51 protein-coding genes and 1 pseudogene (1 of these 52 running past the window's edge) are annotated in these 55,928 nt (G+C 67.7%); 22 read left to right on the plus strand and 30 right to left on the minus strand.

Annotation, left to right across the window (positions count from 1 at the left end):
• Positions 1-166: 166 nt before the first annotated feature.
• Together MKP05_RS16980 and MKP05_RS16985 are read left to right on the plus strand one after the other, a co-directional pair.
• Positions 167-1,615 (plus strand): TrkH family potassium uptake protein, encoded by a 1,449-nt coding sequence (locus MKP05_RS16980; RefSeq protein ID WP_240569388.1) that lies wholly within the window; start codon positions 167-169, stop codon positions 1,613-1,615.
• A gap of 78 nt (positions 1,616-1,693) precedes the next feature.
• Complete coding sequence (locus MKP05_RS16985; protein ID WP_240569389.1) at positions 1,694-2,938, plus strand: TraB/GumN family protein; 1,245 nt, start codon at positions 1,694-1,696, stop codon at positions 2,936-2,938.
• Here MKP05_RS16985 and MKP05_RS16990 read toward each other — a convergent pair whose 3' ends face one another.
• A complete protein-coding gene (locus MKP05_RS16990; protein WP_240569390.1) occupies positions 2,939-3,733 on the minus strand; it encodes a tRNA-uridine aminocarboxypropyltransferase in 795 nt (264 codons plus the stop codon).
• Positions 3,734-3,908: 175 nt separating this feature from the next.
• Entirely contained in the window at positions 3,909-5,666 is a 1,758-nt protein-coding gene (gene aceK, locus MKP05_RS16995; protein ID WP_240569391.1) for a bifunctional isocitrate dehydrogenase kinase/phosphatase, read from the minus strand.
• A 238-nt stretch (positions 5,667-5,904) separates the two neighbouring features.
• Between aceK and MKP05_RS17000 the strand changes: the two genes are divergently transcribed.
• Both MKP05_RS17000 and MKP05_RS17005 read left to right on the plus strand, forming a co-directional pair.
• Entirely contained in the window at positions 5,905-7,065 is a 1,161-nt protein-coding gene (locus MKP05_RS17000) for a cation diffusion facilitator family transporter (RefSeq protein WP_240569392.1), read from the plus strand.
• Positions 7,066-7,150: 85 nt separating this feature from the next.
• A complete protein-coding gene (locus MKP05_RS17005; protein ID WP_240569393.1) occupies positions 7,151-7,957 on the plus strand; it encodes an inositol monophosphatase family protein in 807 nt (268 codons plus the stop codon).
• A 20-nt stretch (positions 7,958-7,977) separates the two neighbouring features.
• Here the strand turns inward: MKP05_RS17005 and MKP05_RS17010 are convergent, their stop codons facing one another.
• Genes MKP05_RS17010 through MKP05_RS17020 form a run of 3 tightly spaced genes read right to left on the minus strand, consistent with a single transcriptional unit; the run spans position 7,978 to position 9,477 of the window.
• Positions 7,978-8,751 carry an ADP-ribosylglycohydrolase family protein gene (locus tag MKP05_RS17010; protein ID WP_240569394.1) on the minus strand — a complete coding sequence of 258 codons (774 nt, stop codon included), beginning with the start codon at positions 8,749-8,751 and terminating at the stop codon, positions 7,978-7,980.
• Between the two features lie 21 nt (positions 8,752-8,772).
• A complete protein-coding gene (locus tag MKP05_RS17015) occupies positions 8,773-9,042 on the minus strand; it encodes a hypothetical protein (RefSeq protein WP_240569395.1) in 270 nt (89 codons plus the stop codon).
• Positions 9,043-9,057: 15 nt separating this feature from the next.
• Complete coding sequence (locus MKP05_RS17020; RefSeq protein ID WP_240569396.1) at positions 9,058-9,477, minus strand: SpoIIAA family protein; 420 nt, start codon at positions 9,475-9,477, stop codon at positions 9,058-9,060.
• 272 nt (positions 9,478-9,749) lie between these two features.
• Between MKP05_RS17020 and MKP05_RS17025 the strand changes: the two genes are divergently transcribed.
• From MKP05_RS17025 to MKP05_RS17040, 4 genes are all read left to right on the plus strand, one after another.
• Complete coding sequence (locus MKP05_RS17025) at positions 9,750-11,147, plus strand: CHAD domain-containing protein (RefSeq protein WP_240569397.1); 1,398 nt, start codon at positions 9,750-9,752, stop codon at positions 11,145-11,147.
• Between the two features lie 66 nt (positions 11,148-11,213).
• Positions 11,214-11,987 (plus strand): pseudouridine synthase, encoded by a 774-nt coding sequence (locus MKP05_RS17030; protein ID WP_240569398.1) that lies wholly within the window; start codon positions 11,214-11,216, stop codon positions 11,985-11,987.
• 33 nt (positions 11,988-12,020) lie between these two features.
• Positions 12,021-12,878 carry a tRNA cyclic N6-threonylcarbamoyladenosine(37) synthase TcdA gene (gene tcdA, locus MKP05_RS17035; RefSeq protein ID WP_240569399.1) on the plus strand — a complete coding sequence of 286 codons (858 nt, stop codon included), beginning with the start codon at positions 12,021-12,023 and terminating at the stop codon, positions 12,876-12,878.
• Between the two features lie 14 nt (positions 12,879-12,892).
• Positions 12,893-13,117: a DUF1653 domain-containing protein gene (locus MKP05_RS17040; protein WP_110282697.1), complete on the plus strand. Its 225-nt coding sequence runs from the start codon at positions 12,893-12,895 to the stop codon at positions 13,115-13,117.
• A gap of 253 nt (positions 13,118-13,370) precedes the next feature.
• Here the strand turns inward: MKP05_RS17040 and bfr are convergent, their stop codons facing one another.
• From bfr to lptF, 5 genes are all read right to left on the minus strand, one after another.
• The gene (gene bfr, locus MKP05_RS17045; protein ID WP_110282698.1) at positions 13,371-13,853 is read right to left on the minus strand and encodes a bacterioferritin; all 483 of its coding nucleotides are present in this window, start codon (positions 13,851-13,853) and stop codon (positions 13,371-13,373) included.
• Positions 13,854-14,072: 219 nt separating this feature from the next.
• Positions 14,073-14,279, minus strand: a complete 207-nt coding sequence (locus MKP05_RS17050; RefSeq protein WP_110282699.1) for a (2Fe-2S)-binding protein — start codon at positions 14,277-14,279, stop codon at positions 14,073-14,075.
• Positions 14,280-14,395: 116 nt separating this feature from the next.
• A complete protein-coding gene (locus tag MKP05_RS17055; protein ID WP_110282700.1) occupies positions 14,396-14,878 on the minus strand; it encodes an RDD family protein in 483 nt (160 codons plus the stop codon).
• A gap of 14 nt (positions 14,879-14,892) precedes the next feature.
• Positions 14,893-15,957: an LPS export ABC transporter permease LptG gene (gene lptG / locus MKP05_RS17060; protein ID WP_240569400.1), complete on the minus strand. Its 1,065-nt coding sequence runs from the start codon at positions 15,955-15,957 to the stop codon at positions 14,893-14,895.
• Positions 15,954-17,036 (minus strand): LPS export ABC transporter permease LptF, encoded by a 1,083-nt coding sequence (gene lptF, locus MKP05_RS17065; RefSeq protein ID WP_240569401.1) that lies wholly within the window; start codon positions 17,034-17,036, stop codon positions 15,954-15,956. The genes lptG and lptF overlap by 4 nt, the downstream gene beginning before the upstream one ends.
• 106 nt (positions 17,037-17,142) lie before the next feature.
• Here lptF and MKP05_RS17070 point away from each other — a divergent pair, with 106 nt between their 5' ends.
• From MKP05_RS17070 to MKP05_RS17080, 3 genes are all read left to right on the plus strand, one after another.
• Positions 17,143-18,669 carry a leucyl aminopeptidase gene (locus MKP05_RS17070; protein WP_240569402.1) on the plus strand — a complete coding sequence of 509 codons (1,527 nt, stop codon included), beginning with the start codon at positions 17,143-17,145 and terminating at the stop codon, positions 18,667-18,669.
• Positions 18,670-18,748: 79 nt separating this feature from the next.
• Entirely contained in the window at positions 18,749-19,201 is a 453-nt protein-coding gene (locus MKP05_RS17075; RefSeq protein ID WP_240569403.1) for a DNA polymerase III subunit chi, read from the plus strand.
• 395 nt (positions 19,202-19,596) lie between these two features.
• A complete protein-coding gene (locus MKP05_RS17080; RefSeq protein WP_240569404.1) occupies positions 19,597-22,446 on the plus strand; it encodes a valine--tRNA ligase in 2,850 nt (949 codons plus the stop codon).
• 63 nt (positions 22,447-22,509) lie between these two features.
• On the opposite strand, the gene MKP05_RS17085 is transcribed toward MKP05_RS17080, so the two are convergent.
• Positions 22,510-22,959: an META domain-containing protein gene (locus tag MKP05_RS17085; RefSeq protein WP_240569405.1), complete on the minus strand. Its 450-nt coding sequence runs from the start codon at positions 22,957-22,959 to the stop codon at positions 22,510-22,512.
• 113 nt (positions 22,960-23,072) lie between these two features.
• On the opposite strand from MKP05_RS17085, the gene MKP05_RS17090 reads away from it, so the two are divergent.
• A complete protein-coding gene (locus MKP05_RS17090; RefSeq protein WP_240569406.1) occupies positions 23,073-23,477 on the plus strand; it encodes a DoxX family protein in 405 nt (134 codons plus the stop codon).
• A gap of 346 nt (positions 23,478-23,823) precedes the next feature.
• Here MKP05_RS17090 and MKP05_RS17095 read toward each other — a convergent pair whose 3' ends face one another.
• Complete coding sequence (locus tag MKP05_RS17095; protein WP_240569407.1) at positions 23,824-24,264, minus strand: VOC family protein; 441 nt, start codon at positions 24,262-24,264, stop codon at positions 23,824-23,826.
• A gap of 173 nt (positions 24,265-24,437) precedes the next feature.
• Here MKP05_RS17095 and MKP05_RS17100 point away from each other — a divergent pair, with 173 nt between their 5' ends.
• Together MKP05_RS17100 and MKP05_RS17105 are read left to right on the plus strand one after the other, a co-directional pair.
• Positions 24,438-24,977, plus strand: a complete 540-nt coding sequence (locus MKP05_RS17100; RefSeq protein WP_240569408.1) for a DNA-3-methyladenine glycosylase I — start codon at positions 24,438-24,440, stop codon at positions 24,975-24,977.
• Positions 24,978-25,040: 63 nt separating this feature from the next.
• Complete coding sequence (locus tag MKP05_RS17105; RefSeq protein ID WP_240569409.1) at positions 25,041-26,108, plus strand: metal-dependent hydrolase; 1,068 nt, start codon at positions 25,041-25,043, stop codon at positions 26,106-26,108.
• Between the two features lie 90 nt (positions 26,109-26,198).
• On the opposite strand, the gene MKP05_RS17110 is transcribed toward MKP05_RS17105, so the two are convergent.
• The 3 genes from MKP05_RS17110 to metE form a co-directional block, all read right to left on the minus strand.
• A complete protein-coding gene (locus MKP05_RS17110) occupies positions 26,199-26,807 on the minus strand; it encodes an FMN-dependent NADH-azoreductase (protein WP_240569410.1) in 609 nt (202 codons plus the stop codon).
• A gap of 115 nt (positions 26,808-26,922) precedes the next feature.
• Positions 26,923-27,681, minus strand: a complete 759-nt coding sequence (locus MKP05_RS17115) for a COG3650 family protein (RefSeq protein WP_240569411.1) — start codon at positions 27,679-27,681, stop codon at positions 26,923-26,925.
• Between the two features lie 101 nt (positions 27,682-27,782).
• Positions 27,783-30,080: a 5-methyltetrahydropteroyltriglutamate--homocysteine S-methyltransferase gene (gene metE / locus MKP05_RS17120; protein WP_240569412.1), complete on the minus strand. Its 2,298-nt coding sequence runs from the start codon at positions 30,078-30,080 to the stop codon at positions 27,783-27,785.
• A gap of 103 nt (positions 30,081-30,183) precedes the next feature.
• Between metE and MKP05_RS17125 the strand changes: the two genes are divergently transcribed.
• A complete protein-coding gene (locus MKP05_RS17125; RefSeq protein ID WP_110282714.1) occupies positions 30,184-31,098 on the plus strand; it encodes a LysR family transcriptional regulator in 915 nt (304 codons plus the stop codon).
• On the opposite strand, the gene MKP05_RS17130 is transcribed toward MKP05_RS17125, so the two are convergent.
• Positions 31,085-32,701 carry an ATP-binding protein gene (locus MKP05_RS17130; protein ID WP_240569413.1) on the minus strand — a complete coding sequence of 539 codons (1,617 nt, stop codon included), beginning with the start codon at positions 32,699-32,701 and terminating at the stop codon, positions 31,085-31,087. The two genes, MKP05_RS17125 and MKP05_RS17130, sit on opposite strands and share 14 nt — an antisense overlap.
• 3 nt (positions 32,702-32,704) lie before the next feature.
• On the minus strand, positions 32,705-33,418 hold the full coding sequence (locus tag MKP05_RS17135; protein WP_240569414.1) for a winged helix-turn-helix domain-containing protein: 714 nt from the start codon (positions 33,416-33,418) through the stop codon (positions 32,705-32,707).
• Positions 33,419-33,773: 355 nt separating this feature from the next.
• Here MKP05_RS17135 and MKP05_RS17140 point away from each other — a divergent pair, with 355 nt between their 5' ends.
• From MKP05_RS17140 to MKP05_RS21820, 3 genes are all read left to right on the plus strand, one after another.
• Complete coding sequence (locus MKP05_RS17140) at positions 33,774-36,674, plus strand: ribonucleoside-diphosphate reductase subunit alpha (RefSeq protein WP_240569415.1); 2,901 nt, start codon at positions 33,774-33,776, stop codon at positions 36,672-36,674.
• A gap of 74 nt (positions 36,675-36,748) precedes the next feature.
• On the plus strand, positions 36,749-38,014 hold the full coding sequence (locus tag MKP05_RS17145; protein WP_276316659.1) for a ribonucleotide-diphosphate reductase subunit beta: 1,266 nt from the start codon (positions 36,749-36,751) through the stop codon (positions 38,012-38,014).
• Positions 38,015-38,265: 251 nt separating this feature from the next.
• The gene (locus MKP05_RS21820; RefSeq protein WP_276316660.1) at positions 38,266-38,754 is read left to right on the plus strand and encodes a hypothetical protein; all 489 of its coding nucleotides are present in this window, start codon (positions 38,266-38,268) and stop codon (positions 38,752-38,754) included.
• Here MKP05_RS21820 and MKP05_RS17155 read toward each other — a convergent pair.
• Complete coding sequence (locus tag MKP05_RS17155; RefSeq protein WP_240569416.1) at positions 38,733-39,227, minus strand: Lrp/AsnC family transcriptional regulator; 495 nt, start codon at positions 39,225-39,227, stop codon at positions 38,733-38,735. The two genes, MKP05_RS21820 and MKP05_RS17155, sit on opposite strands and share 22 nt — an antisense overlap.
• 351 nt (positions 39,228-39,578) lie before the next feature.
• On the opposite strand from MKP05_RS17155, the gene nhaC reads away from it, so the two are divergent.
• Positions 39,579-41,108, plus strand: a complete 1,530-nt coding sequence (nhaC, locus tag MKP05_RS17160; RefSeq protein WP_240569417.1) for a Na+/H+ antiporter NhaC — start codon at positions 39,579-39,581, stop codon at positions 41,106-41,108.
• Positions 41,109-41,638: 530 nt separating this feature from the next.
• Positions 41,639-41,845, plus strand: a complete 207-nt coding sequence (locus MKP05_RS17165; RefSeq protein ID WP_240569418.1) for a DUF3565 domain-containing protein — start codon at positions 41,639-41,641, stop codon at positions 41,843-41,845.
• Between the two features lie 67 nt (positions 41,846-41,912).
• Here MKP05_RS17165 and MKP05_RS17170 read toward each other — a convergent pair whose 3' ends face one another.
• The gene (locus MKP05_RS17170; protein ID WP_110282724.1) at positions 41,913-42,092 is read right to left on the minus strand and encodes a PLDc N-terminal domain-containing protein; all 180 of its coding nucleotides are present in this window, start codon (positions 42,090-42,092) and stop codon (positions 41,913-41,915) included.
• Positions 42,093-42,192: 100 nt separating this feature from the next.
• The gene (locus tag MKP05_RS17175) at positions 42,193-42,858 is read right to left on the minus strand and encodes a cupin domain-containing protein (protein ID WP_240569419.1); all 666 of its coding nucleotides are present in this window, start codon (positions 42,856-42,858) and stop codon (positions 42,193-42,195) included.
• 188 nt (positions 42,859-43,046) lie between these two features.
• Between MKP05_RS17175 and MKP05_RS17180 the strand changes: the two genes are divergently transcribed.
• Both MKP05_RS17180 and MKP05_RS17185 read left to right on the plus strand, forming a co-directional pair.
• Positions 43,047-44,879, plus strand: a complete 1,833-nt coding sequence (locus MKP05_RS17180; RefSeq protein ID WP_240569420.1) for a monovalent cation:proton antiporter-2 (CPA2) family protein — start codon at positions 43,047-43,049, stop codon at positions 44,877-44,879.
• 116 nt (positions 44,880-44,995) lie between these two features.
• A pseudogene (locus MKP05_RS17185) lies at positions 44,996-45,246 on the plus strand (glutamate synthase-related protein); the annotation flags it as partial.
• 58 nt (positions 45,247-45,304) lie between these two features.
• On the opposite strand, the gene MKP05_RS17190 reads toward MKP05_RS17185, so the two are convergent.
• From MKP05_RS17190 to MKP05_RS17235, 10 genes are all read right to left on the minus strand, one after another.
• Positions 45,305-46,378, minus strand: coding sequence for an NAD(P)H-dependent flavin oxidoreductase (locus MKP05_RS17190; protein ID WP_240569421.1), 1,074 nt, complete (start codon positions 46,376-46,378; stop codon positions 45,305-45,307).
• Positions 46,375-47,367, minus strand: a complete 993-nt coding sequence (locus MKP05_RS17195; RefSeq protein ID WP_240569422.1) for a YihY/virulence factor BrkB family protein — start codon at positions 47,365-47,367, stop codon at positions 46,375-46,377. The genes MKP05_RS17190 and MKP05_RS17195 overlap by 4 nt, the downstream gene beginning before the upstream one ends.
• A gap of 7 nt (positions 47,368-47,374) precedes the next feature.
• Positions 47,375-47,899 (minus strand): retropepsin-like aspartic protease family protein, encoded by a 525-nt coding sequence (locus tag MKP05_RS17200; RefSeq protein ID WP_240569423.1) that lies wholly within the window; start codon positions 47,897-47,899, stop codon positions 47,375-47,377.
• A gap of 185 nt (positions 47,900-48,084) precedes the next feature.
• Complete coding sequence (locus tag MKP05_RS17205) at positions 48,085-49,437, minus strand: phage exclusion protein Lit family protein (protein ID WP_240569424.1); 1,353 nt, start codon at positions 49,435-49,437, stop codon at positions 48,085-48,087.
• Positions 49,434-50,027, minus strand: a complete 594-nt coding sequence (locus MKP05_RS17210; RefSeq protein ID WP_240569425.1) for a hypothetical protein — start codon at positions 50,025-50,027, stop codon at positions 49,434-49,436. Before MKP05_RS17210 ends, MKP05_RS17205 begins: the two co-directional genes overlap by 4 nt.
• 80 nt (positions 50,028-50,107) lie before the next feature.
• A complete protein-coding gene (locus MKP05_RS17215; protein WP_240569426.1) occupies positions 50,108-50,839 on the minus strand; it encodes a sulfite exporter TauE/SafE family protein in 732 nt (243 codons plus the stop codon).
• Between the two features lie 21 nt (positions 50,840-50,860).
• Positions 50,861-52,240 carry an MFS transporter gene (locus MKP05_RS17220; protein WP_240569427.1) on the minus strand — a complete coding sequence of 460 codons (1,380 nt, stop codon included), beginning with the start codon at positions 52,238-52,240 and terminating at the stop codon, positions 50,861-50,863.
• 76 nt (positions 52,241-52,316) lie between these two features.
• Entirely contained in the window at positions 52,317-52,724 is a 408-nt protein-coding gene (locus MKP05_RS17225; RefSeq protein ID WP_240569428.1) for a VOC family protein, read from the minus strand.
• 36 nt (positions 52,725-52,760) lie between these two features.
• Complete coding sequence (locus MKP05_RS17230) at positions 52,761-54,788, minus strand: CocE/NonD family hydrolase (RefSeq protein ID WP_240569429.1); 2,028 nt, start codon at positions 54,786-54,788, stop codon at positions 52,761-52,763.
• Positions 54,789-54,836: 48 nt separating this feature from the next.
• A protein-coding gene (locus MKP05_RS17235) for an ATP-grasp domain-containing protein (protein WP_110282735.1) crosses the window boundary here: on the minus strand, positions 54,837-55,928 show its 3' portion. It continues 210 nt past the right edge of the window; 1,092 of the gene's 1,302 nt are visible here — the last part of the coding sequence; its start codon lies off the right edge, out of view — the gene reads right to left on this strand; the stop codon is at positions 54,837-54,839.

Raw genomic sequence — 55,928 nt, forward strand, 5'->3', positions numbered from 1 at the left:
GTGCTGATCGCCCACGACGACGTGGTGGTGGAGTCCGGCGACCACGTGATCCTGTTCGTGATCGACAAGCGCCGCCTGCGCGACGTGGAGCGGCTGTTCCAGGTCGGCCTGACCTTCTTCTGATGGCAACCCTGATCACTCCCTGCGACCCAAGGAGAGTCGCCCGATGAGCCTGCGCATGATCCTGCGCATCCTCGGCTTGCTGCTGATGCTGTTCAGCCTGACCATGATGCCGCCGGTCCTGATCTCGCTGCTGTTCCAGGACGGCCTCTGGGAAGCCTTCGCCGCCGCCATCGCCATCACGGTGCTCACCGGGGCGGTGATGTACCTGCCCAACCGCCGGGCCCGCAAGGAACTGCGCACCCGCGACGGCTTCCTGATCGCCGCGCTGTTCTGGAGCGTGCTGGGGCTGTTCGGCTCGCTGCCCCTGATGCTGGCCGACGCTTCGGCGCTGTCGGTCACCGACGCGGTGTTCGAGTCCTTCTCGGGGCTCACCACCACCGGCGCCACGGTCATCACCGGCATCGACTTCCTGCCGGAGTCGATACTCTACTATCGCCAGCAGCTGCAGTGGCTGGGCGGCATGGGGATCGTGGTACTGGCGGTGGCGATCCTGCCGACCCTCGGCGTCGGCGGCATGGCGCTCTACCGCACCGAGATCCCCGGTCCTCTGAAGGACTCCAAGCTCACCCCCCGCATCACCGAGACCGCCAAGGCACTGTGGTACATCTATGCTGCCCTGACCCTCACCTGCTTCCTCGCCTACCTGGCCGCCGGCATGGACTGGTTCGACGCCCTGGGGCACAGCTTCTCCACCGTCGCCATCGGCGGCTTCTCGACCTACGACGCCAGCATCGGCCACTTCGACAGCGCCACCGTCGAGCTGATCTGCGTGGGCTTCATGATCGTCTCGGCGATGAGTTTCAGCCTGCACTTCATGGCCTGGCGCGGACGACAGCTCAAGCACTACCTGCAGGACCCGGAGGCACGCTTCCTGCTGCTGTTCCTGGCCGGGTTGACCGTGATCACCGTGATCACGCTGTGGCTGACCGCCACCTACGACACACAGCGCGGCCTGCGCCATGGCCTGTTCCAGGTGGTCTCGGTGGCGACCACCGCCGGCTTCGGGGTCGCCGACTTCTCCGCCTGGCCCGGTGCCCTGCCCTTCCTGCTGTTCGTTGCCGCCTTCGTCGGTGGCTGCTCGGGTTCCACCGGCGGCGGCATGAAGGTGATCCGCATCATCCTGATCCTCAAGCAGGGCATGCGCGAGGTGATGCGGCTGATCCACCCCAGTGCGGTGATCGCGGTGAAGGTGGGTAGGGTGAGCGTCCCCGACGGCATCGCCCAGGCGGTGTGGGGCTTCTTCTCGGTCTACGTGATGCTGTTCTTCCTGATGCTGGTGGGGGTGATGGCCACCGGCGTCGACCAGGTCACCGCCTGGTCCACGGTGGCCTCGGCGCTGAATAACCTGGGCCCCGCCCTAGGCGAGGCCTCGAGCCACTACGGCGACCTGCCGGTGCTCGCCAAGTGGATCCTGGTCATGGCCATGCTGCTCGGCCGCCTGGAGATCTTCACCGTGCTGGTGCTGTTCACCCCGGCCTTCTGGAGAAAATGACCCCAGGTGTCCCGGGGGTTTGGCTTGGCAGGTTCCTTCATGGATAATCAGCTTCTCACTCCGTCACACCGAGCGTCCATGACCGACTCCCAGGACTCCTTGATCGCCCCCCGCCGGGATGACGCCATCAGCGGCCCGCGCCGGGTCGTCGAGGTGGGCGAGACCCGCTACACCTTGCTGGGCACCGCCCATGTCTCCGCCGAGAGCGCCGCGGACGTACGCGAACTGATCCGCTCCGGCGAATTCGACGTCGTGGCCATCGAGCTGTGCGGCTCGCGCCACCAGGGCCTCGACAACCCGGATGCCCTGGCCGGCCAGGACCTGTTCGAGATCTTCCGCCAGGGCAAGGCCGGCATGGTGGCCGCCAGCCTGGCGCTGGGCGCCTTCCAGCAGCGGGTCGCCGAGCAGTCGGGGATCGAACCGGGCGCCGAGATGCGCGCCGCCCTGGAGGAAACCCGTCGCGCGGGGCTGCCGCTGCTGCTGATCGACCGCGACGTCGGCGTCACCCTCAAGCGCATCTACCACAACGTCCCCTGGTGGCAGCGCTTCTCGCTGTTCTCGGGGTTGCTCGGCAGCGTGATGTCGCGCCAGGAGGTCTCGGCCGAGGAGATCGAGCGGCTCAAGGAGGGTGACGTCCTGGAGTCCACCTTCAGCGAGTTCGCCGCCGAGTCCGAGACCCTCTACCTCCCGCTGATCACCGAGCGCGACCGCTACATGGTGCTGCGCCTGGCGGAGGACGCCCCGCCGGGGCGCTACCGCAACGTGCTGGTGGTGATCGGGGCCGGCCACATGAAGGGCATGGCCGAGCAGCTGGAAGCCCCGCTGCCCGAGGCCCCTACCCCCGAGCGCGAGCGGCTGGAGGTCACGCCCCCGCCGACGAAGCTGTGGCGGGCCCTGCCCTGGCTGATCACCGCCCTGGTGTTGACCGGTTTCGCCATCGGGTTCTCGCGCAACACCGACCTGGGCTGGCAACTGGTCGGCGAGTGGTTCCTGATCAATGGTGTGCTCTCGGGCCTGGCGACCCTGGCGGCCCTGGCCCACCCGGTGACGGTGGCGGCCACCGTGGTCGCGGCTCCCCTCACCTCGCTCAACCCCACCATCGGCGCCGGCTTCGTCGCCGCCGGGGTGGAGCTCTGGATGCGCAAGCCCAAGGTGCGGGACTTCTCGACCCTGCGCCACGACGTCACCGAGCTGAAGGGCTGGTGGCGCAACCGGGTCTCGCGCACCCTGCTGGTCTTCCTGACCGCCACCATCGGCTCGGCCGCCGGCACCTGGATCGCCGGCTTCCGCATCGCCGGCGCCCTGTTCGGCAGCGGTGCCTGATCAGCGCTGGCGCTCCACTAACCGCTTCATCGCCGCCGTCGGCGCCTCGAGCTTCTCGAAGCGCCGGCTGGCGGCGTAGCTGTCGTTGAAGGCGTCGAAATAGTCGTCGAGGATATCGGCGGCGGTGACATCACCGCTCTGGCGCAGCAGCTCGGCGGCGACCTCGGCGGTACAGAGGTGCGATGTCGATGCCGGCTTGCGCAGCCGATAGCGGGTCAGGCGCTCGGTGGCCAGGGGCAGCACCGGCAGGCCATCGAGATAGGGGCTCTTGCGGAAGATCCGCCGGGCCTGGCGCCAGGTGCCATCGAGCAGGATAAAGACCGGGATCCGCCCCTCCCGCTTGGCACCGGCCACGGCGTCCACTCCCACCACCCGGTCCGCATAGTCCGGCTGATCGTCGGGAAAGATCACGAAGGGTGAATAGCGCGGGTCGTCGAGCAGCGCCAGCAGCCGCTCGTCCGGCACCGTCCGGTACCAGGTGAATACCTCGGTATCGGGCAGCACGTCACGGATCAGGCGCCCGGTATTGGTGGGCTTGTGGTGTTCCATGGCGTGGGTCAGCAGCCACACCCGGGCCACGCTCGCGGCGGTGACCCGGTAGGGGCAGAGACAGTTGAGCTCAGGCAGGTGGCAGCCCGGGCAACGCCGGACGAAGCTGCCCCGCGCCTTGAACTCGCGTCGTGGCGGGCGGGGATGACCGCTCGCGGGATCGATGGCGTGCCCGGCTCCGGGATCGGAGGCCGGCCCGACAGCGGGGTGCCGGTCGGTGTCAACGCGGAAAGAGTCGTCCTGCATGGCGCATCGTCATGGAGAGTGGACCGGCATTCTAGCATGCAGGCTCCGCTGCCGACGCCTCAGCCCAACAGCGTCTCCGGCATCCTCAGCCGTCCCTCCGGTGTCCAGTGACGCACCAGATGGGGCCGGTTCTGCTCGCCCATGGGCTTGCCCGTCATGCGGCTCGTGGTTGACGTCAGTAGACCAGGCCATTGCCATCATCGCGCACGAAGCGCTGCTTGTTGCGATAGGGGTAGACGTCGATCACCCGCCCGTCGAGGATGGCCCGCTGCAACCCCGTCCAGTAGTCGGCGTCGAACAGTTCCGGATGCAGCTCATAGAAGAGCTTGCGCAACCGGATATCGGCGAACAGGAAGGGGCCGAACTCCTCGGGGAAAATATCATTGGGTCCCACCGAGTACCAGGGCTCGCTGGAGAGCTCCTGCTCCGGATACATCGGCTCGGGGATGTGGCGAAAGTTGCACTCGGTGAGATAGCAGATCTCGTCGTAGTCGTAGAAGATCACCCGGCCATGGCGGGTGACCCCGAAGTTCTTAAGCAGCATGTCGCCGGGAAAGATATTGGCCGCCGCCATCTGCTTGATGGCGTTGCCGTAGTCCTTGAGCACCGCGAAGGTCTCGGCCTCGTCGCACTGCTCCAGATAGAGGTTGAGCGGCGTCATCATGCGCTCGGTATAGCAGTGCTTGATGATCACCTTGTCGTCCTTGAGATAGACGGTCGAGGGCGCGACGTCCAGCAGGTGTTCCAGGCACTCGGGAGCGAAATGGTCGGCCCGGACGATGAAGTTGGAGAACTCCTGGGTGTCGGCCATGCGCCCCACCCGGTCGTGGCGCTTGACCAGATGGTACTTGTCGCGCACGTTGTCGCGGCTCATATCCTTGGAGGGATCGAAGCGATCCTTGATGATCTTGAACACCGTGCGATAGGACGGCAGCACGAACACCGCCATGACCATGCCGCGCACCCCGGGGGCGATGATGAACCGGTCCTCGCGTTTGGCCACCTGGCGGTTCAGGCCACGGAAGAACTCGGTCTTGCCGTGCTTGTAGAAGCCGATGGCCGAGTAGAGTTCGCCCTCGGGCTTGTCAGGCATCAGCTCCTGCAGGAAGTCGACGAATTCGCAGGGTACCTGCACCTCGACCTGGAAGTAGGCGCGGGTAAAGGAGAAGATGATCGACACCTCCTCGGGCTCGATGATCACCGTATCCAGGTGCAGGCCCTCGCTGGCCGCCTGCCGCTCGCCGTGCAGGATGGGCAGTACCAGCGGCACCTGCTCTCCTCCGCCGCGGATGCGCCCCACCAGGTAGGCCCCCTTGTTGCGGTAGAAGACGCTCTTGAGCAGCTCGACCTCGGCGTCGACGGCGTCGAGGATCGCCGCCGGTAGGTGGCTGGAGAGGAAGTCCGCCCCCAAGCGGACATCGCGCTCGAGATTCTCGAAGGGGATCTCGAGCGGCGCCTCGGCCAGCGCCCAACGCAGCGCCCTGGCCCAGTCCCCCTCCACGCCGCGGCGGCGCGTCAGGGTGAGACCGGAGTGGTGGGCTGCGGCCTCGCGGGAGCGGTAGACGAACATCCAGTCGTTGCGGATGTGCCGGTGGTGAAAGATCGAGCAGAACAGCGAATTGAAGTAGGTCTCGGCCAGCTCGTAGTCGAGCCGCTGGCTGATCAGCCCGGCGTAGTGGCCACGCGCCTCGCGCCAGCAGTCAAAGTGGGTCAGCACCTCCTCCTCGAAGGTCCGTTGCAGGCGCACCAGCGTCTCCTCGACCTTCTCGTCATAGAGGTTGATGCGATCCGCCGAGGCCTGCTGGGCCTCGCGCCAGGCGGCATCGCGGAAGCGCCGGCTGGCATCCGCGGTGATCTCCTTGAAGCGCGAGCGGTACTCGTCGAAGCCGTACAGGATCGTGGCGGCGAGGCGATAGGCGGGCGAAAGCTTCATGGCGGACTCCGGGCAGCATCCAGCACCCAGCATCGCGGATTCCGGCGACTTTCGCGAGCCGACGATGGTGGAGCGGGCTGTAGTCCCGCAACACACCGGTCACGCGCTACCGCCATCTCGAGCGGGCCCATCGCCGCCACTCGTGTGCCGGCGACGCACCGCCCCCCCTGATGCCGAAGGCCTGATTGCGGTAGAATCCCGGCTTTGCCGAACCGAGGCCGATTCGACGGGGGTCGCCATGGCGACGTCACCTACCAACGACCACCGGGAAGCCAAAGGCGTTACCTATCTGGCCGCCTGGCTGGATGGCTTGCTGGGCCTGGCCAAGGTCATCGTCGGCGCCCTGGTGGGGTCGGCGGCCCTGGTCGCCGACGGCATTCACTCCTTCTCCGACCTGGTCACCGACGTCCTGGTGCTGGCCGCCACCCACTACGGCCGCCAGGGACCGGACGAGGACCACCACTACGGCCACGGCCGCATCGAGACCCTGGCCACGCTCTTCCTCGGCAGCGTGCTGATCTTCGTCGCCGGCGGCATCGCCTGGTCGAGCCTGGAGCGGCTGATCACCAGCGCAGAGAGCCCCCCGCCGGGCTACTGGGCCATGCTGCTGGCCCTGGTCGCCCTGCTCGCCAAGGAAGCGCTCTTTCATGTCACCATGCGGGTCGCCAAGCGGGTGAAGTCGCGCCTGCTGGAGGCCAACGCCTGGCACTCCCGCTCCGACGTGCTCTCCACCGCCGTGGTGCTGGTGGCGCTGGTCGCGGCCCAGCTCGGCGTCGGCTGGCTGGATGCGGTCGCCGCGGTGATCGTCGGCCTGCTGGTGGGCAAGGTCGGCTGGGACCTGCTCTGGGAGTCCGGCCGCGAACTGGTCGACACCGCCCTGCCCATGGAGGAACAGGCCAGGATGCACCAGGTGGCGCTGAACGTCCCGGGCGTGATGGGGGTCCACGACCTGCGCACCCGCCAGTCGGCGGGGCGCGCCATGCTCGACCTGCACGTGGTGGTGTCGCCGCGCATCAGCGTCTCGGAGGGCCACGAGATCGGCAATGAGGTGAGCCGCCGGCTGCGCCGCGCCTACCCCGCCCTCACCGACCTGACCTTCCACATCGATCCGGAGGACGATGCCGGGGAAGGGGATCCCAGTCGCTTCCCCGGCCTGCCGCTGCGCCCCGAGGTGGAAGCGGCCCTCACCGCGCGCTGGTCGTCCCTGGCCGCCTGGCCCTGGGTGCGTAACCTGGAACTGCACTACCTGGATGGCGCGGTGACGGTGGTGGCCTGCCTGGACGAGCAGGCGCCCCTGGAGAGCCAGGCCGTGGTGACCGAGCTGGAGGCCAGCGCCCGCGATCTCACCTGGCTCTCCCATGTGGAGGTGTGTCGCCTGGCCGAGCAGCCCGCGTCCTGACAGCCGACCCGATCCGGGCGTCAACTCCCTGCAATGGTCCGCCATCAAGATGGTACTCATCGTGAACCCCATCAGGAGACCCGGCATGACCGACCCGACATCCCCGACCCTGATCACTACCCTGCAGCGTGCCGCCCGGGCGGCCGGCGAGATCCTGTGCGAGGGTTACGGCACGACCGACGCCATCGACTTCGAGTGCAAGGGCGCCTCGGACTTCGTGACCCACTACGACCAGGCGGCCGAGCGCACCATCATCGACATCGTGCACCGGGCCCACCCCGAGGTGGGCTTCCTTGGTGAGGAGACCGGCACCACGCCGGCGCAGGCCGGCAACGTCACGGTGATCATCGACCCGCTCGACGGCACCAACAACTTCCTGCACCGGGTGCCCCACTTCTCGGTCTCCATCGCCGTGCGCGAGGGCACGACCCTGACCCACGGGGTGGTCTACCAGCCGCTGCTCGACGAGATGCTCTGGGCCATCCGCGGCCAGGGCGCCTTCCTCGACGAGCGCCGCCTTCCGACACCGCCGGCGAAGCCGCTGACCGAGATGCTGGTGAGCACTTCCCTGCCCTACCACGAGAAGGGCGACTGCGCGACCAGCCTGCGCCAGCTCACCGCCCTGATGCCGGAGGTGGCCGGTATCCGCACCCCCGGCTCGGCGGCTCTCGAAATCGCCTATGCCGGTCTCGGCCGCTTCGACGCCTTCTGGTCCCAGGGCGCCCGACTCGAGCTGTGGGACATCGCCGCCGGCATCGTCATCGCCCGGGAGGCGGGCTGCACGGTCACCGATCTCGCCGGCGACCCCGAGCCCGCCAATTGGGAGAGCCTGCTGGTGGCCAGGCCCGAACGGCATGCCGAGCTGCAGAGGTTGCTGATCGAGACGCCATGACCGGCCACCGCACGCCGGCCTCAAGGTAACGAAAAGCGGACCTGAAAGGCCTCCACCACAGCGCACAGCTCGGGCGTCAACCTCGCCAGAGTCTCGCGGCGCAGCGGCTCGGGCAGGCCGCCATGGAAGGCCTCGGCCATGGCCCCCGCCATGCACGCCTGGGTATCGGCATCGCCGCCCAGGGAGACCGCATTACGGATGGCCGCTTCGACGCCGTCGGCCTCCAGGAAGGCGATGATCGCCGGCGGCACCGAGCCCTGGCAGGAAACGTCGAAGCGGTAGCCGGGACGGATCTCGTCCAGGCTTCGGGAAAGGTCGTAGCCGAAGCGCGCCTCCACCTCGGCGCGCAGGCTCGTCTTGTCGGCTCCCTGGCGCGCCAGGAAGATCACCGCCGCCACGGCCTGGGCGCCGCGGATGCCCTCGGGGTGATTGTGGGTGACCTCGGCACTGCGCCGCGCCAGCGTCAGGGCCTCGTCCAGGGACTGTGCCGCGAAGCCCACCGGAGGGACCCGCATGGCCGAGCCGTTGCCCCAGCTGTGGTACGGCCGCCGGTCGCGGCTCGCCGCCCAGCGCATGAAGCCGCCGCCGAAACCGGCGCCCGAGTAGCGGTGGAAGTAGTCGTGGTAGGCATCGATGAAGTCACCTCCCTCCAGCAGCACCTCCGCCACCGCCACGCAGAGCACGGTGTCGTCGGTGAAGGTGCTGTGCGGCGTGAACAAGGGAAAGCCCCGGTGCTTGGTCCCCCGCCCTTCATGCACCGAGCCGATGATATCGCCCGCAATGGCGCCGAGCATGGTAACCTCCCGCGATGTCGATCACTCCTCATAGGGCTCATCCGAGCGTGGAGCCTGGGGCACCTGCTCGTCCAGGGACTGACGATACTCGATGCAGCCCCGCAGGAACTCCGGCCATTCGGGGACGACCGGCAGTGGATCCGTCTTCTCGGGCAGGAGGCCCCACAGCGCCGGATGATGCCAGCAGAGATCGTGCCCACTGCAGTCCCGATGCTCGCGAATCGCCTGGCGAAGCTTCTTGACCTCGTTCAGCAGCTCCTCGCGCGTCATCTCGGTCAGGTCTTCATCCACGACACCCTCCCAGGATCACGCCCCGTGATAGCCATCCTCTTCGGGATCCTCGTTGGCGCCCTTGGGTAATTCACCGACCCAGGCCATGGCGGCGTCACGATCGCGTCTGGGAAAGGTGCGTATCTCCAGGGCCTTGAACAGCCATTCTTCAAGATGGGCGATATGCTTGATCCACTCCTTGTCGGTGATCACTGCGGCACGGTAGTAGTGCTTGAGGTCTCCGAGCTGGGCCAGACCATAACCGATATCTTTCATCAGTGCGGTCAGCGTCATCCAGCGCAGGTCGTCGATTTCGGCCACCATGCTGACCCTGGGATGAGCCTTCTTGGCGGCCTCGATGGCATCAATAGCGCACTGTAGCTCCCGCGCCGTCACGATGCCTCCTGCCTTCAACGCCACGACATGGTCCGCCGGATGGGAGATGAGTTCCAACATGGACGTTCTCCTTGAATCAAGGGAGGAACGGAGCGCCTCGGTCTCAGCATAGCGCGTCGCTGCCACCCTGCCGGGCCCGGGCGCCCACAGGGCGATACCCCCGGTTCACGATAACGTCACTATCGCTCGCCAGAGACTGTCATGGGAGTCGAGCGCCATGTCACGACACCGTCATCTTGTCGCGCTAGCGTCGATATAGACTGTCAGAGGACAGGGACAGTCCCGGTGCCATCGCCCTCGGGATGCGTGAGCCATGACCGCAAGGTGCCCCCATGAAGCATCTCTTCCTGATCCGACATGCACGGGCAAAGCGGGCCGAGACCGCCAATGATGACCACGAACGCCCGCTGAGCGGCCGCGGCCAGCGCCAGGTGGCCGCCATGGCGGAGCCACTGCACCGCCTGGGCGCCTTCGCCGGCGAAATCCACGTCAGCACCGCCACCCGCGCCCGCCAGACGCTGCTGGGCCTGGATGCCGAGCTGCCCGAGCTGGGCCTGGCCAGCCGGGCGCAGTATCACGAGGCACTCTACACCTTCGAGGAGAAGCCCCTGCGCCTATGGCTCAAGGCCGCCGACCTCGACACCGATCACCTGGCGCTGATCGGCCACAACCCGGCCCTCCTGGCGCTGGCCCAGCGGCTGAGCCCTCAGGCGTCGAAGCGCCTGCCCACCGGCAGCCTTCTGCACATCGCCCTGCCCATCGCCACCTGGCGTGAGCTTGGCCGCCACACGGGCGAGGTCGCCCACTTCCTCTCCCCCCGAGTGGCGAGCCACACCCTCTTCCAGCGCAAGGCGCCGGAGCCGCCGCGGCTCGACGACCTGGGTACCCGGCATCGCATCATCAACCAGCTGGAGCACCAGTACCGCATGATCCGGGCCCTGGAACCAGGGGTGGCCGCCGGACACGACCCCGAGTTCCTGCACCAGTACCGAGTCAACCTGCGCCGCAGCCGGGCGCTGGCCGAGACGCTGCTGGCCATCATCGAGATCCCAAGACTCGGCCGGGCCCTCAAGGGGCTCAAGCGACGCACCCGGGCCACCAGCGAGCTGCGCGACCTGGAGGTGTTCCTGGAACCCCTGACCCGCCAGCCGCCGCCGGAGGCCGGCGCCGCGCTCACGCCCCTGATCGCCTGGCTCCACGAACGCATCCGGGAGGCCCGCCGGGAGCTCTGCCATCAGCTGCAGCGCCGGGCCTACGCCCGGGACATGCTGGAGTGGCGTGACACCATCGCCTCCAAGGGCTTCGCCAAGGCGCTGTCGGGCCTGCAGGAGCGGCAGATCGACCGGGTGCTGCGGGAGCGCCTGGCCCGACACGATGCCCAGTTGGTCTCGCTGACCGACGCCTCGCCGGATGCGGCGCTCCACAAGCTGCGCAAGCGGGTGAAGCGCATCCGCTACCTGGCCGAGTTGTCGCCGGAGCGCCATCGCCGGCTGCTCGAGAACCTCAAGCCACGCCAGGAACGGCTCGGCGACTTCCAGGACCTCTGCACCCGGCTCGACTGGCTCGACGCCTTCACCGCCTCCGCGCCGAGCCAGGACCTGCCGGACGCCTCACGCCAGGCGGTGGACCGCTGGCTCGCCCGGCTGCACGAGTGCAAGGCCGAACGGCGCCAGGCCATCCTGACCCTCGAACCGCTGATCGAGCGCGACAGCGCCCGCCTCACCACATGATCATGGGTGACAGCGCCGCCCCGTACGGCGACAATGGCCGGCCTCGCTCCACCGGCCGGAACCATGATGTCGCCTCCGCTGACGATACTTCATCAGGATGACCACCTGGTCGCCGTGCACAAGCCGGCGGGCCTGCTGGTGCACCGCACCGCCCTGGCGCGGGGCGAGCACCAGTTCCTGCTGCAGCGCCTGCGCGACCAGCTCGGCCGGCGGGTCTATCCGGTGCACCGGCTGGACCGCCCCACCTCGGGCCTCATGGTCTTCGCGCTGTCGCCGGATGCCGCCACGCCGCTGGCCGACGCCTTCGCCGCACGCCGGGTGGCGAAACGCTACCTGGCGGTGGTGCGCGGCATCGGCCCCGAGCGCGAGCGGCTGGAATACCCGCTGCGCGAGGAGGACGGCCGCCGCCCCAAGGCCGAGATGCCGGCGCTGGAGGCGGTGACCGAGGTGAGGCGCCTGGACAGCGTGGAGCTGCCGGTGCAGGTCGATCGCTACCCGCGGAGCCGCTACTCGCTGATGGAGGCGCGGCCGTTGACCGGGCGGCGCCACCAGATCCGCCGCCACCTGGCACGCCGCGGCTACCCGATCATCGGCGACGCCAAGCACGGCAAGGGCAACCATAACCGCTTCTTCGCCGAGCGCCTCGACTGCCCACGCCTGCTGCTCGCCGCGGTGAGCCTGGCCTTCGACCACCCGGTGGAGGATCATCGCCTGGAACTGAGCGCCGCCCCGGAGGCCAGCATGGCGGCCCTCTTCCAGCGCTTCGGCTGGGCCGGCCACCTGCCGCCGGACAAGGTGCGCCTGACCCGGCCCCGCGCCGACCTCGAACCCGCGAGCTGACCTCATTCACCACCGCGACCGATACGAACCGCCATGACCGACCTGCCCTTCGCCTCCACCGCCATCGATCCCCGCGACGTCGCCACGGATGATCATGCCCTGCGCTTCGGCGGCATCCGCCGACTCTACGGCGCCCGCGCCTTCGCGCGCTTTCGCGGCGCCCATGTGGTGGTGGTGGGCGTGGGCGGCGTGGGCAGCTGGACGGTGGAGGCACTGGCCCGCTCCGGTATCGGCCGGCTGACGCTGATCGACCTCGACGACGTCTGCGTCTCCAACGTCAATCGCCAGCTGCATGCCCTCGACGGCGCCATCGGTCGCCCCAAGGTGGAGGTGCTGGCCGAACGCTGCCGAGCCATCCAGCCGGGCATCGAGGTGGTAGCCGACACCGCCTTCGTCACCCCGACCAACCTGGCCGAGCGGATTCCCGAGGACGCCGACCATGTGGTGGACGCCATCGACAGCGTGGTAGCGAAGGCGGCACTGATCGCCTGGTGCCGGCGACGCAAGCTGCCGATCACGGTGACCGGCGCCGCCGGCGGCCAGACCGACCCGACGCGTATCCGGGTGGCGGACCTGGCCCGCACCGAGCACGACCCGCTTCTGGCCAAGGTGCGCGCGCGGCTGCGCCGCGACTTCGGCTTCTCGCGCAATCCCAAGCGGCGCTTCTCGGTGGAATGCGTCTACTCTGACGAGCAACTGGTCTATCCGGGCAGCGACGGCGAGGTCTGCTTCCAGAAACCCGGCAGCGGCGAGGCGACCCGGCTCGACTGCGCCTCGGGCTTCGGTGCCGCCACCTTCGTCACCGGCAGCTTCGGCTTCACGGCCGCCGCCCGGGTGCTGACCCGGCTAGCCAGGCAGGCTGCGACGACCCGCGACCCGGCCACCCCCTGACTTCCGGAGCCCCTATGTCACATCCGCTTCCCGTTCCCGGCATCTACTGCCACTACAAGGGCAACCGCTACGAGGTGCTCGGCGTGGCCCACCACAGCGAGACCGAGGAGCCGCTGGTGGTCTACCGCGCCCTCTACGGCGACTACGGTCTCTGGGTCAGGCCACTGGAGATATTCACCGAGCTGGTGGAAGTGCAGGGCGAGCCGGTACCGCGCTTCGAGCTCGAGAAGGCCTTTTGATCCACGTCCGGGAAAGTGCGGATTCTCGTCACGAGCGAAGAGAGGCTGCCTTTCCCTAGCGCAGGCCGCCATGGCCGCCAAGCGGCGTCATGCCCCCGGCACCGAACTGCCGGGCCCTGTCGACTGAGCGCCAGGGCCTGGTCGGCAACCGGTGTCGCGGGGGGCCGGTGTCACCCTCGCCTCGCCGTTGGTCGTCCTCGACGACCAGGTTGGAGGGGCGGGCGGCATCCACGTCCTTGCCGGGAAGCGACGATCACTCGCCGCCAGCTTCCTGCATCTGCGTCTGCAGGTAGTTCTCGAGGCCGACCTTGTCGATCAGGCCGAGTTCGGTCTCGATGTAATCGATATGCTCCTCTTCATCCGCGAGGATCTCGCGGAACAGGTCCCGGCTGACGTAGTCCTGGACCTTCTCGCAGTGCTTGATCGCCTCGATATAGTCCTTGCGACCCTCGTGCTCGAGCTTCAGGTCGCACTCCAGCATCTCGCGGGTGTTCTCGCCGATCTGCAGCTTGCCCAGGTCCTGGAGATTGGGGACGCCCTCGAGGAAGAGGATGCGCTCGATCAGCTTGTCGGCGTGCTTCATCTCCTCGATGGATTCGTCGTACTCCCACTTGGCCAGCGCCCTGAGGCCCCAGTCCTTGTACATCTTGGCATGCAGGAAGTACTGATTGATGGCCACCAGTTCATTACCGAGCGTCTTGTTCAGATGCTCGATGACCTTCTTGTCGCCTTTCATCGGTGTCTCTCCCTCATCGTCGCAGTCGGGTGTCAGGGGCGGTGGCAACGCCAGGCACGGCCCTATCGTCCGGGCACGCCAACCTTGCGTGGCCATCTGCAGTATTGGCCACGCTACCAAGAAAGTCCAACGACGACAAAGAGTTGGGAGAGTGTCAACAAGAATGATAGCGATTGAGTTTTCGCGGGGCGGGGCGAGACCGGGGAAGCCGGCAGGCAGTCAGACCGCGTAGGCCAGGTCGGCCGAAGAGCTCGCCAGTTCGCCCACCACGGCTTCGCGGGTGATGGTCTTGCCCATGCAGGCGCACTTGCCACACTGGGTGCCACAGCCGGTCTCGCGCTGCACATCGCGCCAGCTGCGCGCCCCCTCCTCGACAGCCTGGCGGATCCTGTGGTCACTCACGCCCTTGCAAAGACACACGTACATCGACATCACCTCGCCTCGGATTACAGGAGTGAATGTAAATGATTCGCATAGCCTATCGCAAGCATAGGAAGAAGAAATTTCTTCTCATTCGACCTAAGGATGAGAACGAGGTTGCCTCAACGACCTCGCTGCGGCTTGGGCAGCACCACCACCCGGGTGCCGGAGGCGATATCGCTCCAACTGCGCCGCTCGGCATCGAAGAGGATCCAGAGATAGCCCAGTCCGAAAGCGGCCAGCGACAGCCCCCCCACCAGGAAGCGCACCAGGCTCTGGCCCAGGGTAATGGAGCGGCCGTCGAGGGTCTGCACCCGCAGCCGCCAGGCCTGCATGCCGAGCGTCATGCCACCGCGCACCCAGAAGAAGGCGAAGAAGGCGAAGGCACTGGCCAGCAGCAGCAGGCGCAGGCTGATCACCTGGACCAGGCCGGCCCCGACCTGCTCGGCCGGCAGACCCAGCACCTGCCTCACGACGACCAGGTGCAGGGTCGTGACCAGCAGCCAGATCGCCGCCACCAGGAAGCTGTCGTAGAGCATCGCGCCCAGCCGCCGCCCCAGGCCGGCCGGCCAGGTGTCGTCGAGATTACCGAAGCGTCGTTGCATGAGATGGAACGCCCTCAACCGGTTCGTCGCAGCAGATAGAACCCTACCCCGGCACAGAGCAGGGTCGGCGCCAGCACCGCCCAGGCCGGGGAGAAGCCGAATACCGTGGAAGCCGGCGCCAGCAGGTCCTGCAGATACTTGAAGGCCAGGCCGGTGATCACGCCGTAGAAGACCCGCGTGCCGGCGGCCACGCTGCGCAGCGGGCCGAACACGAAGGAGGCCGCCACCAGCACCAGCGAGCCCATGGTCAGCGGCATCAGCATCTTCTGCCAGAAGTAGAGCAGCGGCTGAGTCGCCACCTGCCCCTGGGCCTGGAGATAGCGGGCATAGGCCCACAGTTCGCTGGGTGCCTGGCTGTCGATGTCCCGTAGCAGGCGGCCGAGCTGCTCGGGGGTCAGGCTGGTCTCCCAGTCCAGGGTGTCATGATGTTCCACCTCGGTGCGCTCATCGCCGAAGCGGGTCACCTCGACCCGCTCGAGCACCCAGCCGCCATCCCGCCAGGCCGCCCGCTTGGCGGTGGTGGCCTCGTTCAGCACCCGGCCCTCGTAGCGGTAACGGGTCAGGTCGAGCACGGTATCGTCGGCCCGGATGGCGCCGAAGCGATAGAAGCTGTCGCCCTCGCGCTGCCAACCGCCGCGCTCGGTGAGCACCGCGCCCTCCCCCTGCATCTGCTCCAGGCGCCAGGCGCTGGCGAACTGTTCGGTGCGCGGGCTGACGTACTCGGCGATGAACAGCACCACCACCACCACCAGGATGATCGGTTTCATCACCCCCCAGAGGATACGGGTCAGGGAACGGCCGGCGGCGCGCATCACCGTGAGCTCGTTGCTCGAGGCCATGCTGCCCAGGCCGATCAGGGCGCCGATCAGCACCCCCACCGGCGCATACTGGTAGAAGCGCCAGGGCAGGCGCATCAGCAGGTAGAGCAGCACCTGGAAGGCGCCGTAGTCCCCCTCCACGTCGTCCAGGTCGTTGATGTAGGTGATCACCAGGTCGAGGCCGAGCAGCACCACCTGCACCACGACGATGGCGGCCAGGACGTTGCGGGCCAGGTAACGGTCGAAGCGATCGGCGATCATCCACTCATCCCCTTGCGCTGGGCATGGGCCGTCATCACCAGGCCGAGAGCCAGGAAGGCACCGTGGATCGGCCACATGCCCACTGCCGCCGGCAGGGCCCCACGCCCGATGGCGTCCAATGCCGCCAGCAGCAGGCTCAGGTAGGCGACGTGCAGGAAGATTGCCGGCAACAGCTTGGCGAAGCGGCCCTGGCGGGGGTTGACCCGGGACAGCGGCATGGCCAGCAGGGTGAGGATGAAGACCATTGGCGGCAGGCCGAGCCGCCACTGCAGCTGGGCCCTGGCGCGCAGCGAATCGTCGGCGAGCAGGGCCGCCGTACTGGCGTACTCCGGCACATCGAGTTCGCGCATGTCATCGGCCTGGGAGAGCCGCACCGCATAGGTATCGAACTCCAACCGTTCGGCCTGATGGCGCCCCGGTTCGACGCTGTAGCGCTCGCCGTCGGCCAGCACCAGAAAGCGACTGCCGGTATCCGGGTCGACGGTCTGGTAACCGCTCGCGGCGCGGGTGACCGTGCTTTCGGGGGTGCCGTCGCGGCGTCGCTGGCGCTCACTGATAAAGACGTTCTCCATGCGCGCCTGGCCGTCGTCGAACCCCTCGGTGTAGGCGGTACGGCCACCGCCGAAGTCCTGGAAGCGGCCGGGGGCCAATGCCGTGAAGTCCAGCTGACTGCGCTGCTCCTCGAGCATCACCGCATTGTGCAGGGCGCCCGCCGGTGTCAGCCAGAGGCTGCACAGCCCGACCAGGACCGCCACCAGGGTGGCCGGCACCAGGCTCACCTGCAGCAGCCGGTTGGGGCTGGTGCCGCAGGCCACCAGCACGGTGATCTCGCTGTTGAGATAGAGCTGGCCATAGGCCAGCAGGATGCCGAGGAAGAAGGCCAGCGGCAGGATCAGTTCGAGAAAGCCCGGCAGATGGAACAGCATCAGGGTGCCGAGGATGCTCACCGGAATCTCCCCCTCGGCGGCATTGGTGAAGTAGCGGATGAAACGGCTGCCCATGATGACGAGCAGCAGCACCCCGGCCACCGCGGCCATGGTGAGCAGGATCTCGCGGGTCAGGTAACGAAAGATGATCATGCAGCCGCCTTCCATGCATTCGGGCCATGCCTTGGGTACACTGGCGTGACACGGCCGAGTGCCGGCATTATCCAGAATCCCCCAACGCTTGTCTTGTGGAGACACCATGGAATTCCCAGTTCAGACGGGCAATCCCGTCAAGACCGAGACGGCCTGTATCGTGGTACCGGTGTTCAAGGATGGCGACCTCCTGCCCGCCGCCGCCAAGCTCGACGATGCCAGCGAGCGGCTGATCGGCCAGCTGATCGAGCGCGGCGATTTCGACCCCAAGCTGGGCAATGTGCAACTGATTCCCTTCGCCCCCGGGGTCAGCGCCGAACGCCTGCTGCTGGTGGGACTGGGCAACCGGGACAAGTGCCGGGAGGGAGCCTTCCGCAAGGCCCTGGACGCCGCCTTCACTGCCCTGGCCGGGTTGCCGGTCGATGACGCCGCCGTGGCCTTCACCGACGTGTCGCTGCCCGACCGCGCCTGCGACTGGAAGGCCCACATGGTGGCCGAGGCCGCCCAGCGCGCCGTCTACCGCTTCACCGAGTTCAAGTCGGAGCCGGCACCGGCCCCCAGGCTCGAGCGTGTCACCCTGCTGGTCAGCGAGAACGGCGATGCCGACTCGGCCCGCGAGGGCGCCCGCATCGGCAAGGCGGTGGGCGAAGGCGTCGCCTACACCCGCACCCTGGGCAACCTGCCGGGCAACGTCTGCACCCCGCGCTACCTGGCCGAGCAGGCCGAGGCGCTGGGCAGGGCCTCCGACGGCGCGCTCTCCGTGGAGATCCTCGACGAGGAGGCGCTCGAGCGCCTGGGGGCCCTCAGCCTGCTCTCCGTGGGGCGCGGCAGCGATCAACCCTCGCGGCTGATCGTGATGCGCTACCAGGGCGCCGAGAGCCCCGACGAGGCCCCCCATGTGCTGGTGGGCAAGGGCATCACCTTCGACACCGGCGGCATCTCGCTCAAGCCCGGCGAGGCCATGGACGAGATGAAGTTCGACATGTGCGGTGCGGCCAGCGTGTTCGGTACCATCAAGGCGATACTGGCCATCAAGCCGAAGCTCAACCTGGTGGGCATCGTCGCCGCCGCCGAGAACATGCCCGACGGCCGTGCCACCAAGCCCGGCGACATCATCAAGACCCTCAAGGGCCTCTCGGTGGAGGTGCTCAACACCGACGCCGAGGGCCGCCTGGTATTGTGCGACGCCCTGACCTATGCCGAGCGCTTCGAACCGGCCAGCGTGGTCGACATCGCCACCCTCACGGGGGCCGCGATCATCGCCCTGGGCCACCACGCCACCGGCCTGCTCTCCAACGACGACGACCTGGCGCTGGACCTGCTCGACGCCGGCGAGACCGCCTGGGACCGTGCCTGGCACCTGCCGCTGTGGGACGAGTACCAGGAGCAGCTCGACTCCAACTTCGCCGACCTGGCCAACATCGGTGGCCGCCCGGCGGGCACCATCACCGCCGCCTGCTTCCTTTCGCGCTTCGCCGACAAGTTCCCCTGGGCACACCTCGACATCGCCGGCACCGCCTGGACCTCCGGCAAGCAGAAAGGCGCCAGCGGCCGCCCGGTGGGCCTGCTGACCCAGTACCTGCTGGACCGCGAGGAGGAGACGAAGAGCGTGGAGAACGGCCGCGAGCTCTAAGAACGCCTGTACCATGCCCTCTCCGACGAGAGGGCGCCGGGGGCAGCCCTTATCTGCCTGGTTCTGAAAGGATCTCTCTTTGACCCGCGTCGACTTCTATATCCTGCCCGACACGACGCTGGAGGCGCGCCTCGGCTTCGCCTGCCGGCTGGCCGAGACCATCGCCGGCAAGGGCTACCGGCTGCACCTGCACGCCGAGGACGAGGCCATGGCCCGGGACCTCGACGACCGGCTGTGGACCTTCCGTCCCGACGCCTACCTGCCCCACGCCCTTGTGGACAGTAACCTGCTCGGCAGCGAGATGGCGTCGGGCGTGCCGGTAACCATCGGCTGGGAGGGCCCGCCGGCGCCGGAGCTTGCCGTGCAGGCGATGCTCAACCTGCACCCGGGCATCCCCGAGTGGTTCTCGCGCTTCGATCGGGTCGCCGAGATCATCAATCAGCACCAGGAGGTGCTGACCGCCAAGCGCGAATGCTGGCAGACCTACAAGCAACGCGGCTATCCGGTCAAAGCCCATCAGCTGCGCGGTTAGGGAGCATCTGCACCGGGGCTGATCCGGGAGCAGGCCTACGAGGAGGCGCTGTAAACCCGTCCCTGGGCGCTACATCCGTCCTGCTGCGCTCTCGCATCCTGCTTCGCTTGCAGGGCCGGTGCTGGCCATCCATGGCCAGCCCGTTCGGAGCAGTGCTCCTCACCCCTGACGAATGACCTCCTCTTCGACCTGCCCCCGGCGCCCCTCACCCTTCCGCTTCGTTCGAGGGGTCTGACCCCAAAGGGACCGCCAACGCTGGAGGCCCACTCTCTGCGCGGTCAGTCGAGCTGACGATCAAGGCCTCATCGCGCTATAATCGGGCCCATTTTTCGATGAATTCCTGCTGCCCGGCCCGCCCCCGGCCGGCGCTGCCCATTTCTGGACCCGGAACGCCCATGGACAAGACCTACCAACCCGAGCAGATCGAATCCCGCTGGTACGAGCGCTGGGAGGCCGACGACCGCTTCGCCCCGAGCGGCGTGGGCGAGCCCTACTCGATCATGATCCCGCCGCCCAACGTGACCGGCAGCCTGCACATGGGCCATGCCTTCCAGGACACCATCATGGACACCCTGATCCGCTGGCGGCGCATGCAGGGCAGGAACACCCTGTGGCAGGTGGGCACCGACCACGCCGGCATCGCGACGCAAATGCTGGTGGAGCGCAAGGTCGCCGCCGAGGAGGGCAAGAGCCGCCATGACCTGGGGCGCGAGGCCTTCATCGACAAGGTGTGGGAGTGGAAGCAGGAGTCCGGCGGCCACATCACCCGCCAGCTACGCCGCATGGGCGCCAGCGTCGACTGGAGCCGCGAACGCTTCACCATGGACGACGGCTTCTACAAGGCGGTGCAGGAAGTCTTCGTGCGCCTCTATGAAGAGGAGCTGATCTACCGCGGCAAGCGGCTGGTCAACTGGGACCCGACCCTGCACACCGCGATCTCCGACCTGGAGGTAGAGAACCGCGACCAGCAGGGCCAGTTCTGGCACTTCCGCTACCCGCTGGCCGACGGCGTGACCAGCGACGCCGGCCTCGACCATCTCGTCGTCGCCACCACCCGCCCCGAGACGATACTGGGTGATACCGGGGTGGCGGTGAACCCCGAGGATCCGCGCTACGCCTCGCTGGTCGGCAAGTTCATCGAGCTGCCGCTGGTGGGCCGGCGCATTCCCATCGTGGCGGATGAACACGCCGATATGGACAAGGGTTCCGGCTGCGTGAAGGTCACCCCGGCCCACGACTTCAACGACTACGAGGTCGGCCGCCGCCAGGGCCTGCCGCTGATCAACGTCTTCACCCAGGACGCCAGCATCCTGGCCCGGGCGGAAGCCTTCGATATCCAGGGCCGGCCGCTGCCCGAGATCGACCCCAGCCTGCCCGAGGCCTATGCCGGCCTCGACCGCTTCGAGGCTCGGCAGCGCATCGTCGCCGACATGGAGGCGGCGGGACTGCTCGAGCGGGTCGAGACGGTCAGCAACACCCTGCCCTATGGCGACCGCAGCGGCGACGTCATCGAGCCGCTGCTCACCGACCAGTGGTTCGTCGCCGTCGAGGAGCTGGCGGGGCCGGCCATCGCGGCGGTGGAGAATGGCGACATCCAGTTCGTGCCGAAGAACTACGAGAACATGTACTTCTCCTGGATGCGCGACCTCCAGGACTGGTGCATCTCGCGCCAGCTGTGGTGGGGCCACCGCATCCCCGCCTGGTACGACGCCGACGGCAACGTCTACGTGACGCGCACCGAGGCCGAGGCCCGCGACAAGTACGGCCTCACCGCCGAGGTCGAACTGACCCAGGACGAGGACGTGCTCGACACCTGGTTCAGCTCGGGCCTGTGGACCTTCGGCACCCTGGGCTGGCCGGAGCAGACCGACGAGCTCAAGACCTTCCACCCCTCCAGCGTGCTGGTCACCGGCTTCGACATCATCTTCTTCTGGGTCGCGCGGATGATCATGCTGACCCTGAAATTCACCGGCGAGGTGCCCTTCAAGCAGGTCTACGTCCACGGCCTGGTGCGCGACGGCCAGGGCCAGAAGATGTCCAAGTCCAAGGGCAATGTGCTCGACCCCATCGACCTGATCGACGGCATCGACCTGGAGAACCTGGTCGAGAAGCGCACCGGCAGCCTGATGCAGCCGCAGAAGGCCAAGGCGATCGCCAAGGCCACCCGCGACGAGTTCCCCGAAGGCATCGAGCCCCACGGCACCGATGCGCTGCGCTTCACCTTCCTGTCCCAGGCCACCACCGGGCGCGACATCAAGTTCGACATGGGGCGACTGGACGGCTACCGCAACTTCTGCAACAAGCTGTGGAACGCCTCGCGCTATGTGCTGATGAACGCCGAGGGGCAGGACACCGGCACCGGCGACGAGCCCGTGGAGCTGTCGCTGGCCGACCGCTGGATCGTCTCGCGCCTGCAGCAGACCGAGGCCCAGGTGACCCGGGCCATGGAGGAGTTCCGCTTCGACCACGCCTCCCAGGCGCTCTACGAGTTCGTCTGGAACGAGTACTGCGACTGGTACCTGGAACTCTCCAAGCCGGTGCTCTGGGACGACAAAGCCAGCCGGGAAGCCAAGCGCGGCACCCGCCGCACCCTGGTGCGGGTGCTCGAGGCGATCCTGCGCCTGGCCCACCCGATGATGCCCTATATCTCCGAGGAGATCTGGCAGCGCGTCGCCCCGCTGGCCGGCAAGGCGAGTGGTGACGGCAGCGAGTCGATCATGAGCGAGCCCTGGCCCCAGGCCGAGCCGGAGATGATCGACGAGACCGCGACCCACGATATCGAGTGGCTCAAGGGCGTGATCGTCGCGGTGCGCAACATCCGCGCCGAGATGAACATCGCCCCGGGCAAGCCGCTGGAGGTGCTGCTGACCAAGGGCGGCCCGACGGATCGCGAGCGCCTCGAGGCCAACCGGCCGTTCCTCGCCAAGCTGGCCAAGCTCGAGCGCGCCACCTGGCTCGACGACCCGGCCCAGGCACCGCTCTCGGCCACCCAACTGGTCGGCGAGCTGGAAGTGCTGGTGCCCATGGCCGACCTGATCGACAAGGAGGCGGAGCTGGCCCGGCTTGCCAGGGAGATCGACAAGCAGGACAAGCTGATCGGCGGCATCGAGAAGAAGCTTTCCAACGAAAGCTTCGTCGCCAAGGCACCGGAGGCGGTGGTCGAGAAGGAGCGCGGCAAGCTCGCCGACTTCCAGGCCACCCGCAACCTGCTGGTCGAACAGCGCGACAAGATCGCTACGCTCTGATCTTGCCCCCCGGGTATCGACAACGGCCCGCCCCAGGCGGGCCGTTGTCATGCCGAGGCCTGCTCAGTCGGCGCGGCGCCAGCCGCCCAATACCCGCTGGTCCGGGCCGAAGAACACCAGCCGGTCGTGGTCGATCAGGTAGCGGTAGGCGTTCTCCATCATCCCGGTGATGCGCCGGGCGTCCTCCCCCTGGGGACAGGCCCGGCGGGTGGTGGCGAGCTCGGTGAACTCGATGCGATTGCCCTCGCCCAGCCGCACCCGGCCATTCAGCTGGTTGCAGCCGTCGCTGCCGCTCACCCGGCCGTCCGGCGCGACCACGATGTGAGGAGTTTCGGGCATCGAGAGGCGCTCGTCGGTCCCCACCAGCAGCAGGTTCCAGCGCGGTCCCACCACCGGCCCCTCCAGCGCGGCCGTCCGTGCCCCGGGTTCGGGAACGGGACGGCTGCTGCAGGCGGCCAGCGTGAGCGCCCCCAGCAGCAGGGCGAGCGACTTGGCGAAGCGATTGGTCGTCATGATATCTTCCTTGAGGCTCACAGCGGTTCATGCCGATGCTCGGCGCCGAGGGCCAAGCTTGCATCAGCCGGCGCCCGCAGACAATTCCCCCGCCGCACGACAAGGACCTCGTCATGTTCCATGCCCTTCACAACGACGCCCTCGGCAAGCTGATCCTGCGTCTGACGGTAGCCGGCCTGCTGCTGCCCCACGGCCTGACCAAGCTGCTCAACCCCGGCAGCCTCACCTGGATCGGCGATACCCTCTCCGCCCAGGGCCTGCCCAGCTTCCTCGCCTATGGCGTGCTGATCGGAGAACTCGTCGCCCCCCTGATGGCCATCATCGGCATCCAGACGCGCCTGGCTGGCCTACTGATGGCCGCCAACATGGTGGTGGCGATCTTCCTGGCCCATATGCACCAGCTCACCGAGTTCACCAGCAACGGCGGCTGGGCCCTGGAGCTGCAGGGGCTCTTCCTGTTCGGTGCCGTGGCCCTCGTCTTCCTCGGCAGCGGACGCATGGCCTGGCGCCCGGATTGATCCGTCATCCAGCGAGAAAGCGCAGTTTACAATCGGGTAAATGAGCATTTTAAGCCTGACGAATCTCCACGTTTTTCTCGATGTTGACAGCATGTTCACCGAAAAAGGCGCCGAGTCTGCCCCTATGGGGTCAGACCCCAGCCAAGTCACGAAGCCCGTCATGGTGCGCCTTGCGAGCGGATTCGACACCGCCGGGGGCTGACCCCATAGGGACCGGCAGCGCTGGCAGCTTGCCACCCACCCATGCCCAATGCATTGATAATGCTGAAATATTTCTGGGAGTGCCTCGGATTTTAAGCCGGTTTCAATGCCGTATGAGCGAGCGCAGCCAGCTTTCGCCTGGATGTCACCAGGTGCCGGTATTCTCCATCGATACCCAGGGCTCCTTCGGGGGCAGGGCCTCGCCCTTCTGCAGCAGCTCGACGGAGATCCCGTCGGGGCTCCTGACGAAGGCCATGTGACCGTCCCGGGGCGGGCGATTGATGGTCACGCCCCCCGCCTGCAGCTTCTCGCAGAGGGCGTAGATGTCGTCGACCCGGTAGGCCAGGTGACCGAAGTTGCGCCCGCCGGTGTATTCTTCGGGATCCCAGTTCCAGGTCAGCTCCAGCTCCGGTGCCTTGAGTTCGGCGGAGCGCGCCTCGTCCTCCGGCGCGGCGAGGAAGACCAGGGTGAAGCGCCCCTTCTCGTTCTCCTTGCGGCGCACCTCCTTGAGGCCCAGCAGGTCGCAATAGAAGCGCAGGGAGGCGTCCAGGTCGCTGACGCGAACCATGGTGTGCAGGTACTGCATGGCGATGTCCTTCTCCTGGGTCGTGGATCGGTGAGTGCAGGCGTTGAAGATCTCGGGAGGGCGGTCGACACAGCCGGGGGGCTGTGTGTCATGACGCCTGCTCCCGGAGTGTAATAAGGTAGACGTGTATTGTCGGCAATCCGACCTTTCCCTGCCAAGATCGAGAGCCATCGATGAGCCACTACTGTGACCTGGCACCGGGTCATCCGTTTCACGGCCCCTACCACGATCGCGAATACGGCTTCCCGGTCGCCGACGACACCGCGCTCTTCGAGCGCCTGGTCCTGGAGATCAACCAGGCGGGCCTGTCCTGGCTCACCGTGCTGAAGAAGCGCGACGCCTTCCGGCGAGCCTTCGAGGGCTTCGCGATCGAGCGGATCGCCGCCTATGGCGAGGCCGAGCACGAGCGCCTGCTGACCGACGCCGGTATCATCCGCAACCGTCTCAAGGTTGAGGCGACGATCCACAACGCCGCGGTGATCCTGGGTCTGCAGGCCGAGCACGGCAGCTTCCGCGCCTGGCTCGACCACCACCACCCGCTCTCCCATGACGACTGGGTACGGCTGTTCCGGCGCACCTTCCGCTTCACCGGGCCGGAGATCGTCAAGGAATTCCTGATGAGCACCGGCTACCTGTCTGGCGCCCACCGCGACGACTGCCCGGTGCACGCGCGCATCCTCGCGGCCGGCCCCGCCTGGGTACAGCGGTTCTGAGCGGGAACCGCTCGCGATCCGGAGCATCACAGAAAGGTTGGAACACGCCAGGGGGCACGAATCATGGATCCCGTTACCCAAGTGGCGCTGGGCGCCTCGATCGGCGGTGTGGTGCTGGGGCGCCGGTTGGGCCGCAAGGCGGTGCTGATCGGGGCGGTGCTGGGCACCCTGCCCGACCTGGACGTGGTCATCGACTACGGCGATGCCGTGGCCGACATCACCGAGCACCGCGGCTTTTCCCACTCGCTCTTCGTGCTCTCGGGCCTGGCCACCCTGCTCGCCCTGCTCGCCGCCCGCTTCGCCCCGCCCCGGGACATCGCCTTCCGCCGCTGGTGGGCCTTCTTCGGGCTCTGCCTGGTGACCCATCCGCTGCTCGATGCCCTGACCACCTACGGCACCCAGCTGTGGTGGCCGCTGGACGTGCGCCCGTCGGCCTGGCCGATCGTGTTCATCATCGACCCGCTCTATACCCTGCCACTGCTGGTGGGTATCGGCGTGGCCCTGGTCGGCGGCAACGGCCGGCGCGGCCCCGCCTGGGGCCTGGCGCTCTCCACGGCCTACCTGGTGTTCGCGGTGGGCGCCAAGACCCTGGTGGAGCAGCGCCTCGAGCCGGTGCTGGTCGGTCACGGCCTCGCGGAGGCCCCACGGCTGGTACAGCCGACGCCCTTCAATACCCTGCTGTGGCGGGTGACGGTGGTCGACGGCGACCGGCAGTACGAGACCCTGCTCGGGCTCTTCGACGGCGACCGCGCGCCGGAACTGGAGACCTACTCCCGCGGCGCCGAGCTGGAACCGGTGGCCCTGGCGAGCCGGCGTGGCGCCAGGCTCGACTGGTTCGCCGGCCCCTTCCTGCGCTACGAGGTGCGCGAGCTCGATGGCCGGGAGACCCTGGTGGCCACCGACCTGCGCCTCGGCTTTCCGGGCTTCCACCCCTTCAGCTTCACCCTGGCGATCCGCGACGGCGACGACTGGCAACCGCTGGACGTCCCCCAGCAGGTGCCTGCCCCCGCCCGAAGCAACCGCGATGCCCTCGCGCGGCTCGGCGCCCGCATCCTCAACCCGGAGGCGTCACTCTGCACCAGCGCCTTCGTGGCCAGCCAGTGGGTGGTCAGCCGCCCCGGCTGGTGCTGAGCCTGCCCTCCCGGCCGAGTGCAGACGCCAAGGCGGGCTGGCCATTCGGCCACCCCGCTCGCGTACGACACCCGCCGTTGATCGTGGCGGTTACAGGTGCTCCACCAGGCCGTCGATGGCCTGCTTCGCCTCCTTCAGGGCGGCCTCGCGGTGGCCCTCGCCCATGGCGAGGCCCTCGGCGTAGACCACGTCCACCTCGGTGATGCCGATCAGGCCCAGCATGCCCTTCAGGTGCGGGGTCTGGCTGTCCAGCGGCGTGCCGGCGTACTGGCCGCCGCGGGCCGCCAGGATCACCGCCCGCTTGCCCTCGACCAGCCCTCGGGGGCCCTGCTCGGTGTAGCGGAAGGTCTCGCCGGCACGCAGCACCCGGTCGAACCAGGCCTTGAGCTGGGACGGAATGCCCAGGTTGTAGAGCGGCACCGCCAGCACCAGCACGTCGTGGTCACGCAGCTCGGCGATCAGGGCATCGGAGCGGGCCGCCAGGTCACGCTGCTCGACCGTGCGCTCGGCCACCGGCACCTGCCAGCTGCCGAGTTCGGCGAGGCCGAGATGGGGCAGCTCGTCGGCGACCAGGTCGCGGCTGGTCACCTCGAGACCGTCGCGTCCGGCGGCGCGCTCCTTGAAGTGTTCGGCCAGGGCGATGGACTGGCCCTGGTGGCCCAGGATGGAGGACGTGATGACGAGGGCGCGGGTAGTCATGGCAATCTCCTTGAGTCATTAACAGGGTAATGATTGCCATTCTAGGTGGAATTTTTACAACGAAAAGCGCAAAAAACCGCGGCTCACATTCGACAAAGTCGAAAGCCTGAGGCCATTAGGGAGCGATGCCCTGGCCACAGCCCCGATAGGTTTCGCCGTCGATGGTCAGGGTCACGCGAGCCGGGAAGGGCTCGCCGCTCATGTCGTCGAAGCAGGCCTGCCCCTCGATGCGCAGCTCGAAGGGGGTGTCGGCCCGGCCGCTGGCCAGGATCATGCGCCCCTCGCCGTTGTCCAGGGTGGTGACCCGATAGGGCAGGGTCAGCTGGCGACTGCCGTAGTCGAGCAGCAGGTCGATCTCGGCCACGTCGCTGGGCAGGCTAGCCACCCAGCCCGGCTCGTTGCCGCGGGCATGGAACATGACGCCGGGACGATCGTGGCGGGTCAGGGACGTGCGCGCCAGGTCGCGGGAGCAGTCGAGGCGGCCGCTGGGGCTCTCCACCACGGCCGCCTCGCCCTTGTTCCAGAAGCTGAGGTCGTCCTGCTGGTAGCGGGCACCGCTGGCCACCACCGCCGGCGACAACCGCCAGGCGCCGTGGGCCGACCAGAGCCGTAGCTCGTCGTCGGGATGCGCCGTGACCAGGTCCTGGGCCGGGGTACAGCGCCAGGCGACGAACGCCTCGGCGCCGCCGGCGAAGAAGGCCGAGGGCATCAGCGGTGCGGTGGGTTGCACGACCTTGCCGCCATCACCCGCGGAGCGGTCGGCGACCTCGGGGCGCCCCTCGCCACCCGGGGAGGCGGCGCAACCGGCCAGCACCAGGGCAGCGCCAAGCAGCAGCGGGACGGGCCGGGCGAGAACGGCGGAAGGACGAGACATGGCGGCTCCTTGCGTGGTGTCGTATTCCCTGATGACGCCAGGATACCAGCCACCGCGGCCTCGCGCTCCGCCAACCGCCCCCACCCGCTCAACGCCCGGCCTCAGCCATGACGCCGCCGCAGTACCCGCGCGGCCTCGACCATGTTGGCCAGCGCCGGCGCCACCTCGGCCCAGCTGCGGGTCTTGAGGCCGCAGTCCGGGTTGACCCAGAGCCGCTCCGGCGGAATGCGCTCGGCCGCCTTCTCCATCAGCTGCACCATCCAGTCCACCTCGGGGATGTTCGGCGAATGGATGTCATAGACCCCCGGGCCGATCTCGTTGGGGTAGGCGAAGCCCTGGAAGGCATCGAGCAGCTCCATGTCGGAGCGCGAAGTCTCGATGGTGATGACGTCGGCATCGAGCGCGGCGATGGCGGCGATGATGTCGTTGAACTCCGAATAGCACATGTGGGTGTGGATCTGGGTCTCGTCCCGCGCCACCGCCGCCGAGAGCCTGAAGCACTCCACCGCCCAGTCGAGATACGCCTGCCACTCGCCGCTGCGCAGCGGCAGCCCCTCGCGCAGGGCCGGCTCGTCGATCTGGATCGCCCGGATGCCGGCGGCCTCGAGGTCGCGCACCTCGTCGCGCAGGGCCAGGGCGATCTGGCGGCAGGTGGTCTCGCGGGGTTGGTCGTCACGCACGAAGGACCACTGCAGCATGGTCACCGGCCCCGTCAGCATGCCCTTCATGGGCTTGTCGGTGAGTGATTGGGCGTACTCGCTCCAGCGCACCGTCATTGGCCCGGGGCGGCTGACGTCGCCGAAGATCACCGGCGGCTTGACGCAGCGCGAGCCGTAGCTCTGTACCCAGCCGTAGCGGGTGAAGGCGTAGCCCTCGAGCTGCTCGCCGAAGTACTCGACCATGTCGTTGCGCTCGGCCTCGCCGTGTACCAGCATGTCGAGCCCCAGGGCCTCCTGCCGCGCCACGGCATGGGCGATCTCCTCGCGCATCCGTGCCTCGTAGGCCCCGGGCTCCAGCTCCCCGGCCTTGACGGCCCGCCGGGCCGCACGGATCGCCGCCGTCTGGGGGAAGGAGCCGATGGTGGTGGTGGGAAAGAGCGGCAGCCCCAGACCCCGACGCTGGGCGGCGGCCCGTGCCGGGTAGGGACTGGCCCGCTCGGCATCGGCGGCACTCACCCTGGCCAGGCGCTCGGCCACCGCCGGCCGGTGGATGCGCACGGAATCCCGGCGCGCCTGCAGCGCCAGGGTGGCGGCCTCGACGCGTTCGCGGTCCTGCGCCGTGGCGCGGCCATCGAGCAGGCGCGCCAGCGTCACCACCTCGTCGAGTTTCTGGCGGGCGAAGGCCAGCCAGCTCCTGAGCTCGGGGTCGAGCGCGGTCTCGGCGGCGAGGTCCACCGGCACGTGCAGCAGCGAGCACGACGGGGCCAGCCACAGCCGCTTGCCCAGGCGCATGCGGGCCGAAGCGAGGCGCTCGTGCAGCAGCGCCAGGTCGGCACGCCAGATGTTGCGGCCGTCGATGGCGCCCACCGACAGCACCTTGTAGGCGGGCAGGCGGTCGAGCACCGCCTCGAGCTGCTCGGGGGCGCGCACCGCGTCGATGTGCAGCCCCTCCACCGGCAGGCTCACCGCCAGGTTGAGATTGTCGCCCAGGCCGCCGAAGCAGGTAGCCAGCAGCAGCTTGACCGGCGCCCCTCCCAGCCTGTTGTAGGCGGTCTCGAAGGCCTGCTGCCAGGCCAGCGGCAGGTCCTGCACCAGGGCCGGCTCGTCGAGCTGCACCCACTCCACGCCCTGCTCGGCCAGCCGCGCGAGGATCTCGCCGTAGACCGGCAGCACCGCTTCCAGCAGGCTCAGGCGATCGAGCCCCTCGTCCCGGGTCTTGCCCAGCCACAGCCAGGTCAGCGGCCCCAGCAGGGTGACCTTGACCGGGTGGCCGGCGGCGCGGGCCTCCGCCACCTGGTCGAACAACCGAGGGCTTGCCAGGCGGAAGGTCTGGCCGGCGTGCAGCTCCGGCACCAGGTAGTGGTAGTTGGTATCGAAGTACTTGGTCATCTCGCAGGCCGCCGCCGGGGTGCCGGTCGGCGCACGTCCCCGGGCCATGCGGAAGGCGGTGTCCAGCGCCACCTCGCCCCGGGCCACCTCGTCATCGGCCGCAAAGCGCCCCGGCACGGCGCCGAGCAGCACCGAGACGTCGAGCACCTGGTCGTAGAAGGCGAAGTCGCCCACCGTCACCAGGTCGAGTCCCGCCTCGCGCTGGGCCGCCCAGTGGCGCTGGCGCAGTTCCCGGCCGGTGGCCTCCAGGGTCTCGAGGTCGATCTCGCCCTTCCAGTAGGCCTCGGTGGCCTTCTTCAGCTCGCGGTTCGCGCCGATGCGCGGATAGCCAGCAATATGAGCCAAGGTCATGATGCGATCCTCTGTGCATGAATGATGTGACAGAGTCTCGCTGGCTCCGGGTGGTGAATCAAACTAAACTTCTTAATCTTTAAAATGAAAATGGCTCACCCGAATGCTCGAACTTCGCCATCTGCGCACCCTCGTCGCCCTGCGCGATGCCGGCTCCCTGGTCGAGGCCGCCGAGCGCGTGCACCTGACCCAGTCGGCCCTGTCGCACCAGATCAAGGACCTCGAGGAGCGCCTGGGCACTCCGCTGTTCGTGCGCAAGTCCCGCCCGGTGGAGTTCACCCGGGCCGGGCAGCGCCTGCTCGCCCTGGCCGAGCAGGTGCTGCCCCAGGTGCGCATGGCCGAACGCGACCTGGCCCGCCTGGCCGGCAATGAGCAGGGGCGACTGCACATGGCCATCGAATGCCACAGCTGCTTCCAGTGGCTGATGCCCACCATCGACCACTTCCGCGACCACTGGCCGGAGGTGGAGATCGACATCCCCGGCGGCCACCATTTCGACCCGCTGCCGGCGCTGGCCCGGGAGCAGCTGGACCTGGTGATCACCGCCGATCCCCAGCCGCTGCCGGGGGTCTTCTACGAGCCCCTGTTCCGTTACGAGGGCCTGCTGGCGGTGGCCCGCCAGCATCGCCTGGCGGGCAGGCCCTTCGTGCTTCCCGACGACCTGGCCGAGGAGACCCTGATCACCTATCCGGTAGAGCATGCGCGGCTGGACGTCTTCACCCAGTTCCTCGACCCCGCCGGCGTGCGTCCGAAGGAGGTGCGCACCGCCGAGCTGACGATCATGATGATGCAGCTGGTGGCCAGCGGCAGGGGAGTCTGCGCCCTGCCCAACTGGGCGCTGACCGAGTACCTGGAGCGCAGCTACGTGAGCGCCGTGGCACTCGGCGAGAAGGGAGTGTGGAGCACGCTGTTCGCGGCAATTCGCGAAGAGAGCCGCGAGGCGCCCTGGATGGAGGACTTCCTGCGCACCGCCCGGGAGACGTCCTTTGCGGTGCTCGAGGGCATCAAGCCGGCGTGACGGGCCGACGCGGGAGCAGCAGGGTGAAGCGGGCGCCGCCCAGCTGAGGGCTGTCGTCGACCGCGACGCTGCCGCCATGCCAGGTCATCACCTTCTGCACGATGGAGAGCCCCAGCCCGTAGCCCCCGGAGCTGCGGGTGCGGCTATCATCGAGCCGGGCGAAGGGCTTGAAGACCTCCAGGCGCTCCGAAACGGGCACCCCGGGGCCGTCGTCCTCCACGTCCATACGCACCAGGTGCGGCTCGGAATGCAGGCGGATCAGCACATGCGAGCGGGCGTGCCGGCAGGCGTTGGCGACCAGGTTCTGCAGCGCCCGCTGGAGATACCGGGGCTCGGCGCTGATCTCCACCTCGTCCCCCCCGGCCAGCTCGAGGCGCAGGTGGCCATGCAGCGGGCTGAGGGTCTCGATCACCCGCTCCGCCATGGCCCGGCAGTCGACCAGCGAGGTATCCATCTCCATGCTGTTGACCGACTCGTTGCCCAGGCGCGCATAGGTGAGGATCTCGTCGATCAGGCCGTCGAGCTCCTCGATGTCGCCGTCGATGCCCTCGAGCTGGCGGCGGATCGCCGGGTCATCGGTCATGTCCTCGACCATTTGCACGGCGAAGCGGATGCGCGCCACCGGGGTACGCAGCTCGTGGGAGACGGCGCGGATCATGTCCTGCTGGGCGCGCAGCAGCGACTGCACCTGGGTGGCCATGCCGTTGAAGGCCATGCCCAGCCGCCCCAGGAAGTCGCCGCTCTCGACCTTCACCCGGGTGTCCAGACGGCCGCCGGCGATGCGTGTGGCGGCCAGCTCGAGCCGTGCCATGCGCGCCTCCACGCCACGCACGATCAGGTAGATGATCACCGCCAGCACACCGAGCAGGATCATCAGCAGCAGCAGCTGCAGGGACGCCGGCATCGGCTCGAAGGCCTGCACCGGCCCGATGGCCAGCCAACGGGCCTCGTCGTCGGGATCCGGCAGCTCCAGATACATCGTCATCGACCAGCGCCCCGGCAGCAGGCGGATCACCACCTCGCCCTCGGCCAGCCGCGACAGCTGGCGGGCATCCAGCCCTTCCGGCGCCCGGTCGGTCAGGGTCACCGGAATGCCCCCGCCGGAGACCAGTTCCAGGCGCCGCTGACGCTCCTCGCCCTCCACCTCGGTCAGCCACTCGCCGAACAGCTCGGTGAGTCCGCGTAGCTGCTGCTCGCTCATGCCCGCCAGGTCGACCTCCAGCAGCCAGTCGCCGCCGGGCAGCAGCCGCTGCAGGCGCCAGCCATGCTCGCCCCGGGAGGAGACCAGCACCCGGCCACTCTCGAGCCGGGTGCGATCGAAGTAGTTCAGCATGAGGGAGTCGACGGGATAGAGGGTCGGGGTCATGTCGAGCCGCTCGGCACGGCGATCCAGCCACGCCTCGCGCTCGTCTTGTGGCAGCGCCGAGAGTTTCTCCACCAGCAGGCGCGTGGGCGCGTCGGCGAGCTGCTCGCGATGATGCTCGCGACGCACCTGATCGACCATGGCCAGGCCCAGCAGGGCCAGGCCGAAGGTCAACAGCAGCGCCAGTGCCAGCAGCACATAGACACGCAGGAAGGTGCTGTCGGCCAGCGACCGTCGCATGGATCAGCTGTCCCTGACGAAGAGGTAACCCTTGCTGCGCACCGTCTTGATGCGGTGCGGCTGGTTGGGATCATCGCCGATCTTGGGACGGATACGCGAGACGCGTACGTCGATGGAGCGGTCCTGACCGTCGTACTTGATGCCGCGCAACTGGGAGAAGATCTCCTCGCGGGTCAGCACCCGCCCCGCATTGCTGGCCAGCAACCACAGCAGATCGAACTCGGCGCTGGTCAGGTCGATGCGCTCATCCTCCAGCCAGGCCTCCCGGGTGGCGCTGTCGATCTCGAGGTTGCCGAAGGCCAGCCGCGTCTCGCCACCCGGTTCGCTGGGATCGGTACGCCGCAGCAGGGCACGCATGCGCGCCAGCAGGACCCGTGGCTGCACCGGCTTGGGCACATAGTCGTCGGCTCCCATCTCCAGGCCCAGCACCTGGTCCATGTCGTCGGTGCGCGCGGTGAGCATCAGGATCGGGCCGGGGTAGTCGGCACGCACGCGGCGGCAGATCGACAGGCCGTCCTCGCCGGGCAGCATCAGATCCAGAATCACCAGATCCGGCTGCAGTGCCAGTATCTGCTCGACGCCTCGTGCACCGTCGGCCTCCAGCGTGACCCGGAAACCGTTGGCCTCCAGATAGTCACGGGTCAGTCCGGCCAACCGCTCATCGTCCTCGATGATCAGCACATGATCCTGTTCCTGGGGTTCCAAGCTGTCATCCATCCTGTGTATCCGTCCTGATGGGCTGGTGATCGGGTACGGCAGGCCACCCGCAGACGAGTCGACTACCGCCACTGGCTAAAGGATACCCGAAAACCACGATTTCGCCCTCCCGAAACCCGGTGAGGCAGGAGGGAAAGGCCCAACCATGCGGCCTGACAGGCCGTCGCGGAACTCTCCCCGAATGGTCACAGGCCATCCACAACTTATCCACTTGATGGGGCCATGAAAGCACACTATCTTGTGCTTCGTCACGGCACGCACACCACATACTGTGCCATAGCAACCGTTTCGCCCGCTGTCAACAGCGGCCTCGTTCGCGTGTTTTTTCGACCATCAGACAGGGACCATCGGCGCCATGGATACCACCGCTACCCCGGACAAGACATCCGTCTCCGTCACCGCACCCCGTACCCTGCGCGTCATCAAGCGCACCGGCGACGTGGTGCCCTTCGATGCCGGCAAGATCGCCGTGGCCATGAGCAAGGCGTTCATCGCCGTGGAAGGCGACAACGCCGCCACCTCCTCGCGGGTACGTGACTTCGTCCAGCACTCCTCTGACGCCATCGCCCAGGCCTTCCAGCGCCGCATGCCCGACGGCGGCACCCTGCACATCGAGGACATCCAGGACCAGGTCGAGCTGGCCCTGATGCGCGCCGGCGAGCAGAAGGTCGCCCGCGCCTATGTGCTCTACCGCGAGGAGCATGCCCGCGCCCGCGCCGCCGCCGGCGGCGACATCGAGAAGCCGCACCCGACGCTCAACGTGACCCTGGCCGACGGCAGCACCCGTCCGCTCGACCTGGGCCGGGTCGAGACCCTGGTGTTCGACGCCTGCGAGGCACTCGCCAACGTCGATCCCAACCGCATCGTCGAGGAGTCGCTGAAGAACCTCTACGACGGCGTCACCATCGACGGCGTCTCCCAGGCGCTGATGATGACCGCCCGCACCCTGGTCGAGAAGGAGCCCAACTACACCTACGTGACCGCCCGCCTGCTGCAGGACAACCTGCGCCGCGAGGCCCTGTCGTTCCTGGGCGTGGCCGACGAGGCCACCTTCGGCGAGATGGCCGAGTTCTACAAGCCGGCCTTCTACGCCTACGTGGCCAAGGGCATCGAATTCGAGCAGCTCGACCCGCGGCTCGCCGAGTTCGACCTCGAGCGCCTGGGCGATGCCCTCGACCATACCCGCGACAACGCCTTCACCTACCTGGGCCTGCAGACCCTCTACGACCGCTACTTCATCCACCGGGACGACGTGCGCTACGAACTGCCCCAGGTGATGTTCATGCGCGTGGCCATGGGCCTGGCCCTGAACGAGGACGACCGCGAGGCGCGGGCCATCGAATTCTACGAACTGCTCTCCAGCTTCGACTACATGGCCTCCACGCCCACCCTGTTCAACTCGGGCACCGTCAGGAGCCAGCTCTCCTCATGTTATCTCACCACCGTACCCGACGACCTGGACAGCATCTACAGCGCGATCCGCGACAACGCCCTGCTCTCCAAGTGGGCCGGCGGCCTGGGCAACGACTGGACCCCGGTGCGCGCGCTGGGCTCCTACATCAAGGGCACCAACGGCAAGTCCCAGGGCGTGGTGCCCTTCCTCAAGGTGGTCAACGACACCGCCGTGGCGGTCAACCAGGGCGGCAAGCGCAAGGGCGCGGTATGCGCCTACCTGGAGACCTGGCACCTGGACATCGAGGAGTTCCTCGAGCTGCGCAAGAACACCGGTGACGACCGCCGACGCACCCACGACATGAACACCGCCAACTGGGTGCCCGACCTGTTCATGAAGCGGGTCTTCGACGACAAGGAGTGGACGCTGTTCTCGCCGGCCACCTGCCCGGACCTCCACGACCTCTATGGCGCCGCCTTCGAACAGCGCTACGCCGAGTACGAGGAGATGACCCGTACCGGCCAGCTGAAGCTCTACAAGCGGGTCAAGGCCAAGGACCTGTGGCGCAAGATGCTGTCGATGCTGTTCGAGACCGGCCACCCCTGGATCACCTTCAAGGACCCCTGCAACCTGCGCAGCCCGCAGCAGCACGCCGGGGTGGTGCACTCCTCCAACCTGTGCACCGAGATCACCCTCAACACCAGCGTCGACGAGATCGCGGTGTGCAACCTCGGCTCGGTCAACCTGGCCCAGCACGTGGTGGACGGCCAGCTCGACGACGCCAAGCTGCGCAAGACCGTGCGCACCGCGGTGCGCATGCTCGACAACGTCATCGACATCAACTACTACGCGGTGCCCCAGGCGAGGAACTCCAACTTCAAGCACCGCCCGGTGGGTCTGGGCATCATGGGCTTCCAGGACGCCCTCTACGCCCAGGACATCGCCTACGCCTCCGAGGCGGCCGTGACCTTCGCCGACCGCTCCATGGAGCTGGTCAGCTACCACGCCATCGAGGCCTCCAGTGACCTGGCCGCCGAGCGTGGCCGCTACGAGAGTTTCGAGGGTTCGCTGTGGAGCCAGGGCGTGCTGCCCATCGACTCCATCGAGAAGCTCAAGGCCGAGCGTGGCGAGAAGTACATCGAGGTCGACACCTCCGCCACCCAGGACTGGGCCCGCATTCGCGACAAGATCGCCGAGCAGGGCATGCGCAACTCCAACGTGATGGCCATCGCCCCCACCGCCACCATCTCCAATATCTGTGGGGTGACCCAGTCCATCGAGCCGACCTATCAGAACCTCTACGTGAAATCGAACCTCTCCGGCGAGTTCACCGTGGTCAACGCCCAGATGGTCAACGACCTCAAGGCGCGCGACCTGTGGGACGAGGTGATGATCAACGACCTCAAGTACTACGACGGCTCGGCGCAGCCCATCGACCGCGTTCCGGACGATCTCAAGGCCAAGTACGCTACCGCCTTCGAGGTGGAGCCCAAGTGGCTGGTGGAGGCCGCCGCCCGTCGCCAGAAGTGGATTGACCAGGCCCAGTCGCTGAACCTCTACATCCAGGGCGTCTCGGGCAAGAAGCTCGACGTCACCTACCGCATGGCCTGGTTCCGCGGTCTCAAGACCACCTACTACCTGCGCGCCCTGGGGGCCACCTCGGTGGAGAAGTCCACCGTCGACCGCGGCACCCTCAATGCGGTGAGCAATGGCGGAGCCCCGGCGGCGGAGCCGAGCCCGACCCCCGCCGCGCCGGCCAACCCCGAGCCGCGGGGTATCGAGGACTTCCTGCAGGGCAAGGGTGGCCAGCGCCCGCCCTCGGCCGGCGATATCGACGAACTGGGCTGCGAAGCCTGCCAATAAAGCTGTAAGCCGGAAGCTGGAAGGAACACCCGTTTCTTCCAGCTCATCGACCAGAGATCGAAAGGTAGATAGAGATGCTTAATTGGGACGAGTTCCACGAGGACGAAACCACGGTCGCCGAGCAAGCCAAGGCCGCTCCCGCTCCGCAGCCCGCCGCCGCCCCCCGGGAAGAGGCCACGCGCGAAGAGGCCGTGAGAGCAGAGACCGTAAGAGAAGGTGCCGCTCGCTACGCCGTGGTCGATCAGGACCGCCTGGCCCGCGCCCGCAATTCGCTGGAGGAGCTCGATGTGGCCGCCGGCCTCGAGGAGCTGGAGATGGGTGCGGCGCGCATCGAGGTCGACGACAAGCAGATGATCAATGCCCGCGCCGACCTCAACCAGCTGGTGCCCTTCAAGTACGAGTGGGCCTGGCAGAAATACCTGGACGGCAGCGCCAACCACTGGATGCCCCAGGAAGTGAACATGAACGCCGACATCGCCCTGTGGAAGAGCCAGGATGGCCTGACCGCGGACGAGCGGCGCATCGTCGAGCGCAGCCTGGGCTACTTCTCCACCGCCGATTCGCTGGTCGCCAACAACCTGGTGCTGGCGCTCTATCGCCTGATCACCAACCCCGAGTGCCGCCAGTACCTGCTGCGCCAGGCCTTCGAGGAGGCGATCCACACCCACGCCTACCAGTACTGCGTGGAGTCGCTGGGCATGGACGAGGGCGCGGTCTTCAACATGTACCGCGAGGTGCCTTCCGTCGCCGCCAAGTCCGCCTGGAGCCTCAAGCACACCCAGTCGCTGGCGCGCCCGGACTTCAACACTGGCACCCCGGAGACCGACCAGGAGCTGCTGCGCAACCTGATCGCCTTCTACTGCGTCACCGAGGGCATCTTCTTCTACTGCGGCTTCAGCCAGATCCTCTCCATGGGCCGGCGCAACAAGATGACCGGCGTCGCCGAGCAGTTCCAGTACATCCTGCGCGACGAGTCGATGCACCTGAACTTCGGGGTCGACATGATCAACCAGATCAAGATCGAGAACCCGCACCTGTGGACGCCGGAATTCCAGGACGAGGTCACCCAGATGATCCTCGAGGGCACCGAGCTGGAGATCGCCTATGCCCGGGACACCATGCCCCGCGGCGTGCTGGGCATGAACGCCGCGATCATGGAGGAGTACCTCCACTTCATCTGCAACCGCCGCCTGGCCCAGATCGGCCTCAAGGAGCAGTTCCCCGGCGCCCAGAACCCCTTCCCGTGGATGAGCGAGATCATCGACCTGCGCAAGGAGAAGAACTTCTTCGAGACCCGCGTCACCGAGTACCAGGTGGGTGGCGCGCTGAGCTGGGATTGAGAGAGTTTCGGCCGGGGAGTCACTCCCCGGCGTGATTTCCGGAGGCATCGCCATGGTGGACCAGAAGACCCCGACCCTCGACGCGCGACCCCGTAGGCCGCCAGCGTCCACCGGCCTCCCTCAGGCGGGCCCGCGGCTCCCGAGCGCTTCGGGCCGACTTCGCCGACCCCGATGATGACGCCCTGTCCGGCCACGCCGGGCAGGGCGTTTTTCATGGCCCGGAAACAGGCATAACAACGGAGGGCAATCCGATGCATGCAACCCAAGCCGTAGCACGTCGCGACTCCCAGGCGTGGCAGTCCGCCCTGGATCGGGCGCTGGCCGCCCATGACAGCGAAGATGCCTTCGCCCACTACCCCCATGTGGCCTTCGCCTTCCCCTCGTCGTCACCCAACCCCTACTCGCGGAACTACCCGCTGCTCAACTACCGGGAACTCAAGGAGTGGGCAAGCTCGCGTGGCTGGCGGGTCCGGCCGGCGCCGGAGCGAGCCCCCGAGGGCGAGGAGTACAGCCCGCCGGTCCGCTTCACCCGACTCCCCCGGGGGGGCCTTGCGCGCCGGCGCCGGTCCTCGCTATCACTGAACCGCCTCGCCCGGGGCCCCGCCCCGGGCGAGGCCGCCCCTCCCCCGGGTGCCGAGCCCGTACGCGATCATCGACAGCCCCCCTTCCTCGTGACCGCGTCACCGCCCAGGCCAGGCGCCCGCCTGGTAGTCGTGAACTATTCCGGCCAGGTGACGTGATCGATGGGCACCGTCACTTCGTCCTTCACGAGCTCCATCACCACGAAGGAGTGCGTCTGGTGAACATTCGGCAGCCGGCCGATCTGCTGGACGAGCACGGCACGATAGTGCGAGATATCGTGGGTCCTTACCTTTAGCAGGTAATCGAAGTTCCCCGCCACCATATAGCAGCCCTGCACTTCCGGAATGAGGCGCACGGCCTCGTTGAATCGGTCCAGGGCGTCCTCGCTCGTCTTCTCCATGGTCACCAGCACCACCAGCACATGGCCCGCACCGAGTTGCCCCGGGTCCAGATCGGCACGATAGCCGCGGATGATACCGGCCTGCTCGAGTCGGCGTACACGCTGTGCACAGGGCGTCTTGGTGAGGTTCACCCGGTTGGCCAACTCCACGATGGGGAGGCGTCCATGTTCCTGAAGTTGATGCAGAATGCGGCGATCTATGCGATCCAGGCGCTCCATCTTCTTAGCCATATTGCCTACTACCATCTTATATCAAGGACAAAGGTAAACCAATCTAGCGTTATTTGGAGCCAATTCCTAGCCGAAATGGCCAACAATAAGCCTTGAAGGCTGAATGAAGGCACAAAGTAGCCAGATATAGCGATCCGGCCGCCCACGACACCTGGATCACGGTGTCCTTGCAGCCTTCCGGTCGGGTCTTGCGACATCTGGCAAAGGGGGATACGAATGCACGGCAACTGCCTACCGCTATTACTGTTATAGCTTCTACCGATCGAGAGTCGATCGATAACAATCGGAAAGTTGCGTAACGCTTGATAAAGCAAAGCAAGAACAACGCACATCAAACCGAAGGTAACTGACATGACAAGTCCAAAAAGTCCATCCGACTATAAACAGCCAGGCCTGATGCTGGCGCTCACTCCCGTCGTCCTGACGTTGCTGGTACTGGCGGTACAACTCTTCTATTTCGGCGACTTCACTCCCCACATTCCCCTGGCCATCGGCCTGGCGATCACGGCGCTGGTGGGGGTCAAGCTCGGCTTCCGGTGGAAACAGATCGAAGAGGGCATCTTTCACGTCATCCACGTGTCCCTGCCCTCCGTCTCGGTGTTGATCTGCGTCGGCATGATCATCGGCGTATGGATCGCCAGCGGCACCGTACCGACCCTCATCTATTACGGGCTGACGATTCTATCGCCGACCATCTTCCTGGCGGCGGCCATGTTGCTCTGCTCGGTCGTCTCGGTGTCGCTGGGCACCTCCTGGGGCACGGTCGGCACGGTGGGCCTCGCCCTGATGGGCATCGGCGCAGGCTTCGATATCCCGATGTACTGGACCGCCGGCGCCGTGGTGTCGGGCGCCTTCTTCGGCGACAAGGTCTCGCCGCTGTCGGACACGACGAACCTCGCCCCGGCGGTCACCGGCACGGACGTCTTCTCCCATATCAAGAACATGATGCCGACGACGATCCCGGCGATGCTGATCGCCTTCGCCATCTACCTGGTGGCGGGTTTCACCCTGATCGACGACGAGGCCGCCTCCTTCGAGCGAATCGATGCCATCACCACCGCGCTGCAGGCGAACTTCACCATCTCGGCCTGGCTGCTGCTGCCGGCGGTGCTGGTGATCGTGCTCGCGGTCAAGCGCATGCCGCCCATCCCGTCGCTGTTCGCCGGCGCCCTGGCCGGTGCGGTCACCGCCATGGTCGCGCAGGGGGTCGGCGTGCATGACCTGCTCACCTATGCCAACAGCGGTTATTCGATCGAGACCGGTATCGGCGCCATCGACAGCCTGCTCAATCGCGGTGGCATCCAGTCGATGATGTGGACCATTTCACTGATTCTCATCGCGCTCGGCTTCGGCGGTGCGCTGGAAAAGACCGGCTGCCTGGAAGCGATCATCCGCGCGATCATGACCAAGGTGCGCAGCTTTAAAGGTGTACAGACAGCCGCGGTGTTGACCTCGGTGTCCACCAACCTGGTCGCCGGCGACCCGTACCTTTCGATTGCCCTTCCCGGCCGCATGTACGCCCCCACCTACCGCGGCATGGGGTATTCGACCCTGAACCTGTCGCGCGCCATCGAAGAGGGTGGAACCCTCATCTCGCCGCTGATTCCGTGGAATGCCGGCGGGGCCTTCGTGATCAGCGCCCTCGGACTCGGTATCGTCGAGGGAAATGTCGAGAACCTGCTGTACATTCCGCTGGCCTTCGCCTGCTGGATGTCCCCGGTGATCGGCCTGCTCTATGCGCAGACCGGCCTGTTCTCCCCCCGGGCCAGCGAGGAGGAGCGGCAACTCTGGCAGGAGCAGGGCGAGGCCATTGCTACCGACCTCGGGGCCGCCGGCCAGGCCAGCGAAGCGCCTATCGCCATCCCGCGGCCGTCGAGCTGACGGCGCGCACCGGGGCACTCGCTGCCCCGTCGCTGGCACGCTGAGGCGGGATTGCTCATGACTGGCGGGAGAAGCGAAGTCTCGCCTGCCCCACCCGGAAACGGGTGGGGTTCTTCGTTGCCATCTCCTACCCACCCTGCGCTCTCGACTCATCTCCAGGGCTATGCAGAAGGCCCCCGCGCAGCCCTCCCCGCTGTCGCTCAGATCCAGCACCAGCTCGTCCCCGCCACTGCGTCGGTAGATGCCGTCCCTGTCATTACGCACATTGCATAGCCCGCCTTGCTCAGGGGCAGCGGCATCCTGAGCGGGATTGATCCCCCGCCGCGCGTGGCGCTAACGTAGTGGCCTTAGTCTGCGGGATGACACGGAGGGCTCACCCATGACCAAGAGCAACGACAGAAGCGTCATCAAGCGGGTCTATGTCCCCCCCATGTTCGCCAGCTCCCCAGCGGCGAGCGCGTTAAGGTGCCGGGACACTACAGGGCTCACGAGAAATGAGCGACGACGGCCCCTGCCCCTGATCTTTTGCCATGCGGCAGCCCATCACCGGCTACCACCGCGACGAGGAGGGCCACTGGGTGGCCGAGCTCGCCTGCGGCCACCACCAGCATGTGCGCCATCGGCCGCCCTGGGTCGAGCGCCCCTGGGTCACCAGCGAGGCGGGGCGCCGTTCGCGGCTCGGCATGCGGCTCGCGTGCGTCAAGTGCGATCGGGGCGAGCCCCCGGATACCGTCTGAGCCCCTGCAAGAAATCGGGCAGACCGATTGGCCTGCCCGATAGATGTCATGGCACGGGGGAATGCCGCTACCCCTTGGGTCCGAGCAACAGCCAGATGATCAGGCCCAACACGGGGAAGAACAGCAGGATCAGGATCCACAGCAGCTTGGCGACCCCTCCCGCCGAACTCTTGGCGACCTTGACGATGGCCCAGATGACGATGATCAACCAGATCAGGCCCAGCAGGCCGCCCACTTCGATGCCCATATGCATGCTCCTTTGCAGCTCAATGGGTTGGCCGATCATGGGTAGCATATCTCCATGACCCGGCACAATCGGAATCGGTGACCGCCAAGTCGAGCCGCGTTCAGCCGGGTGGCAGATGGCCCGCCTTGATATAGACGAGGGCCCCGTCCGCCCCGGTGCGGGGCGTGTGCCGGCTCCCGTGCGGGCTGCGCAGCCAGCTGCCAGCCGGGTAACGGCCGTGCTCGTCGTGGAAGGAACCCTCCAGTACCAGGACCTCCGCGCCGCCCCGGTATTCTCGCGGGGCGAGACGCATATTCGGCGCCCAGCGCTCCAGTGCCACGTGCTCGTTTCGGAACTCGTGGAGGGGCATCACCTCGAGCCCCTTCTCCTGCCCCGGCTGCCAGTCGGCCGAGCGGGTATCGATGACCTTCCGGTCGGTGTCCCGGGGAGAAAACTGGTGCAGCTTGACGAAGATGAGTGCCCCCTGCTCACCGACCCTCGGCGCATGGGCGGTACCGATAGGATTGCGCAGGTACGTTCCCACCGGGTATCTGCCATGTTCATCGGCGAACTCGCCCTCGAGCACCAGGATCTCCTCGCCGCCGCCGTGCTCATGGGTCGGGAAGGTGCTGTTCGGTGCATAGCGCACCAGCGAAGTGGCACGGGCCACCTCCTCGCCGACGCGATCCAGCATCATTCGCTCCACGCCGGGCGTGGGCGAGTCCACCCAGCGGTAGGCCTCGGGCGTGACCACCGCCCGCCGGGAAAAGTCGGCATTGAGTTGCATGGTGCTCTCCTCTCGCTACCGGCTCGCCGGAGCCGTGGCGCCTCGCTGATGTTCAGGATGTCGGACCCCGGGGCCCGCCAGGCGTTCCCGGTCACGGCCGTCCGGTTGGCCCGGTGCTTGCTTATCAATAAGCAGCCCCCGCTCGGGTAGAATGGGGCCCCCTCGCCACCTCGAAGAAGGAGTCACCCTTGGCCACCGGACTTCTGTTCAACGCCCTGATCTTCCTTGCCGCGGCGGTACTGATCGTGCCGGTATTCAAGCGCCTGGGGCTCGGCGAGGTGCTGGGCTACCTGGCCGCAGGAGTCGTGATCGGCCCCTCGGTACTGGGGCTTGTGCCGGATGCCGAGGGCGTGCTGCAGTTCGCCCAGGTGGGCATCGTCTTCCTGCTGTTCGTGATCGGCCTCGAGCTCAAGCCGGCGCGTCTCAGGGTGATGCGCAAGGCGGTGTTCGGCTTCGGCAGCCTGCAGGTCGCCGTGACTACCGTACTCCTGGCGACAGGCGCCTGGTGGCTGGGCCTTCCCCCCGTCGCGGCCCTGGTGGTCGGCTTCAGCCTGGGGCTCTGCTCCACACCGCTGGTGCTGCACCTGCTGGGCGAGCGCAAGGAGCTGCAGGCCCGTCATGGGCGCCATGCCTTCGCGCTGCTGCTGTTCCAGGACATGGCGGCGATCCCGGTGCTGGCGGTCATCCCCATCCTCGCCGCCGGATCCTTGATCGCCGATGGCGTCGCACCGCTGCTGGGCGAGATCCTGCTCGCCGCCGGCGCCTTCCTCGGGCTGATCATCGTTGGCCGGTATCTGCTGCGTCCGCTGTTCCGCCTGGCGGCGGGCACCCGCAGCCGCGAGGTCTTCGCCGCCACCACCCTGCTGGTAGTGATCGGCTCTGCCCTGCTGATGGAGATCGCCGGCCTGTCGATGGCGATGGGGGCCTTCATCGCCGGGGTACTGCTCGCCGACTCGGAATATCGCCACAACATCGAGGCGGATATCGAGCCCTTCCGCGGCCTGCTGCTGGGGCTGTTCTTCATGGCCGTGGGCATGACCGCCCAGCTCGGGCTGCTCGCCCAGCAGCCCTGGCTGATCGTTGGGCTGACGCTGGGCCTGCTGCTGGCCAAGGCGTTGAGCATGGTGGTGGCCGCACGGCTGTTCGGCACCGGCTGGCGGGAGGCGACCAATCTCGCTGTGCTGCTCTCCCAGGGCGGGGAGTTCGGCTTCGTGGTGCTGACTGCGGCGGGCACTGCCGCCCTGCTCGGCCCTGAACTGGTAAGCCTGCTGGTACTGGTGATCTCGCTGTCGATGGCGGCGACCCCGGTACTCTTCCTGGCCCACCTGCACTGGATCCGGCCATTGTTCGGCAAGTCCCGGCCCACGCCTGCCTACGACAGCCCCGAAGATGATGCGCCACAGATCATCATCGCCGGCTTCGGCCGTTTCGGGCAAATCATGGGCCGCGCGCTGCAGGGCCTGAAGATTCCCTACACGGTGCTCGACATCAATGCCGATCACGTCGAATTCGTGCGCCGCTACGGTAACAAGGTCTATTTCGGCGATGCCTCGCGCATCGACCTGCTGCGTGCCGCCGGCGCCGACAAGGCCCGCGTGCTGGTAGTGGCCGTGGGCGACATCGAAGCCTCGATGCGCATCGTCGAGCAGGTCAAGCGTCAGTTCCCGCACCTGCGCATCTTCGCCAGGGCCCGCAACCGCTACCATGCCCACCTGCTGATGCGCGCCGGCATCCACGACATCGTGCGCGAACTGCTGCCCGCCAGCCTGGAACTCACCCGCGACGTGCTGATCGAGCTGGGCATCCCCAACGAACAAGCACAGCACACCATCGACACCTTCCGTCCCCACGACGAGCAGGCGCTGATGCGTCAGCTCGAAGTCTTCGGCAACGAGAAGAAACTGATACAGACCGTGCAGGAGGCCGCCCAGGAACTGGAAGCCTTGTACGAAGCCGACGAGGAAGTCGCCACCACGGCACCCCGGCGCAACGATGCACCCCAAGCACGACAGGACCCCTGAGGACCAATACGGGCTTTGCGCCGAGCGGATACCTCGCACCAATGGCGACTCGTATTCGATGGCCCGTCCCGCTGCGCTATAGTGCCTACCTGATGAGCTGGCTGGGTCTCGCCATCGCCCTTTCCGGTAACGCCATCCAGGCCCTCAACCAGGGAGCCAAGCGCGGCGGCTTCTACCACGACACCGGCGAAGGCGGCATCTCCCGCCATCATCTGGCTGGCGGTGACCTGGTGTGGGAGATCGGCTCGGGCTATTTCGGCTGTCGCGATCGCCTGGGAGGCTTCGATGCGGCGACCTTCGCCGAGAATGCCGCGCGCCCTGAGGTCAGATGATCGAGATCAAGCTCTCCCAGGGCGTCAAGCCGGGCCGACAGCTTCCGGCCCCCGGCCCAGGTGCTGGAGATTCGCCATCGGGCCTGATCGGCGTCATGGCCGATACGTCACCTCGTCGATGGCTGCTTGTTCCACCCCCTCGACCAGTTGACGAATTAGCTGGGCGGCAGGAATCTCCCGACAGCCACTGGCGTTCTGCCCGGCCCAGAGTGGCGAGAAGTCACCGCTGCCCTGCGCTTCCGCGGCGGCGCGCAGCGGGGCGATGGCCGCCGCGGCCGTGGGGAAGGCCGGCGCCAGCTCGCTCATCGGCCCCAGCTCGCGCATCAAGCGGGTGACGATGCCCCGCGCCGGTCGGCCGCTGTAGAGGTTGGTCAGGGCCGTGTGGCGAGCCGCCTCGCTCATCAGCGCCTGCCGGTGAATCGGTGTGGTGGTCGCCTCCGGGCAGCACAGGAAGGCGGTGCCGACCTGCACGGCGTCGGCGCCCAGCGCCAGGGCCGCCGCCACTCCGCGGGCATCGCCGATGCCGCCGGCGGCGATCACCGGCACCTCGACCGCCGCCACCACCTGGGGCAGCAGGGCGAAGGTGCCAACCTGGGTGGTGAGATCCTCGGACAGGAAGAGGCCACGGTGGCCGCCCGCCTCGAGCCCCTGGGCGATGATCGCATCGGCGCCCCGGGCCTCGAGCCACAAGGCCTCCTCCACCGTGGTGGCCGACGACAGCACCGTGGCGCCCCAGGCCTTGACCCGCTCGAGCAGTGCCGGCGCCGGCAGCCCGAAGTGGAAGCTGACCACCTCGGGGCGGACGGCCTCCAGCAGATCGCAGGCCTCGTGATCGAAGGGCCGGCGTCCCGCCCCCGCCGGCACGCTCGCGATGTCGAGGCCGAACTCGGCATAGTAGGGCGCCAGCGCCCGGTGCCAGCGCGCCTGGCGGCCGGCGTCGGGCTCGGGGGGCGTATGACAGAAGAAGTTGACGTTGAGCGGTGCGCGAGTGCGCGCTCGGATGGTTTCGAGTTCACGCGCCATGGCGTCCGGCCCCAGCATGGCGCAGGGTAGTGCCCCGAGGCCGCCGGCCTCGCAGACCGCCACGGCGAGGTCGGCCCCCTGCACGCCCGCCATGGGTGCCTGGAGGATGGGCAGGTCGATGCCGAGCTGTTGCTTGAGGATCACGGGTTCTCTCCCTGGTCGGGCGTGTCGCTGGGGCGATCGCGGCGCCTCGGGCCCAGGGTATCGGCCACATGGGCGCCGCGCTCTCCCATGGGCCGCGGCTCGCCGATGGTGGTGTCGTGCCGGGTCTGGCGCTCCATTTCACCGTTGATCTCGGCACCGAGCAATACGACGAAGGCGGAGAGCCAGAACCACAGCATCAGTACCACCACGGCGCCCAGCGAGCCATAGAGCTCGCCCAGATTCACCACATGGCCGACGTAGAGCGAGAGCCCACCGGAGCCGAGCAACCACAGCAGGGTGGCAGTGACGGTGCCGACGCTGACCCACTCCCAGCGCGGCGAGCGCCGATAGGGGCCGAAGCGGTAGAGCACGGCAATGACGAACATCATCACCAGCAGCAGGACCGGCCAACGCAGCCAGCCGATCACCCTGACCGGGGTGTCGTCGAGGCCGAGCATGCCGATGGCCAGGGGCACGAGCGCGATGAACACGATGGTGACCTGGGTCAGCACGATCAGTCCCAGGGTCAGGGCGGCGATGACCAGGGTGCGGTGACCCAGGCCGCGGCGCTCGTCCTCGCCGTAGACGACGTTCAGCCCGACGATCAGGCCACGCACGCCCTTGGAGGCCACGTACATCGCCATCACCAGGCTGGTCAGGGCCGTCAGGCTCAGCCCGGTATCGGTGTTGTCGCCGATCTTGCGGGCCTGCTCCTCGATCAGGTTCGTCACGCCCTGGGGGAGGAAGCGACTCAGTTCGATGATCTGGCGTGCCATGTCCTGGGGGTCGAGCACCAGCGCCCAGAGCGAGATGACGGCCGCGATGGCGGGAAACAGCGACAGCAGGGCATAGAAGGCGATACCGGCGGCCAGCATGGTGATACGGTCGTCGCTCATCTCCTGCTTGACGCGCCACAGGATGTCCAGCCAGCCGGGGCCGGAGATCTCCCGCGGCTGCTCGGCTCGATGGCCTCTCGGGTGGTTCGACATGGACTCCTCAGGGTTGCTGTGCCGGGCGCAGGACCATACGTGCGTCACGGATCTCGATGTCGAAGCGGTTGAGGAAGCTCATCCCCAGCAGGGCGACGTCGCCGTCCAGGCCGGGACTGATCGAGCCGCGCACCTCGGTGGCGGAAAAGCCCCCCAGGCTGACCTCGTCGAGGGTGGTGAGATGGCCGCGCACCCGGCCGTTGGCGGTGTTGAACCAGGCCGAATCGGCCCGCTCCAGGCCCAGCCTGTCGGCCAGGCCGGCGGGCACGGCCACGTAGGTGGCCCCCGTATCAAGCAGGAACTCCACCGGCTCGCCGTTGATGCGCCCGGTGGCCACGAAATGGCCCGCGCGGTTGCGCTCCAGGATCACCGGCTCCCCGTCCCCCGCCACGGTCGTGGCCAGATGGGCGTTGGGATTGCGCTGCTCTGCCAGGTAACCCTGGAACCACCAGGTGCCGGTACCGATGAACAGCACCCAGAACAGCAGCATCATGCCGAGCCCGGTGCGCCGCGTGGAGTCTTCGTCGCTCATCCGCCGTCCTCCCTCACTGGGCCCGGCGACCGCTGCCGCTGGCCACTACTACAGCATTGATACCTATTCCGGCGCTGTTTGCCTACCGACAAGGTGACTCCCTGTACGCAGGCCGCGAAGCGTCGGCCTTCCCCGCCCACGCATGCCCTTGCCTCCCTCGTCGTTGCCACAGGGGCAAGCTTTCCCTACTCGAGCTCCTCTCGCCACAGTTCCCAATAACCGCCATCGTCGGCGGAGCGCTCGCGCCCCCAGCTGCCATGCAGTCGCTCGTCGTCCGCCGTCGCCTCGAGCACACCCAGCCCCCGCTCCAGCCCCAGGGTCCAGCCGAAGTGCAGGCGCCCCGCCCGCACCTCCCCTTCCAGATGACCCAGGCCCAACCCGTAGGTGAACACCCCCTGGACCCGGTCACCCTGCCGCTCGAGCACCAGCCATACCGGCAGCTCCCCCGAGGCGTCGCCAAGCCGGCCCTGGAAGGTACCGGCGAAGGGGAGCCCGGCGGCCGGCACCGCCGGGGCGATGGCCGGCTCCCCCTCCCGCCGCGGCCGCAGGACGGCCGGTTCGGTGGCACGGCCAAGGCGCACGATGCCCTCCTGGATGTCGCGGTCGTCCATGAAATCCGCCAGGCGACCGATCTCGTCGGCCACGCCGTCGATCCGCTCGCGGGCCGCGGCGAAGTCCGGCTCGGCCCGGGCGAAGGCATCGCGGCGCTGGGCCAGGGCCGACGCCAGCCCGCGCAGCCGGTCCGAGGTCAACGGATGGGTGGCCTCGGCCAGATGGGCCCGATAGGCCGCCTCGTCGGCGAAGTGCCAGCGATTGGGCTCCCAGTGGGCCAGCAGCGTGAAGAAGACGCTCATGCCCAGCGGCGGATAGGCGAGCCGGGCCATGACGTCCAGGGCGAAATCGTCGGCCTCGATCTCGTGGCGGCGTGCCGCCTCCCGGGATACCTCGGGGCCGTAGCCCGGATGACGGTGCAGGGCATGCCCCAGTTCGTGGAGCAGCACGAAGACCACCGAGGAGGTGAAGATCTTGCCGTAGAGCTCCATCACCTCCGTCCGATCCCGTACGTCATCGGGCACCCCCAGTGCCTCCAGGGGCGGCGGGTAGCGATCGTCGGGAAACGACTCGCGCCGGCGGTGACGCAGCATGGCCAGGTACTGGCCGGGCGTCTCGATCGACAGTCCCTCGAGCTGCAACCAGGCCATGGCCAGGGCGAGGTCGCCGAACAGGCGCAGCGAGGCCACCGACATCACCACCTGACGGCGGCCATCGGCCAGGGTTTGCTGGTAGTAGCAGAACGGCTCGCTGGCGAGCACCGGGCAGCGCAGCGGAAATTGCAGCTCGACGTCCGCCAGCCGCTCGCGCTCCTCGGCCTCGAATGCCGGCAACAGGTCCTCGTCATGGACGCGGCGAATGTCCGCGGGCGTGATGCGCGACCAGTAGGCCAGGGTCGTATCGTCGTAGAGGCTGGCCATGCCCACGGCCGGCGATGCCAGCAGCCAGCATGACAGGGCCAGGCCGAGCCGCCAGCCGGCGTTCATGGCCGGTCCCTGCCCTGATGGTAGAGGGCCGCCGGCTCGGAGAAACGGGCATCCGGCGGCTCCCCCCGGGCGTCGGTGCCATTGGCCCAGTCGCTGAAGGCGGCATGGTCGCCCCAGGCGTCCAGCCAGGCATCGCGCATCAGCCGCAGCTTCACCTGGCGCAGGTCGCCACGCTCGGCCACGGCCTGGCTGCCCTCCGCGGAGGAGGCGTCGCCCAGGGCATTGAGGGTGAAGAAGAGACGGCGCAGCTGAGCCTGCTCCAGGGCGGGGTCGATACCACCGGCGTCCTGGCCGAGCCCCGAGTAGCTGGCCAGCGTCGGGGCATCGCCGGTCGTCACGGCCGGTGCCGAGGTGGCCTGGACGGCGCTGTAGAGCGAGATGCCCAGGGCCACGCTGCCGAACAGGGCGAAGAAGAGTCCCGGCGCGGCGCGGTTCAGCACTACCTCGGTGCCGCCGGGCAGGGTCACCTTGCCGTCGCTGTCGCGGTGGGCGGGCACCGCCAGGAACAGACGATACCCGAGATAGATGGCCATGCCAGCGAACAGCACGACCAGGATGCGCTCGATGGCACGCAGCATGACGGGGTCCATGACGGCAACTTCCAGTGGGCCCGGCTGGGCGGGATTCCTCCAGTCTATGTCACCCCGGCCGCCGTTGCGTCACGCGCCCACTAGCCCCCCAGAGAGCGCAGCACGATATAGCCGCCCATCACCAGCAGCCCGGAAAAGAAGAAGCGCCGGAAACTCGCTTCGGAGAGCCGACGGCGCAGCCGCTGGCCCAGTTGCATGCCGAGGATAGCGGGAATCACCGCCAGGCTGGAGGTCAACATCAGGTCGCCGGTCAAGAGATCCTGTTCCCCCATGGCCAGGCCCAGCGTCAGGGTACAGAGGGTGAACAGGATCCCCATGGCCTGGATCAACTGGTCCCTCGGCAGCCCCAGCGCCTGCAGATAGGCCACACCCGGGAACACCGACGAGCCGGTCATGCCGGTCAGCAGGCCATTGGCCACCCCGGAGATCACCCCGGCGCGGCGCTCATGGCGTACCGGAAGCACCAGTCGGGCCATGCCCAGGTTCATCAGCGCATAGCCGATGATCAGCCCCCCCAGCAGCCGCGACGGCCAACGCACATCGACACCGGCCAGCACCACCACCCCGGGCCACACCGCCAGCACCGAGGTCACCAGGAAGGGCCACAGCCGCCTGGCGATCATCACCAGTCGGCCGCCCACCAGCGCCTGCCAGACATTGGTGATGACGGTGGGCACCAGCAGCAGCGCCATGGCGGAGTGCAGCCCCAGGGTCGCCGTGAGCAGCGCCAGCGAGACCGTGGGCATGCCCATGCCGATCACGCCCTTCACGGTGCCAGCGGCGAGGAAGGTCACACCCACCAATGCCAGCATCCCGACATCCGGCGCCGACACTCAGGGCCTCCTCGCCGGCTCCAGGCCGTTGCGCACCTCCCAGTCGCGCGCCGCCTGCTGGCCGCGGGCCTGATTCACGGCCAGGCAGATCAGGATGGCGACGATAAACAGTGCCGCGCAGAGCAGGATCGAGGCCTGCAGGCCCACCAGCGACTGCAGCAGCCCCAGGGCGATGATGCCGAAGACCCCGGCCAGCTTGTTGGCCAGGCCCCAGAAGCCGAAGAACTCGGCGGCCTTGCGGGTCGGCGAGAAGAGCCCCACCAGGGCGCGGCTCGCCGACTGGCTCGAGCCCAGGCTGAGGCCGGCCAGGCAGCCCACCACCAGGAAGAGGTGCTGCGCCTCCCAGTCGAGCCCCAGTCGCGCATTGAGGAAGGCGGTGACCTCGGGGGTGGCCCAGATGGCGAAGATCGCCGCCACCCAGAGCATCAGGGTGATCAGGTAGGTGACCTTGGTGCCGATGCGGTCCTGGATGAAGCCGAACCCCAGCGCCCCCGCCGCGGCGGTGATCTGCACGATGATGAACATCAGGTTGCGGATCGACTCGTCCCAGCCGATCACCTGGGCGCCGTAGATGAAGGCGAAGGCGATGATGATGTAGACCCCGGCCATGGAGAACAGCAGCGAGACCAGGAAGATGCCCAGGTCGCGGAAGCGCCGGAGCTCGTGCAGGGTGGTGGCGACCCGTTCCCAGGCGATCCGGTGGTAGGGCATGCCGGGCGGCTGCGGCGTGCCGCGCTCCCTGACCCACAGGAAGGTGGGGATGGCGGTGACCAGGAAGAAGCCGGCGGCGAAGGGCCCCACCCAGCGGATGCGCTCGAAGTTCTCCGCCGTGGCCTCGCCCAGCGCCACCAGGGTGAAGCCGGCGGCGAAGAGCCCGCCGACGTAGCCCAGAGCCCAGCCGAAGCCGGAGATCTTGCCCAGGTCCTCCGGGGGTCCGAGGTCGGGCAGGAAGGCGGCGATGAAGGACTCGCCCATGGAGTAGGCGTAGTTCGACACCACGATCAGCACCAGGCCCAGCACCACATAGCCCGGCGCCACGAAGTAGAGCATGGCGGTGGTCGCCACGGTGGCCAGATAGCTGGCGAAGAGGAAGCGCTTCTTGGCGGCGTGGTAGTCCATCACCGCCCCGCACAGGGGGCCGGTGATCACCACCAGCAGGTAGCTCACCGCCAGCGCCAGGCTCCACAGCAGGTTGGCCAGCCGGTGGTCGTCGCCGCGGTCGCCGACGATCACCGTGGTGAACAGCTCGCCGAATACCACGGTGATGATCAGCAGCGTATAGGCCTGGTTGGCGAAGTCGAACATCGCCCAGCCGAAGATTTCCTTTCTCGTTGCCCGCTGCCGGGGCGATGTGCCGGCAGCCGCTGGAACCACACTCATGCGCGCCTTCCTTGCCATGCAGGGGCCGGGGCCCGTCAGCCCCCTAGCCTACCAGCAAATCGGGCGCGCCGAGCATTCACGGCAGCGGTGGTCCCTTGAGCTCGACGGTATTGCCCATGGGATCGCTCAGGTAGAGCGAGGGCCCACTGCCTTCGGCACCATAGCGGGTCTTCTCCTCGCCGACCTCGATACCGAAGGGGGCCAGCTCGGCACGGATAGCCGCGGCGTCGAAGGGATCGACGCGCAGGCAGAAGTGATCCAGGTTGCGCCCCGCGCTACCGGGTGCCGGGCCGCCCCGGCGCCCCAGCTCGCTCTCCACCGGCACCAGGTCGATCAGCGCGGTACCGGCGCGCAGCTGGATCAGGCCCAGGTCGTCGTTGCGGCGCTCGATCTCGCAGCCCAGTGCCTCGCAGTAGAAGCGCAGCATGGCGTCGAGATCGGTGACACGCAGCACCAGGTGGTCGAGGCCGGTGATTCTCGGCATGGCCGCTCTCCTGCCGGCAGGGCCGGGGGTGAAGTGTCAGACCAGGTCGCGAGGCACCGTCTCGTCCCAGGTCCGGGCATAGATGCGAGTGTCGCCTTCCCAGGCGTCCAGGGTCGCGCGGATACGGAAACTGTCGGCATCGCTGGTCATCAGCGTGCGGGTCAGGGTGTGCACTTCCCAGTCGCCTCGCTTGAAGCTGCGTTGCCACTCCGTCCAGCCGCTGACGCTGTCGTAGCTGCCGTAGGCGTACTGATAGCGCTCGGTGACCCGGGCGGCGATCTCCAGGTCGATGTCGTCGAGACGGTAACGCCCCTCGTCGTTGACCACCTCCAGGGTGGTGCGGTCATTGGCCAGGTCGCGGATCACCTGCCAGGTCTCCTGGGTCGGCTGCAGCAACGTCTTGGCCAGGGGGGGCGCGCCCTCCGGCTCGGCGAACTCCGGCAGCGCCGCCTCCTCGGCGGGCCGCGGCGCCCGCACCGGCAGGATCAGGCGGCAACGGCTCGGCCGGATCGTGATCCTGGCCGGCACCGGGGTCGGCCAGGCCAGCGGCCAGTAGCTGGTGGAGAGCGCCAGGCGAACGGCATGCCCGGCGGCGAACTGCTGGGCGATGTGCTTCAGCAACACCCGCACCCGATAGCGGCGTCCCGGCTCCAGCGGCTCGGGATGCTCGTCGCTGTCGCGATGGGTGAGGTTGAGCAGCCCGTAGGAGACCCGGGTGGCCTTGTCGTCCTCGGCGATGTCGGAAAGGCGCAACGCCACCATGGCCACCGGCTGGTCCGCCTCCAGTTCCAGCTCGACCAGCGGCTGGCCGCAGATCTCCAGCGGCGCCTCGAGGCGCGGCGTCTGGAAGATCAGCGAGCCGCCATCCTCGTCGCGCTGGTCATGGGGCAGGTCGGGCGGCGCATTGTAGGAGCACCACTTGCCGGCGTAGAGCCCCACCGAGAGCGGCGAGCGGATATCCAGGCTGGCCTCGTCATCCTCGGCGTCGTCTTCCGGCAGCAGGTCGTGTCCCGCGGTCAGACGGAAGGACGTCGGCACGATGTTCGGTGATGGCCAAACCGGCTCGGCCACCCAGCGACCGGGGCGCACGTCGTAGCGCGCCGAGGGCGGCACCGACTCCTGCATCCAGACGCGCAGCATCGGCTCCTCCATGATCCCGGTATCCTCGCCCTTGAGCCACTGCCCCCACCAACGCAGCGAGTCCTGCAGGAAGCCGATGGCCGGTCCCGGCACGCCCAGGTGCGGGTACTTGTGGGCCCAGGGGCCGACCAGCCCCTTGCGCGGCACGGATAGCCCGGCCAGCAGCCGGAACACCGCGTTGCAGTAGCCGTCGGCCCAGCCACTGACGGCATACACCGGGCACTGGATGCGCGAATAGTCCTCGCACACCGAGCCGTGCTTCCAGTAGTCGTCGCGGCGCTGGTGCTCGAGCCACTTGGTCAGCCAGAGGCCACTGCCGTCCAGGCGCTCGAGCCACATCTCGCGCCAACGCTTGCCCACCAGTTTGGGATCCGGCGGGCAGGCGTTGCCGTCGAACATGGTCGAGGCCCAGGAGAGGTTGTCGGCCAGCAGACAGCCGCCCATGTGGTGGATGTCGTCGGCGTAGCGGTCGTCGGTGAAGCACAGGGTGATCACCGCCTTGAGCTGGGGGGGCTGCAGGGCGGCGATCTGCAGGCCATTGAAGCCGCCCCAGGAGATGCCGATCATGCCCACCTCGCCGGTGCACCAGGGCTGGGCCTCGAGCCAGGCGAGGATTTCCAGGCCATCGTCCAGCTCCTGGGGCAGGTACTCGTCGGTGAGCACGCCATCGGACTCGCCGGTGCCGCGGATGTCGACCCGCACCCCGGCATAGCCGTGGCCCGCCCAGTAGGGATGACTCTGGACATCGCGCTCGGCGGTGAGGTCGCGCTTGCGATAGGGCAGGTACTCGAGGATGGCCGGTACCGGGTGGCGCTCGGCATCCACCGGGCGCCAGATGCGTGCCGCGAGGCGGGTGCCATCCGCCAGGGGTATCCAGGTCTCCTCCTCCTGCACCCGGCGGGGAAAGTCGTTCACGATACGCATGGCCCTGCTCTCCTTGCCCCTAGTGGTCTTTCTCGGTCCTGGATGTCCTCAACCCTGGATGTCGTCGAACTCGAAGCCCAGGCGCGAGGCCAGGCTGTCGTAGTTGGCCAGCAACTGCGTTTCATCCCGCGCCCCCATCCAGATGTGGGCCAGGGCATAGCTGTAGCTGTCCTGCTCGGGTAACGTCGACAGGCGTTGGCCGACCGCCACCTGGAGCGCGATGAGGGTGCCGGGGAAGTCCGCCTTCAGGGCGGCGATCTCGGCCTCGCTGGGCACCCGGGTCACCACCGCATCGCTGAAGAACACCCGGTAGAAGAACTTGGCGGCCATGGGAAACTCGCCCTCGCGATGGGGCATGTCGGGGCGCCGCCCCAGCCCCAGGTCGATGGTGACCTGCTGATTGCTGACGCCGTCGACCTTCTCGAACAGGTCGCAGTGCGACTGGGAGATCCGGGTGTTGATCTCGAGCAGCCAGATCCGCTCCTGCACCTCGTCCCAGTAGTATTCGATATTGAAGGCAGCGTTGTCGTAGCCGATATGCGTCATGACCGTGCGCGTCAGCTCGGTCATCTTCTCCTGCACATAGCCGGGCAGCCCCGTGGGGTAGCGGTAGTGGAAGAAGCTCAGCACCTGGGGGTAGCGCAGCGAATCGACGATACCGTAGCTCACGACCTCGCCCTCGAAGACGTAGCCCTCCACCGTGCACTGCCAGCCGCCGATGATCTCCTCGGCCATGCAGAAGTGACCATCCACGGCGGCGACCTCCGGCGGCAGGCGGGCATGCTCGAGTACCGTGTTGAAGGGGTCGGCGATCAGGCCGATCTGCTCGCGCAGCTGCTCGATGGCCAGGTAGAAGGTCTCGGGGCTATCGATGAGGAAGCCCAGCCGGGAGCCCGAGGACTTGATCGGTTTGACGAAGAAGGGGATATACAGCCCCGCCTCGCCGATCCGCGTGAGGGCGTCATCGTCGAAGGGATCGAAGGCGGTGAAGGCGGGGATGAAGTCGGGAATCACCTCGCGCTGGACCCGTCGGCTCCAGTACTTGTGCTCGCACTTGAGCAGACTTTCCAGGGAGGTGGAGCGGGTGCCGAAGCGCTCGCAGAGGATCGGCAGCATGGTCGACACCGGGAAGTCCATGTA

The sequence above is a fragment of the Halomonas flagellata genome (genome assembly GCF_022487945.1).
In the GTDB taxonomy this organism is placed as follows: Bacteria; Pseudomonadota; Gammaproteobacteria; order Pseudomonadales; family Halomonadaceae; genus Halomonas; species Halomonas flagellata.

What these genes read in the sequence shown, in the direction of transcription:
- MKP05_RS17210 (WP_240569425.1), bottom strand. Translation starts at nt 50,027, where the DNA reads ATGGACCCCGTCATGCTGCGTGCCATCGAGCGCATCCTGGTCGTGCTG.
- MKP05_RS17115 (WP_240569411.1), bottom strand. Translation starts at nt 27,681, where the DNA reads ATGTCTCGTCCTTCCGCCGTTCTCGCCCGGCCCGTCCCGCTGCTGCTT.
- MKP05_RS17000 (WP_240569392.1), top strand. Translation starts at nt 5,905, where the DNA reads ATGGCGACGTCACCTACCAACGACCACCGGGAAGCCAAAGGCGTTACC.
- MKP05_RS17085 (WP_240569405.1), bottom strand. Translation starts at nt 22,959, where the DNA reads ATGACGACCAATCGCTTCGCCAAGTCGCTCGCCCTGCTGCTGGGGGCG.
- MKP05_RS17215 (WP_240569426.1), bottom strand. Translation starts at nt 50,839, where the DNA reads ATGCTGGCATTGGTGGGTGTGACCTTCCTCGCCGCTGGCACCGTGAAG.
- MKP05_RS17140 (WP_240569415.1), top strand. Translation starts at nt 33,774, where the DNA reads ATGGATACCACCGCTACCCCGGACAAGACATCCGTCTCCGTCACCGCA.
- MKP05_RS21820 (WP_276316660.1), top strand. Translation starts at nt 38,266, where the DNA reads ATGCATGCAACCCAAGCCGTAGCACGTCGCGACTCCCAGGCGTGGCAG.
- MKP05_RS17080 (WP_240569404.1), top strand. Translation starts at nt 19,597, where the DNA reads ATGGACAAGACCTACCAACCCGAGCAGATCGAATCCCGCTGGTACGAG.
- MKP05_RS17055 (WP_110282700.1), bottom strand. Translation starts at nt 14,878, where the DNA reads ATGCAACGACGCTTCGGTAATCTCGACGACACCTGGCCGGCCGGCCTG.
- MKP05_RS17105 (WP_240569409.1), top strand. Translation starts at nt 25,041, where the DNA reads ATGGATCCCGTTACCCAAGTGGCGCTGGGCGCCTCGATCGGCGGTGTG.
- MKP05_RS17050 (WP_110282699.1), bottom strand. Translation starts at nt 14,279, where the DNA reads ATGTACGTGTGTCTTTGCAAGGGCGTGAGTGACCACAGGATCCGCCAG.
- MKP05_RS16990 (WP_240569390.1), bottom strand. Translation starts at nt 3,733, where the DNA reads ATGCAGGACGACTCTTTCCGCGTTGACACCGACCGGCACCCCGCTGTC.
- MKP05_RS17100 (WP_240569408.1), top strand. Translation starts at nt 24,438, where the DNA reads ATGAGCCACTACTGTGACCTGGCACCGGGTCATCCGTTTCACGGCCCC.
- MKP05_RS16980 (WP_240569388.1), top strand. Translation starts at nt 167, where the DNA reads ATGAGCCTGCGCATGATCCTGCGCATCCTCGGCTTGCTGCTGATGCTG.
- MKP05_RS17130 (WP_240569413.1), bottom strand. Translation starts at nt 32,701, where the DNA reads ATGCGACGGTCGCTGGCCGACAGCACCTTCCTGCGTGTCTATGTGCTG.
- metE (WP_240569412.1), bottom strand. Translation starts at nt 30,080, where the DNA reads ATGACCTTGGCTCATATTGCTGGCTATCCGCGCATCGGCGCGAACCGC.
- nhaC (WP_240569417.1), top strand. Translation starts at nt 39,579, where the DNA reads ATGACAAGTCCAAAAAGTCCATCCGACTATAAACAGCCAGGCCTGATG.
- MKP05_RS17095 (WP_240569407.1), bottom strand. Translation starts at nt 24,264, where the DNA reads ATGCAGTACCTGCACACCATGGTTCGCGTCAGCGACCTGGACGCCTCC.
- MKP05_RS17110 (WP_240569410.1), bottom strand. Translation starts at nt 26,807, where the DNA reads ATGACTACCCGCGCCCTCGTCATCACGTCCTCCATCCTGGGCCACCAG.
- bfr (WP_110282698.1), bottom strand. Translation starts at nt 13,853, where the DNA reads ATGAAAGGCGACAAGAAGGTCATCGAGCATCTGAACAAGACGCTCGGT.
- MKP05_RS17165 (WP_240569418.1), top strand. Translation starts at nt 41,639, where the DNA reads ATGCGGCAGCCCATCACCGGCTACCACCGCGACGAGGAGGGCCACTGG.
- MKP05_RS17155 (WP_240569416.1), bottom strand. Translation starts at nt 39,227, where the DNA reads ATGGCTAAGAAGATGGAGCGCCTGGATCGCATAGATCGCCGCATTCTG.
- MKP05_RS17205 (WP_240569424.1), bottom strand. Translation starts at nt 49,437, where the DNA reads ATGAACGCCGGCTGGCGGCTCGGCCTGGCCCTGTCATGCTGGCTGCTG.
- MKP05_RS17175 (WP_240569419.1), bottom strand. Translation starts at nt 42,858, where the DNA reads ATGCAACTCAATGCCGACTTTTCCCGGCGGGCGGTGGTCACGCCCGAG.
- aceK (WP_240569391.1), bottom strand. Translation starts at nt 5,666, where the DNA reads ATGAAGCTTTCGCCCGCCTATCGCCTCGCCGCCACGATCCTGTACGGC.
- MKP05_RS17040 (WP_110282697.1), top strand. Translation starts at nt 12,893, where the DNA reads ATGTCACATCCGCTTCCCGTTCCCGGCATCTACTGCCACTACAAGGGC.
- MKP05_RS17090 (WP_240569406.1), top strand. Translation starts at nt 23,073, where the DNA reads ATGTTCCATGCCCTTCACAACGACGCCCTCGGCAAGCTGATCCTGCGT.
- MKP05_RS17225 (WP_240569428.1), bottom strand. Translation starts at nt 52,724, where the DNA reads ATGCCGAGAATCACCGGCCTCGACCACCTGGTGCTGCGTGTCACCGAT.
- MKP05_RS17220 (WP_240569427.1), bottom strand. Translation starts at nt 52,240, where the DNA reads ATGAGTGTGGTTCCAGCGGCTGCCGGCACATCGCCCCGGCAGCGGGCA.
- lptF (WP_240569401.1), bottom strand. Translation starts at nt 17,036, where the DNA reads ATGATCATCTTTCGTTACCTGACCCGCGAGATCCTGCTCACCATGGCC.
- MKP05_RS17020 (WP_240569396.1), bottom strand. Translation starts at nt 9,477, where the DNA reads ATGTTGGAACTCATCTCCCATCCGGCGGACCATGTCGTGGCGTTGAAG.
- MKP05_RS17030 (WP_240569398.1), top strand. Translation starts at nt 11,214, where the DNA reads ATGTCGCCTCCGCTGACGATACTTCATCAGGATGACCACCTGGTCGCC.
- MKP05_RS17025 (WP_240569397.1), top strand. Translation starts at nt 9,750, where the DNA reads ATGAAGCATCTCTTCCTGATCCGACATGCACGGGCAAAGCGGGCCGAG.
- tcdA (WP_240569399.1), top strand. Translation starts at nt 12,021, where the DNA reads ATGACCGACCTGCCCTTCGCCTCCACCGCCATCGATCCCCGCGACGTC.
- MKP05_RS17135 (WP_240569414.1), bottom strand. Translation starts at nt 33,418, where the DNA reads ATGGATGACAGCTTGGAACCCCAGGAACAGGATCATGTGCTGATCATC.
- MKP05_RS17145 (WP_276316659.1), top strand. Translation starts at nt 36,749, where the DNA reads ATGCTTAATTGGGACGAGTTCCACGAGGACGAAACCACGGTCGCCGAG.
- MKP05_RS17070 (WP_240569402.1), top strand. Translation starts at nt 17,143, where the DNA reads ATGGAATTCCCAGTTCAGACGGGCAATCCCGTCAAGACCGAGACGGCC.
- MKP05_RS17125 (WP_110282714.1), top strand. Translation starts at nt 30,184, where the DNA reads ATGCTCGAACTTCGCCATCTGCGCACCCTCGTCGCCCTGCGCGATGCC.
- MKP05_RS17170 (WP_110282724.1), bottom strand. Translation starts at nt 42,092, where the DNA reads ATGGGCATCGAAGTGGGCGGCCTGCTGGGCCTGATCTGGTTGATCATC.
- MKP05_RS17010 (WP_240569394.1), bottom strand. Translation starts at nt 8,751, where the DNA reads ATGCTCGGCGCCATTGCGGGCGATATCATCGGCTCGGTGCATGAAGGG.
- MKP05_RS17005 (WP_240569393.1), top strand. Translation starts at nt 7,151, where the DNA reads ATGACCGACCCGACATCCCCGACCCTGATCACTACCCTGCAGCGTGCC.
- MKP05_RS17230 (WP_240569429.1), bottom strand. Translation starts at nt 54,788, where the DNA reads ATGCGTATCGTGAACGACTTTCCCCGCCGGGTGCAGGAGGAGGAGACC.
- lptG (WP_240569400.1), bottom strand. Translation starts at nt 15,957, where the DNA reads ATGATCGCCGATCGCTTCGACCGTTACCTGGCCCGCAACGTCCTGGCC.
- MKP05_RS17195 (WP_240569422.1), bottom strand. Translation starts at nt 47,367, where the DNA reads ATGTCGAACCACCCGAGAGGCCATCGAGCCGAGCAGCCGCGGGAGATC.
- MKP05_RS17200 (WP_240569423.1), bottom strand. Translation starts at nt 47,899, where the DNA reads ATGAGCGACGAAGACTCCACGCGGCGCACCGGGCTCGGCATGATGCTG.
- MKP05_RS16985 (WP_240569389.1), top strand. Translation starts at nt 1,694, where the DNA reads ATGACCGACTCCCAGGACTCCTTGATCGCCCCCCGCCGGGATGACGCC.